The following is a 57,671-nucleotide window of genomic DNA, read 5'->3' on the forward strand; positions in this document are numbered from 1 at the left end:
TCCTCGAAGGTCGCGGCTTGAACTCTTCATACGCCATCTATCAGGATGTAACCGGTAAGGCTTACGAACGTACTATCGCTTTGGGTATCGGTATCGGTTCCGGCTATTTGTTTGAGACTACTTTCCAGCGTGAAGCTACTTCGGATTTGACAGGTGAACGCGGTTCATTGATGGGTGCTATTCAGGGATTGTTGCTGGCACAGTATGAAGTGTTGCGTGAAAACGGACATACTCCTTCTGAAGCATTCAACGAAACTGTGGAAGAACTGACTCAGTCATTGATGCCGCTGTTTGCAAAGAATGGTATGGACTGGATGTATGCTAACTGTTCTACTACTGCCCAGCGCGGTGCATTGGACTGGATGACTCCGTTCCACGATGCTATCAAGCCTGTGGTTGAAAAACTGTATCACAGCGTGAAGACCGGTAACGAAGCTCAGATTTCTATCGACTCTAACTCTAAACCCGATTATCGCGAAAAGTTGGAAGAAGAGTTGAAAGCATTGCGCGAAAGTGAAATGTGGCAGACTGCCGTTACAGTTCGTAAACTTCGCCCTGAGAATAATTAATATATTCCGCCTTAAGTGGAAAAGGGGATGTGTCAAGGTCGGTGACCTATTATTTGACACATCCCCTTTTATATTATAATAGTGTGATGATTATGTTTCTTGTAAACTCAAAAAAAGGAGGGTATGTCGAAGCTCTCATAAACTAAAAATCACCCTCGCCACAACGACCTGTGGCGAGGGTGATTTCGATAAAAAGGGAGTTTTGACACACCTCCCTTTCCATTTATGATTTAGACGAGGATAGACTTAGAAATATAAGTAGCGGTCGTCTTTTACTTCTGCTTTCTTATATAAGTCGCTGATGAAGCTGTTTGAATAGCGTGCTGCCATATTTTCCAAATTGCCTTCTTCTGTTTTAGCATCGAATGTTTCGGCACTCTTGTCTTTATTGATAATCTGCATTACATACACACCTGCATTACCCTTGATGGGAGCAGTAGTCTTGTTTACCTCAGTTTTACTAGCAAAAGCACCTAATACAGGTTCGCTGGCACGAGTAATAGAAACATAAGCGGGTGCTGCAAAAGTGATGTGTTTTACAGTATCGCTCACTGCATTTGCAGCACTCTTGGCTTTATTAATGTCTGCACCGTTCAATTCTGCCATAATCTTTTCAGCTTTCTTATCTTTGATAATTTCGGCTTTCAGCATATCTGCCACCAAATTGATGTTACGGTAGCCGGCAGGATTTATCTTTTCAAGTGCAACTACCATCAAGTGGTCGTTTTCACCACATTCATACAAGGGAGATACTTCACCTTCTTTAGCAGCAAAGATCCATTTCAATGCGTCGCGAGTACCTTTCACACCACCTACATAGTGTTCACCGCTACGGAAATCAGCACGTTCTAATAAACGATAACCGTTGTCTTCTGCATTGGCTACAATCTTATCCATAGTAGTGTTCTGTGCTACGAACTGGCTGAAATCATTGTATGCCTTATTGTAAGTTTCTTTGCTGAATTCTACCGGACGTTTGATGATTGCTACCTGATATTTATCTTTCATGGCTTTCTTGTCCATTACCTGAAGGATGACGTTAGCCTGACCGACTTGCAAATTGTTCAGTTCTTTAATACCGCTGTTAATCAAGGTATTGATAAATTTAGCGTTTTCAGCATCAAGAGCAGCACCTTCATAATTGCGTGCTGTCAACCAACTTGCTTCACCTGTCTGACCATATTTTTGAGCAAGCTCGGCAAAATCCGCACCACCTTTCAGAGCTGTGAAAATACTGTCTGCCAAGGTCTTAGTCTTTGCTTCTGTATCGGCATATACCTGAATCTGACGGAATTGGATTGAGTCAGGAGCTGTTTGTTTTGCTAAGATTCTGAAAGCGTTGTATGAGTCGTCAGCTTGGTTGTAGTAAGGACCGTAAACTTCACCGAGCTTCACTGAGTCCAAACGGGCTACGATGTCGTTGGGAAGTACTGTCTTGTTTACAACCACTTCAGAGAAAGGTACTACAGAGTTGGTAGAACGAACGAATGTGCTCATATCAGCAACATTAGCCAACTGAGTAGAATATTCTGTAACTTCGTCTAAAACTTCTTTACGGTCTTCGTCAGAAGGAGTAACCAAAACATCGATATATTTGATGTTGCGAGTTTCTACCGGTTGTTCGAAAGTTTCTTTTTTCTTATTGTAAAGCGCTTTGATTTCTTCGTTTGAAACAGTGATTGTAGAATCGTTGATAGAAGAATAAGGAACAGCAGCCAGCAATACATCAGTCTGATTTGTGCGTGAAGCAAATGCGTCTTCGGCAGAAACAGGATTTGAAATTAATGATTTAGCCAGCAAGTTCTGATATTTTTCAGCTAAAGCAGTTTGTCTCAGAGTCTTTTCAATGAAGTTCCAAAAAGCACCCATTTTCTGATAGTATTCTACATACTGTGCAGGCATTTGGCTTTTGCCCAAGTTGGCATAGTCTACCAAAAACTTTTTCAGCATGTCTTTGTCGAAAGCACCGGTTTGCGGGTTGCGGAATGGAGTCTGCATTAACAACGGGTGAGTGCCTTCTTCGATAATTGCTTGGATTTCAGCATCGCTTACAGTCAGACCTAATTTTTTGGCTTCTGCTGCAATTAATTGATTGTTTACGTAAGATTGCCAAACTTGGTCTTTCACTTGAGTCAGTTGGTCATCGTTAAGAGAGTTCAAGCCTTGAGTGAGCTTAATAACTTCTGCGTATTCATCAACCATTTTCTGATACTCTTGTGCGGTGAGTGTTTTTCCATTGATTTCACCTACGTCTTGTTTTCCCTGATGTGGCTGGAGTACTTTCCATGCGTCACCCGCAATAAATGCGAAAAGAGCAAGACCGATTACAACGACCAACAGAGGGCCTTTACTTCTAATTGTTTGTAATGTTGCCATTTCTAAATTATACTATTTTGTTTATTGTTTTTCTATACTTTATAGATTTAGCGCACGAAGATACAAAAAATGCGGTTTACAATCTATTTTATTGTGAAAAAAATCTGTTATTCGGTCACTTTCAGCTTCACAAGCTCAATTTTAGTAGCCGTAACTTTAATTATTTTGAACTGGAAATTGTCGAATTTTATCACTTCATGCATTTTGGGAAAGCTTTGGTAATGGTGCAGGATGAGACCGCCGACAGTTTGATATTCATCGCTTTCGGGCAAATCGAGTGAGAAAAGTTCATTCGCTTTCTCTATTTCCAGACGTCCTGAAAGGATGTATTCATTGTCGCCGATTTCTTTGGCTATGTAAGATGTGGTATCATGTTCGTCTTCTATTTCGCCAAAAATTTCTTCTACTAAATCTTCCAGTGCCACAATGCCCGAAGTGCCGCCAAATTCATCGACTACCACTGCCAATGATTTCTTTTGCTGCATGAATAGCTTCATCAGCTTATGTGCGCCCATCGTTTCGGGAACAATGGGAAGCTGGCGGATATGTTCAGCCCAATCTGTTACTTCGCGGAACATTTCTGATGAATGGATGTAACCGACAATATTGTCTATATTTTCCTTGTATACAATAATTTTGCTGATTCCACTTTCTATGAAACGTGCTTTTAATTCTTCGAGTGAAGTGCCGTATTCGATGGATACTATTTCGGTACGAGGAACCATGCAGTCACGGATTTTTATATTGGAAAAGTCAAGTGCATTTTGGAATATTTTGATTTCGGTGTCAATTTCTTTTCCATTGTCAGTGTCTTGGATGCTGCTTTGAATGAAATAGTCCAAATCTACTTTTGTAAATGCTTTGTCACTTGCTTCTTTATTCACTTTTATGCCGAAAATGCGTAATATCAGGTTGGATGAACTTGATGCAAATTTGCTGATAGGATAGAGGACTATGTAACAAATGAATGCAGGAACAGCCAATATATTCAATGTTAAGTTGGGATTGATTTTGAATAGTGTTTTAGGTAGAAATTCACCGGTTACCAAGATGATTAATGTCGAGATGATGGTTTGAATCAGTACCAGAAGGAACTCGTTTTCGATGAGACCTGCCAAGATATTTTGTTCGATGACCTGAGCCATCAATATACCGTAAATGACAAGGGCTATATTGTTTCCTACCAGCATGGTAGAAATGAAATTGTTCGGGTCATGAAAGAAGATGGAAAGGATTCGAGAGGTAAGGCTCTGGCTGTTACGATCCATCTCAAAGCGTAGTTTATTTGAGGAAACAAAGGCTATTTCCATACCTGAAAAGAATGCGGAAAAAGCCATTGTGATAAGTATTTCTATGATGATGCCCATAATGATAAATTGATTAATGTACCGAGTCGGTCTTGATACTGTCCGAAGCAGCAACTTTTGTACTGTCTGCCGGGGTTGTGTCTTTTACAATAAACTCACCGCCACTGTTGTATATTTCGTATTCGGTCAGTTGTTGGTTCGACTTGAATCCATATTGTCCATTTATAATGCTTTTGTCCGCTTGTTCGATACGGATAGGCTTGTCAGAGTAAATTTGTTCTTTTGCTTCGTCCCAAAACAGAAGTTGTGTATCAAATTTGTCCCCTTGAAGGTTGTGGATGTGCACATTGCTTCTCAGTTCCCAAAGTTTCTTTTTCTCGTAATAATAAGCTGTATCGGCTTTGATGCTGGCATCGATGTGAAACAGAGAATCGAATTTCTCCAAATAGACTCCTTTTTCAAAAGCCCAATAAGGTGGGTTCTTTTTATCGTATATTTCCCACTCTTCGGTAATAATTTTGTAGCGTGTGATGCCCGAATCGGATATTAAGGTAGTCACTCCCAGCGTTTTCATGGTAGGGAGAGAATCACGTTCGGTTATGGCTTCTGCCAAGTTCTTATTGTCTCCCGAACATGCGGGGAATAAAACAAACATAACAGTTGTCCAAACGACAACTGTTATGTTCATAAATATAAGGTGTGAATTTCGTTTTTTTACAACTGACATAATTATCTGATAGTAGTTGTTTCACCAATCCATCCGCCGATTGTTACACTGTCACCTTTCTTCAATCCGAGGAAGAATAAGTCTTCATCTTTCGGAGTATAGCGTGAGTAAGTGCCAATCAACTTGTTTGCTTCTTCTTCTACGCTTGAATCTACACTCTTAGCTCTCTGTAATTTGTCAATAACGGCAAAGTATGTACATTTGTTCAATGCATTTTCATCGCTCCAGTTGGGGCTTGATGCATACATATTAGCTATCAGGATATAGGGTTTACCGTTGCTTCCATCCAATGAGATAGATTTCAGTGCATATTGTTTAGCTTTGCTCAATTGTTTTTTATTAAACAGGATGGCAGCAGTCTTATAGCAATAATCTGCTTTTTTCACAGGGTCTTGTTCCAGTTCGATTGCCTGGTCAAAGTATGTGATACATTTGTCCAAGTCGCCTTTCTTGAAATACATATATCCGCAACCGATAGCTGTTTCTGAAGTCGGTTCAATAGCATGTGCATGTTCGGATGCAGCAAAGTATGCTTCCTGTTCTGTGCATCCTAACATTTGCATTACGCTGATTACTTGTTTTAAATAATCCAGATTAGTCTTGTTCTGTTCAACTTTCGGAGCGTAAATAGATTGCAAATTATCGCAAGTAGCCACACCACTGTTAATGAAAAATGCATCGATGTTGTCTTTGGCAACTTTCAAGAGTTCTTTAGTCTTTGCTTTAGTCTCTTTTTTGAATGCTGCGTCTGCATAACCGGCAGCAGCGATATAGTCTTGAATGAACTGTTCTTTGTGTGTTTCATCAGCCTTAACCTTACGTCCGGAAACATCGGTAAATTCTTGAAGTACAAAGTAATCGGCGTTATCTTTTTCTAATTCAACGGCTTCTTTGAACAAATTATATGCAGTATTCAGGTCAGGACATCCCATTGTGAAATAGTCGTGAGCTTTCATTCCGATAATAGAACCTTTAGTTACAGGAGTTTTAACGTAGCTGTTCAAAATGTCCAGGTATTTAATACGTTGATCGTGTACTTTCATCAGTTCTTCAAAATATTGCTTTTGCTTAGCTGCATCTTTTTCATTGGCAATGAACCAACGAAGAATCTTTGCACCGTTTGTGTAAGTACCTGCCTGAGCAATAGGAGCTTCATTGAATACACTCTTCCACGGGGTATAAGCATCCTTGAAGTTGTTTGTTTTTACGTACTCAGAATAGATACTGATGTTTTGCAGACAGTTAATACTGTCTTGACCATGACCATACCTTGAACCGTCTGACGCTCCGGTTTGAGCGAAAGAAGCTGTTGCACTTAAAGAAAGAGCGAACAGCGCTGTTACCATCTTCATTTTCATCGTATATAAATTTAGTTATTATTATTATTAAAACTCTATCTTGTTGTTTGTTAATCTACTTTCCACTTCATAAACCAACGTTCGTTGAAGGTCAGTCCGATGTTGATTTTTAAATAGTTTTCTTCCAGCATTCCTTTTACTTTCGGACTTACTCTTACATATTGTCCCGAGATATTCAGGATGGACTTGCTTTGGAACAGCGGGAAGCCGAAACCGGCACTTACTCCATATTCACGAGTACCGTCCTGACCGTCTACTTTGGTGTATGGATCTGAATAATATCCACCAACACGGTAGCGGACACGTTTCAGATAATTGCGGCTGTAGGGGTTGGGAACAAACTCAGCACCTGCGGCTATTTTTGTACGGTTGCTGAAATAGCTTTTCTCATTATAGAATTTTGCATCCTCCCATTGTTGATAGGTAAAATCGGCCCCTATAGTCAGTCGGTTGTCATATACATAAGTCAAACCGGCTCCAAAGGTATGTGGCAAACTGAATGCGTTGGTAATCGTATCACCTGTCTGGGTAGAAGGATAATCAGCTCCGTTCAACCACTTCTGATTGTATTTATATCCTTTGCCATTCACTGAATGTCCCAGTGAATATACGGCACCAAAGTTCAAAACGTGTTTTTTATTGAATTTATAACTATATTGCAAGCCAAAGTCCAGTTTATAATCATTGATGGATATCTTGTCCAATCTGACACTGCTAAATGAACTTGAGTTGCTGAAAGCAGTTGTTACAGAATGTGTGATATCACCATATATATAAGAGATGTTTGCACCGATTGACAAGTTGTCGAGGACTTTGAAACCTACACCTGCAAATACTTGCTGCAAACCTCCGTCACCAGCGTAAGAAGCAGTCTTGTTGATAACGGTTCCGTCTTCGTCCTTAGTCAATTCGGAAGTGTTGCTCAGACTGTATCCTACTGTAGAGAAAGGGAGAAATCCCACAGCCATTCCCATACGTTTCCATAAACGGAATTGCATGGCCAGATAATCAAAACTTGAATTTTTAGCGTTAGTCTTTATATTGCCTTCCTTAAAGTTGGCATTTTGCAAAGTCATGCCGGCATCAAACAAGAACGTCAAAGAATCAACTGCCGTATATGACGCCGGATTAGATGCGTTGATTTGATAACCGTTTCTTAATCCATAGGCTATTCCACCCATCGCTTTGCTATTACCGAAGCCTTGATCGGCCAATGAACCAAATCCATAGCGCGTATAAGGTGAGTTTGTGCTTGTTTGGGCTATGGTCAGCCCAGTGAATGTGAGTATAATTAACGCACTAATCAGTCTTTTATAATTTATCATTATAGCTTAATATTCTGTTTAAACCTTTCAATACTAAAAATCTATCTGCAAAGATGATACTTTTTAAGTTTGTATCAAAAGAAAAATCATCTCCGCCTGTTAAAAAAACCAAAACTCCGGGGTAATTCTTTTGAATAAGGGAGATGTATCCGCTCATTTCAAGTTCCATACCTCTGATAACTCCGGCACGGATAGCAGTTTCTGTCGTTTGTCCATAAAGGGGGATGTCTCCTTTGGCACTGACTTTAGGCAGCTTGTCCGTAAATATATTGAGTGCTTTGAAGCGCATGCGCATTCCGGGAGATATATTGCCACCGTGGTATTGGTGTTGTGCATCGATGAAATCGTATGTGACACATGTTCCGGCGTCAATAACCAGTATATCATTATTGGGTTTCAGCCATGTGGCGGCTACAACGGCGGCAAGTCGGTCCATTCCCAGTGTTTGAGGTGTCTTGTACAGATTGGTGATGGGAACCGGAGTTTCGTGACTTAGCTCTATGATTTTAAAGGGCAACTTGTCCAGTTGTCGGCGGATCGTGTTGCTTAATGTGATGACAGAGGCTATGATACCTCGTTCCAAGGGGTATCGGGAGCAAAGCATCGGCAGGCTGTCCAATGAATGATTGGAGCCACGGAATACTTCTACCAACTCGTCTTTGTCAAAGATAGCCAGCTTGGCTACTGAATTTCCTATATCAATTATTAAATTCACAACTTTGCTTTTATGGCTGCAAAGTAACGCAAAAAATAAATAGGAATTGCAATAAAAAACGGTATTTGTGAGGTATTAATTAATATTTAGGTGTACTTTTGCAGCGTAAATTGTAATTTTGATACGGATAAACAATGATTCAGTGGTATCAAAACATTGATTAATATGAAGAAACTGCTTGTTCTACTTTATTTAATATTGGCTTCCTGGAGTGTTCGTGCTCAGCAGGATAGTGTAAGGGTGAGTTTGCTGACTTGTGCGCCGGGAACCGAGATATATGAATTGTTCGGTCATACGGCTATTCGTTACGAAAATCCGGCAGAGGGGAAGGACTTGGTTTTTAATTATGGTATCTTCAGTTTCAATACTCCTAATTTTGTGCTGCGCTTTGTGAAAGGTGAAACTGATTATCGGTTGGGAGTGGTGCCTTATTCTTATTTTGAAGGAGAATATGCCGTGCGCGGCTCTTCGGTCTATCAGCAAACACTGAATCTTACCGACGAAGAAAAACAAAAGATATGGGATTTGCTTGAAGAAAATTATCGTCCAGGGAACCGGATTTATCGTTATAATTACTTTTATGATAATTGTACTACGCGTGCGCGTGACAAGATAGAAGATTGTATCGATGGAAAAGTAGTTTACCCGCAGGCGGAAGAAGGGGTCACTTTCAGGGATATTGTTCACCGGTGCACGAAAGGGAATGAATGGGATGAGTTAGGAATTGATCTTTGTCTTGGCAGCGAGGCGGATGTTCCCATTGACGGACGAAAGCAAATGTTTGCTCCTTTTAATATGTTGGAAGCGGCAAGGGGCGCGGTCATTATGCAAGGAGACAGTGTTCGTCCGTTGGTACTCAGTGAGTCGAAAGTGGTGGATGTAGAGCCGGAAGAAGCAGAACCGGGTTTTCCATTGTCTCCTCTGTCGTGTGTATGCATATTGTTGGTTGTGACTTGCATTATTGTATGGCTTCAATTGAAATGGAAGAAGGTGATTTGGGCTTGGGATTTGCTCTTGTTCGGAGCGCAGGGGCTAGCCGGATGTATCATTGCTTTTTTGTTTTTCTTTTCCATTCATCCGACAGTCGGCTCCAATTGGCTGATTGTTTTGTTCAATCCCATCCCCCTTATTTACTTGCCGGTGATGATTTATAAGGCGATAAAAGGTCGAAAAGACCTCTATCATTTAATAAATATGGCTTATTTAACGTTTTTTATAATGATAATGCCATTTATACAGCAAGAATTCAACGTAACGGTATTACCTTTGGCACTGTGTTTGCTTGTATGCTCTACAGGCCACGTATTTTTATATTACAGACAAAACAGTAAATGAAAGGACGCATCTTAACTTCTCTTCTGACCGTTATAGTATTAACGGGGCTTCAGGCACAAAATGTTCCTGCGGTTCCTAAGTTGGTGGTAGGGCTTACCATCGACCAACTGCGGACAGACTACATTGAAGCTTTCTCGGCTTTGTATGGAGAACGGGGCTTCAAACGGTTGTGGAAGGAAGGCAGAATATACCTGAATGCAGAATATGATTTTATCAATGTTGATAAATCATCGTCTGTGGCCGCTATTTATTCGGGAACTACTCCTTATACCAATGGTATTGTAGGGGATAACTGGATGGATCGTGCAACTCTGCGCGTTATCAATTGTGTGGACGACAATAACTTTATGGGGATTTATACTTCCGAGTCCACCTCTCCTGCCAAATTGAAAGTATCAAACCTGTCAGATGAGCTGGCAGTGGCCACACAAGGCGTAGCAGAAGTTTATTCCATTGCTCCTACCCGGGAAATGGCAGTGTTGGCTGCCGGTCATGCAGCCAAAGGTGCTTTCTGGATTAATGATGAAACAGGAAAATGGAGTGGAAGTACATATTATGGCACTTTTCCTTCCTGGATTTCTACTTATAACGATTATCAGGGACTTGATTTTCGCATCAGTGATATGGTGTGGGGACCTTATCTGCCTGTTACCGCTTATAAATATCTGACTACAGAAACCAAGCAGCTGACTTTCAAACATAATTTTGATGATGAAAGGAAGCAGAAATACAGAAGGCTGAAAACCAGTCCTTATGCCAATGACGAGGTGAATCGTTTGGTAAATGCTTGCCTCAATTCTACTTCCATCGGTAAGGATAATGTGCCGGATTTATTGTCTTTGGCTTATTATGCCGGAAATTATGATCACAAATCTCCGTCTGAATTACCTTTGGAGATGCAGGATACCTATGTCCGTTTAGATAATAGTATTGCCGAGTTGTTGGATATGATTGATAGAAAAGTAGGTTTACATAACACTCTTTTCTTCATTACCTCCACCGGATATACAGATCCCGAACCGGCTGATCCTCCTCAATATAAGATTCCCAGTGGAGAATTTTATATTCAGCGTTGTTCTGCATTGTTGAATCTTTATCTGGCTGCGATCTATGGCGAAGGCCAGTATGTGGAAGCTCATCACGAACAGGAAATTTATTTGAATCATAAGCTTATTGAGCAGAAACAACTTAACTATACCGAGATTTTGGCTCGTTCGTCGGAATTCCTGGTGCAGTTTAGCGGTGTGAAGGACGTCTATTCTTCACAACGCTTGCAGTTGGGCTCTTGGACTCCTACTATCGATAAAATAAAGAACAGTTATAATCCGGCGTGTTCCGGTGACTTGTGGATAGAGGTTTTGCCCGGCTGGTCGGTTGTCCGTGAACATTCTTTAGATAAAAGAGTAGTGCGTGAAGCTTATGCTTCTTCACCCCTCGTTTTAGTGGGATGGAATATGAAGCCCGAAATTATTCACACCCCTGTGAAGATTGGCAATATTGCACCTACTGTAGCCCATTTCATGCGCATTCGGGCGCCCAATGCCTCTACTTTGGCTCCGATGACTGACATCCGCAAATAATATTTAGAGAGAGAAGTGCAAATAAATCAGCATTTTATTTTAACTTTGCACTTTCAAAATTAACCAAATTAGAAAATAATAAAAACAAAAATACAATGGGATTTAATGAATTTATCGGCAAATTGTTTGGAAACAAGGCCACCCGTGACATGAAAGAAATAAAGCCGTGGGTAGACAAAATCAAGGCTGTATATCCGGAAATTGCCAAACTGAGCAATGATGAACTTCGTGCCAAAACAGAGGAACTGAAAAAGTATATCCACGATTCGGCTACGGAAGAACAAAAAAAGATAGAAGAGCTGAAAGCTACTATCGAAACTACTGAGTTAGAAGATCGTGAAGGCATCTTTACGCAGATTGACAAGTTGGAAAAAGAAGTGCTTGAAAAGTATGAAAAAGCATTGGATGATGTGCTTCCTCAAGCTTTTGCCATCGTAAAAGATACAGCCCGCCGATTCTCTGAGAATCCTGAAATCGAAGTGACTGCTACTGAGTTCGACCGTAACTTGGCTGCGCAGGGAAAAGACTTTGTGCGTATCGAAGGCGATAAAGCTATTTGGCAGAACCATTGGCTTGCCGGTGGTAACGATATGACATGGGGAATGGTGCACTATGATGTGCAGCTGTTTGGTGGTGTCGTTTTGCATAAGGGTAAGATTGCAGAAATGGCAACCGGTGAGGGTAAGACGTTGGTGGCTACTCTGCCGGTATTCCTGAATGCTTTGACCGGTAACGGTGTGCACGTGGTGACAGTCAATGATTATTTGTCAAAACGTGACTCGGAATGGATGGGACCACTTTATCAGTTCCACGGATTGAGTGTCGATTGTATCGATAAGCATCAGCCTAATTCTGACGCACGCCGCAGAGCATATATGGCCGATATTACCTTCGGTACGAACAATGAGTTTGGTTTTGACTATTTGCGTGACAATATGGCTGTCAGCCCGAAGGATTTGGTGCAGCGTAAACATAATTATGCTATTGTCGATGAGGTCGACTCAGTATTGATTGACGATGCGCGTACTCCGTTGATTATTTCCGGTCCTGTTCCAAAAGGTGAGGATCAATTGTTTGAACAACTCCGTCCATTGGTTGAACGTCTGTTTGAAGCTCAGAGAAAGCTGGCTACCCAATACCTTGCCGATGCCAAACGCTTGATTGCATCCGATGACAAGAAAGATCAGGAAGAAGGGTTCCTTGCTTTGTTCCGCAGTCATAAAGCGTTGCCTAAGAACAAGCCGTTGATTAAATTCTTGAGTGAACCGGGCATTAAGGCCGGTATGCTGAAGACCGAAGAAATCTATATGGAGCAGAACAACAAGCGTATGCCTGAAGCTACCGATCCTTTATTCTTCGTAATCGATGAAAAGCAGAACAGTGTGGATTTGACAGACAAAGGTATTGATTTGATTACCGGAAATGCTGAAGATCCTACATTGTTTGTGTTGCCTGATATCACTTCTCAGTTGTCGGCTTTAGAAAACCAGACCGAACTGTCGGAAGAAGAGAAATTGGCCAAGAAGGATGAGTTGATGACTAATTATGCTATCAAATCGGAACGTGTACACACCATCAACCAGCTTTTGAAAGCATACGCCATGTTCGAAAAGGATGATGAGTATGTGGTGATTGACGGACAGGTGAAGATTGTAGACGAACAGACCGGTCGTATTATGGAAGGTCGTCGTTACTCAGATGGTTTGCATCAGGCTATCGAGGCTAAGGAAAGGGTGAAAGTGGAAGCGGCAACCCAGACTTTTGCCACTATTACTTTGCAGAACTATTTCCGTATGTACCACAAACTCTCGGGTATGACCGGTACAGCCGAAACGGAAGCTGGCGAATTTTGGGATATCTATAAATTGGATGTTGTTGTCATCCCGACCAATCGTCCGATAGCACGTAAAGATATGAACGATCGCGTTTACAAGACTAAGCGTGAAAAATATAAAGCTGTGATCGAAGAGATTGAAGAAATGGTAAAGGCAGGACGTCCTGTTCTGGTAGGTACTACTTCTGTAGAAATCTCTGAAATGCTGAGCAAGATGCTTTCAATGCGTAAGATTGAGCACAATGTATTGAATGCAAAGTTGCACCAGAAGGAAGCCGACATCGTTGCTCAGGCAGGTCAGAAGAGTATCGTGACCATTGCAACCAATATGGCGGGTCGTGGTACCGATATTAAGCTTAGTCCTGAAGTGAAAGCTGCGGGAGGTTTGGCTATTATCGGTACGGAACGTCACGAGAGCCGTCGTGTAGACCGCCAGTTGCGTGGTCGTGCAGGTCGTCAGGGAGACCCGGGATCTTCTGTATTCTTTGTCTCATTGGAAGACGACCTGATGCGTTTGTTCTCGTCAGACCGTATTGCCGGTGTCATGGACAGACTTGGATTCAAGGAAGGTGAAATGATTGAACACAAGATGATTTCCAATTCCATCGAGCGTGCTCAGAAGAAAGTAGAAGAAAACAACTTCGGTATCCGTAAACGTTTGCTTGAATATGATGACGTGATGAACAAGCAGCGTGTCGCTGTCTATACGAAGCGCCGCCATGCCTTGATGGGTGAACGTATCGGTATGGATATTGTGAATATGATTTGGGATCGTTGTGTGTATGCAGTCGAATTGGGCGATTATGATAATGTGAAGATGGAAATGTTGCAGATTTTGGCAATGGAGCCTCCTTTCACAGAAGAAGAATTCAATGCGAAGAAGCAGGAAGATTTGGCAGAACTGACTTTCGAGGCAGCAATGGCCAACTTCAAACGCAAGACAGAACGTATGGCACAGATTGCCAACCCTGTTATCAAACAAGTATTCGAATTGCAAGGACACATGTATGAAAATATTATGATTCCTATTACAGACGGTAAACGTTTGTATAATATTTCTGTTAACCTGAAAGCTGCTTATGAAACAGAAGGTAAGGAAATTGTGAAGTCATTCGAGAAAGCCATCCTGCTGCATACCATCGATGATGCCTGGAAGGAAAACTTGCGCGAACTTGACGAGTTGAAACATTCTGTGCAAAATGCAAGCTATGAGCAGAAAGATCCGTTGTTAATCTTTAAATTGGAATCAGTGAACCTGTTTGATAATATGGTCAATAAGATTAATAACAATACCATTTCCGTATTGACTCGCGGACAGATACCTGTACAGGAGCCTGAGCAAGTGCGTGAAGCAGCTCCCGAACCGGCAGCTCCCCGTCAGCAATATAGAGAGGAAAAGCGTGACTTAAGTGACCCCGATCAGCAGGCAGCAGCCGGTCACGATACTCGTGAAGTAAAGCGTGAGCCGGTACGTGCAGAAAAGACAGTAGGCCGTAATGACCTGTGTCCTTGCGGAAGTGGTAAGAAGTATAAGAACTGCCACGGAAAAAATGACTGATAAATAGACAATTTCATAGAAACGTCTGAGCAGAATTTTCTGCTTAGACGTTTTTTTATTCCTTTTAACTAATAAGTTCCTGCAAATAGCTTATTTTTGTCCTAACAAGTAATATTGGTCAGATATGAATAAAACGATTTCATTAATAGCGATAGTAACCGGTTTGGTTTTGACTTCATGCGGAAGTTTGCAAACGATTTCTTTTGAACAGTTGCAGGCTGCCGATGTCAGTTTTCCTGATGCAGTGCGGAATGTGGCTGTGGTGAACAACATGCCTGCCTATAAAGTGGGAGACAGTCATGATGTGATTAGTATGGAACTGAAAGGAGATGGCAAAACAGCTGCCGAAGCTTTGGCGGAGGAAATAGCGAATGCTAATTACTTTGAGCAAGTCATTATTTGCGACTCTGCTTTGCGCGGGCAGGATACCGAACTTCGTGAAGATGTGATGCTGACTCAGGATGAGGTACAGAAATTGGCTGCCGATTTGGGCGTTGATTTAATATTCTCTTTCGACAGATTGGATATTCACACCAAACGGGGAGCTTTATTCATAGATACATTTGATGGAGGTTTTTCGGTAGATGCTGTGGATGGCATTGTGGCTCCCGTTATCAGAATATATATACCTTCTCGGGAGCGTCCTATGCTCAGTTTTAGTAAGCAAGATACTATTTCATGGGAAATTGAGCCTACCTTATCAGATAAAAAAATCGTAAAGGAGGCTTCGGAATACGCTGCTACCATGCCTGTCAATTATCTTCTTCCGCATTGGAGGGAGGTATCCCGTTTTTATTTTGACGGAGGCAATGTGAGGATGCGCGATGCCGGAGTGTATGTACGCGAGAATAATTGGGATAGTGCATTTGAGTTGTGGAAGCAGATATACGATAAGGGTAAAGGGCGCCAAAAAATGCGTGCAGCCTTTAATATAGGGCTATATTATGAAATGAAAGACAATCCTGCAACTGCTATAGAATGGGTGGAAAAAGCAGATAAACTGGCAAAAGCCGGTACGACAGAAGCTACTGTTATTGCTTTCTATTTATTGAAATTGAAGGAGCGTCAGGTCCAATTGCCTCAGTTAAACATACAAATGAATCGTTTCAAGGATAATTTTTAAGGAATAAATGTTGCAGGAAAGATTTTTTTTGTACTTTTGAATATAAATAATTAAATAAAATTGATTTTGGTATGAAACTCAGTGCACAGTCACATGCTTCTATTGTATCATCCCTTCAGGAAGCAATCGATAAATTTATTGCTGACGGAGAGAAAACAGTAGTTACCGATATTCATTTGCAGCCTAAACAGGATAGCGGTGAACTAGTATTATTTAATGATGATGACGAGGAATTGTCGCGTACCATAATCGAAGAGTGGGTGGATTATGATGGAGATGATTTTTATGCCATTGCCGAACGGATTCTGAGAGGAGAGCTCAATTGCTTGCAGGAATCCGGAAAGTTGGATAATCTTTGTATCATGAAGCCGTATTCTTTTGTGTTGGTAGATGAAGATAGAGAAACGGTAGCCGAACTTTTGTTGGTGGATGATGAAGACACATTGTTATTAAACGATGAACTGCTTAAAGGATTAGACGAAGAACTGGATGCCTTTTTGAAAGATTTACTTGAGAAATAACCGATTATAAATGACGGGCATTCCTACTGACTAGTAATGAGAAAGTATGTTTCACACTTATCGGGAGGGTAATAATCTGTATTACAATAGCTTGGTGTGAAACGTAGGATGTGAATCTTACTTATCATAAGGAATAGTCCTAAAAAAACTCTTTCATCTTTTCAGAAAAGACCTTGGAGTTTTCCAAAAAGACCTTTGTATTTTCGGAAAACTCCAAGGTCTTTTTTCCTGTATAAAGAAATTCTTTCAGGAAGAATGCCGTTTGAAATACTGCTTCCTCATCCATCTGTCGAATAACAGAAATAAGAAAATAGTTATGGCAAACAAGAAGTAGAAAAAAGGAATCTGTATGTCGTGAGTTACCGAAGGAAGCATTGCTTGGATAAACTCTGTCACGCTATCACCCAAATAATAAATCACTCCTGCGATGCCACTGGTCAGTAAGAGCAAGGAGGCGATAATAGTTGCCCATAATGTTCTTTGTTCTATTTTCTTTTCATGAAGTCGAGCGGCTTCTTCTACTTTCTGCATGGTGCGGAAAGTAAAGTTGGTGGACAGCCGAAACTGAGGTTGTTCCTTTATTGCCCTTTTCAATCCTTTATCTTTTAGTCCTTCGTTCATAGTTTTTCATTGGTTATAAGTACATACAATTTTTTGCGTATACGGTGCAATTTCACTTTTGTGTTGCTTTCTGTCATTCCCAGTATGAGAGCAATTTCGCTGACAGGCTTGTCCTCCATATAAAATAAAGTAATGACGGCCCGTTCGTCTGCATCAAGCTTTTTCATGGCTTTGTTCAGTTTGGCTATCTGTACCTCGCTCTCATCATTCAGCGTATCATCTATTTGTTCGTCCGAAATGTTGGCAAGCAGCGTATCATCCATGTCAAATAAGTCGTATTTTTTCTTTCGTACGGCTGAAATTGCAGTATTGTAAGCGATGCGGTATATCCACGTCGAAAAGTTGCTTTCCGCTTTGAATGAAGATAAGTGCCGGAAGGCTTTGAGGAAGGTATCTTGTGTAAGCTCTTCTGCATCTTCCTGGCTGGCAACGATACGAACAATCAAGGTAAATACCTGCTGACCGTATTTGTCCAGAAAATATTCATAGCGGGAAGTTTTTCCTTCCAATACATCTTGAATGATATGTGCTTCGTCGTATTCCATTTCACTTCTTTAGACGCATGCATATAGATAAGGTTACACTTTTGAAATAAAAAATATTTTTTGCCATAAAGTTGTAACCTGACCGGAGATGCGGCGTCTAAAGGGTACAAGGAACAAAATTAATAACTTAAATAGAAACGATTATGATGGATTTTATTATGGTGCCTACTATTCTGGCCATTATCACTTTGGGAATTTACAAGCTGTTTGAACTGTTTGTCTGCAAAAAGGAACGTTTGACTATTATTGAAAAGATGGGAGAGAAGTTTACTCCCGATATGCTGGAGCATAAGATTAACTTTTCTTCGATTGGAAACTTCTCTTTTTCGGCTTTGAAGTTGGGATGTTTGCTTACAGGAATGGGACTGGGACTACTGGTCGGTTATGTGATTTGTGCCGCTACTATAAACGGTTATACCGGAACTGTAGATATTGGTTACAGAATGAATGATGTCGCTTCACTTATTTATGGAGCCTGTGTCCTTTTGTTGGGAGGTGTAGGTTTATTGGTGGCTTTTGTCGTCGAAATGAACATGAATAAGAAATAAGAGCTAGGAACAGCACAACACAACACATTAAAAAAGGGAGTGTGTCAAAACCAAACCGACCTATCCCATCGTCAGCTGTAGGGGCAGGGTTTGCCTGCCCGAAGACACAAAGCAAACTGTTTTCGGGCGAGCGAACCTCGCCCCTACGAACTAAACGACAGCATCATCAACGTTTTGACACAACCCCTTTTTTAAAGGTTATTCTTTAACTCCTCGTTTTTAGACCGGAACAGAGTCACCTTGGGTTAGTATCCGAAAATCTCTTCCTGAGTAAGTTCCTCAATTGGAGCTATGGTTTTCAGTGCTTCCATGTCCAGCTCTTTCTTGTCACCCAATATGCAATAAGTATAGGTGCGGTCTTTCATCCATTTCTTTTGGAAACCGATAACGTCTTGCAGAGTCATTTTCTGTACATCATTGTACTGTTTGATGCGTTTGTCGACGTTCATACCCATATCTTGAGCATAAATGTATGACCAAAGGATATTATCCTTGATAATGCGGTCGGTGCGCAGACGGGAAATGATACCTTCTTTTGCCAGTTTGAAAGCAGCTTCCGATTCCGGCATATTATTGATGATATCATTAAAAGTCTTGATGGCATCCATCATCTTGTCATTTTGGGTAGCTATCTGGGTTTGCACGGTATATGGATAGATGACTTTGCCACCTGTCACGATTCCTGCCCATGCCGAATAAGCCAAACCGCGTGATTCGCGCATCTCCTGGAAGACAATGGAGTTCATGCCGCCACCGAAGTATTCATTGTACAAACTACGGATAGGTTCAACTTCCGGGTTAAATTTTTCCCCGCGATTGGAATACTGTACCATATAAATCTGTTTTGCTTCGTATGGAGCAATCAACACCTTATTGGAAGGAGTGGGTTGCATCACAAATTTCTTGCCGGCAGGAATATCTTGTAGCTGTGCAGGAACTTTATGATATTTATTCAATACATCGGTCAACTCTTGTTCTGAACTGGGCCCATAATACATGATGCGATGTTTGAACGAAGTCAGTTTATGGATGCGGTCGGTCAGTTCCGATGGATTCATATTTTGCAATTCTTCTGTAGACAACAAATTGCGTGTGGCTGATTCTTTACCATAAACAGCGTATGTCAGCAGGCGTATGAAGTTTTGCATTTGGTTTAATTTGGCATCCGTGCGTGACTTCAGGATGTTCTTCACCATATTGTCGTAAGCCGTCTTGTCGGGTTGTGCGTCAGCCAATATCTTCTCGAATAATTCGATAGCCTGAGGAAGATTTTCGTTCAATCCTGAAAGAGTGATATAAGTGCGGTCGTCACCCGGAGACACATTGAATGAACAAGCCAAGCCATAGAACTTACTGTTTAATTGTTCCAGTGTCATATCCGAAGTGCCGAGGAATCTCAGATATTGTGCTGCTGTCCCCAGTTTCTTATCATTATTGTTACCCATTTCGAATATATAGCGCAGATAGAATAAGTCATTGGTGGTGTTCTGTTTGTAAAGAACAGGAACATCCTTGTTCCACGCGAACTGATCCATATCTTTGTTGTAATCGATAAACACAGGTTCTATCGGTTGCACTTTGCTTCCTTGCACTTCTTTCAGGAAATTGCTGGCAGCATCGCGGTTCATGACAATAGGAGTGATTTCCGGCTTAGAGATTTTCTTTTCGTTCGGGTCTTTTCCTGTCTTTTTATAGATAATGGCATAATTACTGTCTGTGAAGTACTTGTTGGCAAAGGCAACAATGTCGGCTTTGGTCAGTTTTGACATGCGTTCCAGTGCGGTCACTTCGTCTGTCCAGTCGGTTCCGTTCACAAAGGACTGAACAAACATATCGGCACGAATGCTATTGTATTCCAGTTGCTGTATCTGGTATTTCTTGAAGTTATTGATGTTGGCTTGCAACATATTTTCATCAAAGTCACCGGATTTCAGTTTGGCTATTTCGCCCAAGAACAAATCCTTCACTTCGTCCAGGGTCTGTCCTTCTTTGGTACGTCCCTGCATGATGAAAGCACAGTAGTCCGACAAATTATAAACATAAGCATAGGCTCCCAATACTTTTTGTTGCTGGTTGAGGTTGATGTCCATCAGACCGGCTTTGCCGTTGTTCATAATCTGGCTGACAATTTGCAGTGTTTCATATTCTTTGCTTGCCGAACCGGGGAATCTCCATGCCAATGTCACAGATTCGGCATCGGGACCGAGCACTTCGCGTACTATGGGCTCGGTAATCGGTGTTTCCGGTTTGACGGTCAGCTTCGGCAGATTGGGGTTAGGCTTCATATCGCCGAAGTACTTGTCGATGGTGGCAATCATTTCATCAGGATTGAAATCACCCGACAGACAGATGGCCATATTGTTGGGCACATACCAAGTTTTATAATAATTCTTGATGTTGGTGATGGAAGGATTCTTTAAGTCGTCCTGTGTACCTAGCACGGTCTGTGTACCATATGGATGGTGTGGGAAGAGTGCTGCCAACATGGTTTCGCTCACCTTGCGGGGATCTTGTGTGAGAGACATGTTCTTTTCTTCGTAAACTGTTTCAAGCTCGGTATGGAAACCGCGTATAATGCTGTTCTTGAAACGGTCAGCCTGTATCTTTGCCCAATTCTCTACCTGATTGGAAGGAATGTCTTCGGTGTAGCAAGTTACATCGAAGCTGGTATATGCATTGGTTCCGTTGGCTCCGATGGCTGCCATCAGTTTGTCATATTCATTGGGAATGGCATATTTTGAAGCTTCGTATGACAGACTGTCGATAACATGATAGATGGCTTTGCGCTGAGCTTCATCCGTTGTTTTGCGATACACTTCAAATTGTTGTTCAATCCGGTCGAGCAACGGACGTTCTGCTTCATAGTTCTGTGTACCGAAGTGTGTGGTTCCTTTAAACATCAGGTGTTCAAAGTAGTGTGCCAAACCGGTGGTTTCCGCCGGGTCATTCTTTCCGCCCACGCGTACGGCAATGTAGGTTTGGATACGCGGAGTCTCTTTGTTTACGGTCATATAGACCTTCAGTCCATTGTCCAATGTGTAGATACGTGCTTTTAACGGGTCATTGGGGACTGTGGTGTAGCGATAGTCCTTGGGAGCGGCGCTACTGATACTTGCCGAAAACAGAAGAAACAACGACAAGCATGCAAGTTTTGTCAGTTTGTTCATAAGTATTTAATTTAAAGTGATTGTAACAAAGGTAAGAATAAGTTTGTGATATTTTCTTTTTGAAATGATTTATTAACAGATAAATTAAAAAAAGAGAGGTGCGACTCCGAAGAGTGCACCTCCCTATTTTAAACAGTTTGCTCTGCCGTTTATTTTTTCAGAGCGGCTATGCTTTCCTTCAATGAAGCAATCTTGCTTTCGGCATCAGCCTGCTTTTTGCGTTCCATGTCGATGACATTTGCCGGAGCCTTGCTGACGAACTTTTCGTTGCTCAGCTTCTTCAATACGCTTTGCAGGAAACCTTCCTGATATTTAAGGTCGGCTTCCAGTTTGGCCAATTCTTCTTCTACATTAATCATGCCTCCCAGCGGAATGAAGTATTCTGTGGTTCCCACCATGAATGAAGCAGCGCCTTCGGGCTTCTCATTAACAATGCTGACGGTGGTCAGGTTACCCATTTTCTTCACGACTTCGGCATAAGACATAAGGAATGTATTTTCACCCATTACCTGCATTTCCAATGCTTCTTTTTGGGCAATGTTCTTTTGCAGGCGGATGTTACGGATGCCTGAGATGACTTCCTTTAACTGGTCGAACGTATTGCACAATTGAATGCTCTGCTCCGGATTTCTGTCTGCGTATGATTCCATTTGTGCAGTCATGATGCTTTCACCTTCCTTGCGGTCGTAAATATGTTGCCACAACTCTTCGGTGATGAACGGCATGAACGGATGAAGTTGTCTCAACAATACATCGAAGAAGTGTAACGTCGCTTCATAGGTCTTTTTGTCAATCGGTTGTCCGTAAGCCGGCTTAATCATTTCGAGATACCAGCTTGAGAATTCGTCCCAGAACAGTTTGTACACCGCCATCAGTGCTTCGCTCAGACGGTATTTGCTGAACAAATCGTCTATTTCGGCAGATACCTTGACGAGCAGACTGTCGAACCATTTGGTTGCCAGTTGTGCATATTCGGGCTGCTCGATGTCGGCTACTTCCCATCCTTTTATCAAGCGGAATGCATTCCATATTTTATTGTTGAAGTTACGTCCCTGTTCGCAAAGTGTATCATCAAATAAAATATCATTTCCGGCAGGAGCAGACAACATCATACCCATACGCACACCGTCGGCACCATATCTTTCAATTAAGTCCAACGGGTCGGGTGAGTTACCCAATGACTTGGACATCTTGCGTCCCAGCTTGTCACGAACGATACCGGTGAAGTAAACATTCTTAAACGGCATGTCGCCTTTGTATTCGTAGCCTGCCATAATCATTCGGGCTACCCAGAAGAAGATAATATCCGGACCGGTCACCAAATCGCTGGTGGGATAGTAGTAGTTGATTTCTTCGTTGTTCGGATCATTGATGCCGTTAAACAGCGAGATAGGCCACAACCATGAAGAGAACCAAGTGTCCAGACAATCTTCATCCTGACGTAGGTCTTCCGCTTTCAGGTTGGCGTCGCCGGTTTTTTCCTGAGCCAGTTTCACGGCTTCTTCGGTCGTTTCGGCTACCACATAGCCGCCTTGAGGCAGGAAGTAGGCCGGGATGCGGTGTCCCCACCACAATTGGCGGCTGATACACCAGTCCTTGATGTTTTCCAACCAGTTCTTGTATGTGTTTTTATACTTGGCAGGATAGAATTTCAGTTCATCATTCATCACCGGCGGCAATGCCATATCAGCAAAGTGCTGCATCTTGAGGAACCATTGCATAGACAGTTTCGGCTCGATGGCTACATTGGTGCGCTCGGAGAATCCTACCTTATTGGTATAAGCTTCTACCTTTTCCATTAGACCGGCTTCCTGCAAGTCCTTTTCGATTTGAGCGCGGACATCAAAACGGTCCATGCCTACATATAGTCCGGCAGCTTCGCTCAGCGTTCCGTTATCATTGAAGATATCGATACTGGGCAGGTTGTACTTTTCTCCCAGCATATAGTCGTTCACATCGTGTGCGGGAGTAACTTTCAAGCATCCTGTACCAAACTCAATGTCTACATAATCGTCTTCAATGACCGGAATTACACGGCCTACCAACGGAACAATCACTTTTTTGCCGCTCAGCCAACGGTTCTTCACGTCGTTGGGGTTGATACACATGGCGGTATCTCCCATGATGGTTTCGGGACGGGTGGTTGCTACTACGGCATATCGTCTGCCTTGTTCGTCACGGTGAACAACTTCGCCTTCGGCTCCGGTTTCGCCCGACATGTCGTCATCGGCTACATAATATCTCAGGTAATACAGTTTGCTGTGCTCTTCCTTATATATCACTTCTTCATCGCTGAGGGCGGTCAGTGCCTTCGGGTCCCAGTTTACCATACGCACGCCGCGATAAATCAACCCTTTGTTGTAAAGGTCGACAAACACCTTGATAACGCTTTTGCTGCGTTCTTCATCCATGGTGAAGGCTGTGCGATCCCAGTCACACGATGCACCCAGCTTGCGGAGCTGTTTCAGGATGATGCCTCCGTGCTCGTCAGTCCAGTCCCAAGCGTGTTTCAGAAACTCATCGCGGGTGAGGTCGGTTTTTTTAATGCCTTGTTGAGCCAGTTTGTTCACCACTTTGGCTTCGGTGGCGATGGAAGCATGGTCTGTTCCCGGCACCCAGCAGGCATTCTTTCCTTCCATGCGTGCACGGCGTACCAATATATCCTGAATGGTATTGTTTAGCATGTGTCCCATGTGGAGCACTCCCGTTACGTTAGGGGGCGGAATGACGACTGTGTAAGGTTCACGTCCGTCGGGTTTTGAACTAAAGAGTTTGTTGTCCAGCCAATACTGGTACCATTTTCCCTCCACGTCAGCGGGATTGTACTTACTTGCTAATTCCATTTTTATATTCTGTTTATTTAATTGATTATCGCATAATTGGTTGCAAAATTAATAAAAATCTCTGGAATAGCTGCACAAAAAGGTGGAAATGTCACCGGATAGCTTGTTAGTGAAGTGTGTCCGGTGACAGACGAAACGAATTGCTTATTCTCCCATGCGAAAATCGGTAACATTGTTGTGGTTCAATGCTATCTCTTCGAAAAGGCTTGTGCACTCACCCTTTACAGGACATTGACTGGCTATGCCCACATAAAGCACCGCCGGATAGTTGTTTTTATAAAGCCGCACCATGTGCCATTCTTGCTTGTCGGTGGAATAATAACTTGCAATGGTGTGAGTATCGGATGATATTTTCATGTAAACACTTGGCTCATTGACAACATCGTGGTTGTTATCGTCGGATGTGCCTTGTGTTCTTACCGTAACGATGCGGTGGTTGCCGCGCTCATCCTGTTCGAAACAGAATTTTTGGAAAACAGTGTCATTGGCATAAACCAGTAGGTCGGCTGCATTATACAGGCCTTCTTCAGTAAATTCAGGGGTGACTTTTGCCGTGAGTGTAAATGGCTGGGTATTATCCACTTTTTTCAGTAGCATGGGGAGTGTGTTGTTGGAAAGTTTTCCATCATTAGGGTCGCAGAAGAAGTCCTTTCCTTCCGGGCACTTTATTTTTATAGAACCATTTTCAAGTACGGTTACCAATTGGTCTGCTTCATTAAGCGCGTAATCAAAAGTCAAACCGTTGACAGTTACCTTACATTCGGTTAAGTTCTGTGAAGAGCGGACGCTGTTTGTTTCCGGAGCATTGGCGTTCTTTCCGTTACAACCGTTTAATAAAAGGGCTCCGATGAAAGCGAATGAATAAAAAAATCTTTTTTTCATAATCAGAATTGTTTGTTAATTAGTAATTTTACCGCAAAATTACAATTGCGCGGTTATTTGTGCAATGGTCAAATTTAACCAATTTACAATGAATGAACAAGAACGGATGCTGAAAGACCTGCTTACGGGACAGAAGTTTGAGGAGTCGGACCAACTATTTCAAAAGCTGGAAGAAAGCAAGGAAATGGCTCGTGCGTATGCTGTGGCAAGCAATGGCATAGCTGTTCTGTCCGATTTTTATGAAAATGTAAGCTACATCTACTCAGGATTGTTGGGGCGCACGTTAGGCTTGGATGATTTCTCAAAAGATGCAACTTCATCATTTGAGCAGGATATATTCGATAAAATTCCCTCCGAGGAATTATTGGAACGTCACATATTGGAACTGCGTTTCTACCGGTTTCTGGAAGCAAACGGTATAAAAGACAAGTCCGATTATAAGATGGTCAGTCTTATACATTTCAATCAGGACAATGGTTTCCTCATGCCGGTGTTACACTGTACAAGGTATGTTCGCATTTTGCCCGGTGGCAGTGTGTGGCTAGGGCTTTGCACCTATGTGCCTTTTACGGATATTCCTCAAGGTTTTGAAGGATGTATTATAAACCAAAGGACAGGGGAAACAATACGTTCGCAGCAGTGTGAGCAATATGACATTCAGTTGCTTAGTGTCCGTCAGCTCGAAGTCCTTACATTGTTGGCTAAAGGAGAAGGCAGTAAGCAAATAGCCGAGAAGCTGTGTATATCTGTGAATACGGTAAGTCGTCACCGACAGGACATTCTGATTCGGCTGAATGTGACCAATACCGCGGCAGCGGTAAAGATTGGTTTGCGGATGCATCTTATCTGAGGTTGCGTTAAAGGGTATCATCCTGTCATTGGGAGGTACCTGTTTGCAAGAAATATAAAAACTTATAATAATAAACTGATTATGCATACAAGAGAAGAACAAAAGGAAGCGTTTGGCCGTTTCCTCGATATTTTGGACGAATTACGGGAGAAGTGTCCTTGGGACCGGAAGCAGACAAATGAAAGCTTGCGTCCCAATACGATTGAAGAGACTTACGAACTTTGCGATGCCTTGATGAAGGATGATAAAAAGGATATTTGCAAGGAGCTGGGCGATGTATTGCTTCATGTGGCTTTCTATGCCAAGATAGGAAGCGAGACGGGCGATTTCGATATGAAGGACGTGTGCGACCGCCTTTGCGATAAGCTGATTTTCCGCCACCCTCATGTCTTCGGTGAGGTGAAGGCGGATACGGCAGAGAAAGTGACCGAGAATTGGGAGCAGTTGAAGATGAAGGAAAAGGATGGCAATAAGATGGTACTGAGTGGTGTTCCTTCTGCTTTGCCTTCGTTGATAAAGGCTTACCGCATTCAAGATAAGGCGCGCAATGTAGGTTTCGACTGGGAAGAGCGTTCGCAGGTGTGGACGAAGGTGAAGGAGGAAATCGCTGAGTTTGAGGCGGAAGTGGAGAATATGGATAAGGAGAAGGCGGAAGCGGAATTTGGCGATGTGATGTTCAGCCTGATTAATGCTGCCCGTCTGTATAAGATTAACCCGGATAATGCGTTGGAACATACGAATCAAAAGTTCATTCGTCGCTTTAATTATCTGGAAGAGCATACCATCAAGCAAGGTAAAGAGCTGAAGAATATGACGTTGGAGGAAATGGATGCCATTTGGAATAAAGCGAAAAGTAAAGGATTATAACTCGTTTTTTCTCTTCGAAAATCATCGTTGGAGGTATGGATTTACACGTACGTACGCGTGAGGCGATACATACGTATGTGTGAGGCGATACGTACGTATGCGTAGCCCTATACATACGTACGTATAATGCCACACGTACTAACGTGTGATTTTTTGCATGCCGGGCATCTTTTTCAAGGGTTTCATCCTCATGTTTTTTACTTCAAGGAATGCCGGCCGGCGCAATCTGCACATAATCCTTTCAATACATAATTGACCGAGTTGACCGTGAATCCCTGTGGAAGTGTAACCATAGGAATATGAATACTTTTCAGGCAAAAGGTGCGATGGCACTTTTCACAATAAAAGTGGGTATGGAGGTCGTCTACTTCACAATTACAGTCATTGCTGCAAACGGCATATTTCAGAGAGCCCGAACCGTCATCTATGGCATGAATGAGATGGTGTGTCAGGAATAGGGTAATAGTGCGATAGATGGTAGATTTGTCTACGGTATCTAAATCGTTTTCCAAATCCAATAAGGAAAAAGCTTCTTTGTGCTGCATCATTGTTTTCAGAATCAAAAGCCGTATGGCGGTTGGCTTTATTTCCCGTAGCGCTAATTTCTTTAAATATAGTTTTTCGTCCATCATAGTGTTTTTATTGATGAAACAAAGATAGCAAAAATAAGATGCAACTAATTTGCAAATTATGTATTATCTTTACCTCGTTATTTATATAAAGCGATATGAAAAGACAAATTTTTACTCTATTGGCCGGTCTTTTGTGTCTGTCAGGAAGTGTGGCGCAGGCGGCAAAAGTGGATACGCTGTCTGTGCGCAGCAATGCTATGAACAAGAATGTAACAGTGTTGACGGTACGTCCCGATAAGGCAGTGGGCGGAGAGAAGTGTCCGGTAATTTACTTGTTGCATGGGCACGGTGGAAATGCTTTTACATGGATGACGATAAAACCTGATTTACCTCAAATAGCCGACCGGGAAGGTATCATCTTTGTGTGTCCTGATGGTAAAAACAGTTGGTATTGGGATAGTCCTCGTAATAAGGATTATCGGTATGAGAGTTTTGTTGCCAAAGAATTGGTGGAATATATAGATAAGAACTTTGCCACAAAAGCCGATAGAAGCGGACGAGTCATCACAGGATTGAGTATGGGTGGTCATGGGGGAATGTGGCTCTCCATCCGCCATCAAGATATTTTTGGCGGAGGGGGCAGCATGAGTGGCGGACTGGATATCCGTCCGTTTCCCGATAGTTGGAACATGAAGGCCCGGCTCGGTGAATATGCTTCTAATAAAGAAGTATGGGATAATCATACCGTTATCAATCAGTTGGATAGACTGAAAGATGGCAGCCTGGCCATTATTATCGACTGTGGTGCGGATGATTTCTTTTTACAGGTAAACAAGGCTGCTCACGAAGCATTATTGAAGCGGGGAATCGGGCATGACTTTATCATACGGCCCGGAGCGCATAATCCCCGATATTGGAATAACGCGATAGACTATCAGGTTTTGTTTTTCAAGAAATTCTTTAATAAATCAAAATAAGAGATGGATAAGATTGTTTTTATCACAGGAGCTTCCAGCGGTATCGGTGCCGGATGCGCCCGTAAGTTTGCTTCACAGGGGGCAAGCTTGATTTTAAATGCCCGTAATGAAGAGAAATTGTCAGCACTGAAAGAGGAGTTGGAGCAGCAGTATGGAGCTAGAGTATGCTTGCTTCCTTTTGATGTGCGCGACCGTAAAACGGCGGCTGAGGCGTTGGCTTCATTACCCGATGAATGGAAAGCGATTGATATTCTGATTAATAATGCCGGATTGGTTATCGGAGTGGATAAAGAACATGAGGGTAATTTGGATGAATGGGACATCGTGATTGATACGAATATCAAGTCATTATTGGCTATGACCAGGCTGGTAGTGCCCGGCATGGTGGCACGCGGCAGGGGGCATATCATCAATATCGGTTCGATAGCGGGAGACGCTGCTTATGCGGGAGGTAGTGTTTACTGTGCAACAAAGGCGGCCGTGAAAGCACTGTCCGATGGTTTGCGTATTGATTTGGTAGATACTCCGTTGCGAGTGACTAATATTAAACCGGGATTGGTCGAAACTAATTTTTCGGTAGTCCGTTTTCGTGGTGATAAAGATAAGGCAGATAATGTATATAAAGGTATTCGTCCATTGACCGGTGACGATATTGCAGAAACTGTTTATTTTGCAGCTTCGGTTCCCGAGTATATGCAGATTGCCGAAATGTTGGTGATGCCTACTTATCAGGCTACCGGAACCATTGTTTCCCGCAATTAATCACAAAAAGTTAAGATACGAATTATTTCTATCAGAAAGGCGGCTCCTGCAAAAAGAAGCCGCCTTTGTTCATTCTCGTTTACCTTTTTACCTTAAAAATAAATTATAATTCGATAATAAGGGATTGGCGAGCACCTACGGTCATATTCCGTGTGAGGTCAATCTTTTTACCACTGACAAGTTCTTTTCCGCTTTTTGAGTCGTTAGTCATCATACGATAGTATTTGTTGGCTACTACTTGTTCAGTGTTTGTACTGTTTAGGACAATGAGTTCAGTTTTCCCAGAATTAGTACGTGCGTACATGTATATTCCGTGTTGGGGAATGTGGTACTTAACTGTTTTCTTTTCCATCTTCTTTTAATTTGGTTTGGTTTTACGGCGGCAAATTTATATGTTTTTCAGCATACTTTATGTAACTAATCGTTCAAAATTCACAATAAATCATTCATTTCTTAATCTATGTCAATAAAAAAATCCTCTTCCACCCATAGGTAGAAGAGGATTTCCTATATTGTATTTCAATGAATTACATCAAGAATCCAAGTAAAATACCTGCTGCTACGGCAGAACCGATTACACCGGCCACGTTAGGTCCCATGGCGTGCATTAGCAGGTAGTTGGTAGGATCGTATTCCAAACCGATAACCTGAGAGATACGTGCCGAGTCGGGAACGGCAGATACACCGGCATTACCGATAAGCGGATTAATCTTATTATCCTTGCCCAGTACCAGATTGAATATCTTCACGAAGATAACACCTGAAGCAGTGGCAATGATGAATGACAATGCACCCAGTGCGAAAATCAGGATAGAGTCAAGAGTAAGGAACTCTGAAGCCTGAGTGGAAGCACCTACTGTCAATCCCAGCAAGATGGTGATGGTGTCAATCAGCGGACCGCGGGCAGTTTCTGCCAAACGACGGGTTACACCGCTTTCTTTCAATAAGTTACCGAAGAAAAGCATACCCAACAAAGGCAGGCCGGACGGAACCAGGAAACAGGTAAGTAACAAACCGATGATAGGGAACATTACTTTTTCTGTATGAGACACGGCACGCGGTGGTTTCATACGAATCAAACGTTCGTGCTTGGTAGTGAGCAGACGCATGATAGGTGGCTGGATGACCGGTACCAACGCCATATACGAATAGGCTGATACCGCAATCGCCCCCATCAGGTTAGGCGCCAGTTTGGATGAAAGGAAGATGGCAGTCGGACCGTCCGCACCACCGATGATACCGATAGCACCGGCTTGCATCGGGTCGAAGCCCATGGCCAACGCAATCATGTATGCACCAAAGATACCAAACTGTGCGGCAGCACCAATCAACATCAGCTTGGGATTGGAAATCAATGCCGAGAAGTCGGTCATTGCACCGATACCGAGGAAGATGAGCGGCGGATACCATCCCGAAGTAACTCCTTGATACAGAATGTTGAGTACAGACCCTTCTTCATAGATACCGACTTTAAGTCCGGCTTCCATGTTGAAAGGAATATTACCGATTAAGATACCGAAACCGATAGGAATCAGCAGCATCGGCTCAAATTCCTTGGCTACTGCCAAGTATATAAATAACAAGCCGAAAAAGATCATGACGATATGGCCGAACGTAGCGTTGGCAAATCCCGTATAGGTCCAGAAATCGGCAAGGTTATTTCCAATAAAATTAATAAATTCTCCCATATTATTCAATAATTACGAGGTCAGTACCTTCGAGAACGGATTCTCCTTTGCTCACGTTGATAGCGGTAATTTTACCGTCTTTGTCAGCATTGATGTTGTTTTCCATCTTCATGGCTTCAAGGATAATGATGGTTTGTCCTTTCTTCACCGCATCGCCGACATTCACTTTAATGTCGAGGATAACACCCGGAAGCGGAGATTTAACACCCGATTTTCCGGAGGAAGGAGCAGCCGGTTTAACAACTGTCGTGGTAGGAGCAGCCGGTGTTGTAGCTACAGGGCGGACTACAGGTTTTACAACGGCTTTAGGAGCCTTTTCCATTTCAACTTTGTAAGGAGTGCCATTTACTTCAACATGGGCGATATTGTCTTCTATATCTCCAATGGCTACCTTATATACATTACCATTGATTTTATATTTATATTCTTTCATCGTTTAATCTTTTTATTTGGTGATTTACTTTTTGTGGGGAGTTTCGCGCAAGGTGTAAATCTTAGAACTCCATGGTGAATAACTGCGTTTGACACGGGTGATGGTAAGAACAGTTTCTTCCACATCGTGTACATCGCTTTGCATTTCGTGCATTGCCATGGCAATAGCAGCAAAAACTTCACCCGGAGCTTCACCCAGTTTCTTTTCTTTAGCTTCCTTTTTATCTGTGATTCCTTTTACTTTCATTGCATTGCGCTTGCTGAGGCTGACAGAAGCTTTTCCAATTAATTTAAAAGAAATAAAGAGTAACAGTAAACCAAAGAATACTACACTCATAGCAGAAATAGCCATACCGATGCCGATACCGTCATGTTCTTCGAATTTTTCCATCTTTGCATGACTGTTGATGGTCTTGTTGTTTGTACTTGGAGTGACATATTTTTCGGGACTTCCGCCTTTTACTTCCCATTCTTCGGCAGCGTCACTGACGCGTGCGTATGATTGGTTCACACTCAATACACCGGCAGGTACTACAATCTGATCAAGTAACTTTTTCCCTGAATCATAAAGACCGATCCAATTCTCTGTTGCGGCATTCAGTGTAAAGTTAGTGTGGAAAGTACCCCGGTTGGGTTCACCGTCAGCCCAGAACAAAGCATGTTGGCGAGGTTTAACCAATGTCATGACATCACCTTTAGGGATGAAATAGGTGGCAGTGTCACCCGGCTGGTTACTGACTTTCAGCAAGCAACCGGCAAGGTCTGCGCTGCCAAATGACCTGTTGAATATTTCAATCCATGCGCTATGTACCCCATAGTCGTCCTGAAAGTTGCTTTCATTTTCAATCAGCACCTCATTCAGCAACAGCTTACTGTTTGATTTTCGTTCTCCACAAGAACTTAATCCCACCATCAGCAGCAGAGAAAGGAATATTCCGATTTTAGTTTTATTCATAATCGTTCTTGTTTTAATGTAAAAAGCCTGATTACAATGGAATATTTCCATGCTTCTTAGCCGGGTTAGTTAATTTCTTAGTCTGCAACTGCTGTAAAGCACGAATGATGCGGAAACGTGTGTTGCGCGGTTCAATCACGTCATCAATGTAACCATATTTAGCTGCATTATAAGGATTAGCAAACAGTTTGGTATATTCAGCTTCTTTTTCTGCCAGGAATTGGGCGGGATTTTCCTGATCTTTTGCTTCGCGTGCAAACAATACTTCTACTGCGCCTGCACCACCCATTACTGCAATTTCGGCTGTGGGCCATGCATAGTTCATGTCACCGCGAAGTTGCTTACAGCTCATTACAATGTGAGAACCGCCGTATGATTTACGCAACGTAATAGTTACCTTGGGCACAGTAGCTTCGCCGTAAGCATACAGCAACTTGGCACCATGTAAGATAACGCCATTGTATTCTTGTCCTGTACCCGGAAGGAAGCCCGGAACGTCTACCAGTGATACAATGGGAATATTGAAGGCATCGCAGAAACGAACGAAACGTGCGCCCTTGCGAGAAGCGTTGCTGTCAAGTACCCCTGCCAGGTATTTCGGCTGATTGGCAACAATACCTACAGACTGACCGTTGAAACGGGCAAAGCCGATGATAATGTTTTTGGCATAATGAGGTTGAACTTCAAGAAATTCGCCATTGTCCACGATAGCACTGATTACTTCGTACATATCGTAAGGTTTGTTGGGGCTGTCGGGAATAATCTCGTTCAAGGAATCTTCCAAGCGATCGATTGGGTCTGTACAGTCTGCATAAGGAGCTTCTTCAAGATTGTTTTGCGGAATATAACTCAATAATTTGCGAATCAGGGCCAAACCTTCTTCCTCTGTCTGAGCAGTAAAGTGAGTTACACCGGATTTAGTAGAGTGTACACTTGCACCCCCTAAGTTTTCCTGGCTTACATCTTCTCCTGTTACGGTCTTTACAACTTTCGGACCGGTCAGGAACATATAAGAAGTGCCTTCCATCATCAGTGTGAAGTCTGTCAAAGCGGGAGAATAAACAGCACCACCGGCACACGGACCGAAGATACCCGAAATTTGAGGAATAACACCTGATGCCATGATATTACGCTGGAATATTTCAGCATAACCGGCAAGTGCATTGATACCTTCCTGAATACGTGCACCACCCGAGTCGTTGATGCCGATGACCGGAGCACCCATTTTCATGGCTTGGTCCATAATTTTACATATTTTCATAGACATTGTTTCTGACAAAGAACCGGCAGAAACAGTAAAGTCCTGAGCGAATATATAAACTAAACGTCCTTCGATGGTACCGCAACCGGTAACTACACCGTCACCCGGATAATGCTTCTTTTCCATACCGAAGTTGGTGCATCTGTGTTCAACGAACATGTCCATTTCTTCGAAGCTTCCTTCGTCTAATAACATTGCAATACGTTCGCGGGCTGTATATTTTCCTTTTTCGTGCTGTTTGGCAATCGCTTTTTCACCACCGCCGAGACGTGCTGTTGCGCGGCGTTCGATAAGCTCTTTAATTTTTTCAAGTTGATTACTCATCTTTGTTTTACTGATTAAGTTATTATTTGAGGAGAGTATTGTTATTCCTAATCTGCGGTTATCACACCGATTAGGGTTTCTCACAAAGTTCTGTTAACACACCAAGCGTTGACTTTGGATGTAAAAAGGCAATGTTCAAGCCTTCTGCACCTTTGCGCGGCGCCTTGTCAATCAAACGTATACCTGTGGTTTCAGCTTCAGCCAAAGCATTGGCAACACCGTCTTCTACTGCGAAAGCCAGGTGATGCATGCCACCGTTTCCATTGTTTTTTTCAATGAACTTTGCAATAGTACTTTCGGGACTGGTTGGTTCTAGCAACTCTATTTTGACGTCACCTACTTTCAGGAAAGCAGTTCTTACCTTTTGGTCTTCTACAGTTTCGATGTTGTAACATTTCAGGCCTAATACGTTTTCATAATACGGTAGGGCTTCTTCGATGCTCTTTACAGCGATACCCAAATGTTCGATGTGTGAGATTTTCATGATCTTATAATTTAAATGTTTGGTATAATTCTAATGTTTTTCAGATAAAACTGCACAAAGAAAGTAAATTCGGGCTAAATAAAGAAATATTTCTTCAATTTTATTTCTTTTGGAAGGGATGCTTCATAGCAGGTTAAGCAAAAAGTAAGTCTTAATTGTTTTGCAGCTAAATATACATGCGGCATAAAAGCTTGTTTAACCACTTCCAACGGAAGCGGAACCAGCGGCGGGTACTACTTTGTTTGCCACCGAAGCGGAGGATGAATTCACGGTAACCGTGCTTCTTGAATGGGAGTCCGGCATCCATAAACTCAAAATGTTCATATCCTTCTTCCCGGGCATAGGTGAGGGCAGCCCAAACTGCTAATACACCGGGATATAAAAAGGCGTATGTCTTGCGCATGCCTCCTGAAAACCAAAGATATGCATTGCCATTAGAAAATACGCAAACCGATCCTCCGATAATTTTATCTTTGTATTTGACCAAAAAGATTTTTGCCATTTCTTTGTCGGGGCGTTGCCATGTCAAAAGACGGAAAAAGTTAAGATCGGGAAAGTGTTTTCTTACTTGAGAAGAGTAGGCTTTCTTCAGCATTTTGGAGAAGAGTGTGATATCTTTATCATTGTCTGCCACTTCTATATAAGCCCCGTTCTTTAAAGCCTTGTTTATTTGTCTTTTACGGGAGACGCTCAGTCGCTCCAACGGAGTCCGGCTATGTAGCGAATTGTATACTCTTAACCAGTTGATGGGGAAATATTTGTTTTTCCTGAATGCTTTGTAGCCAAATAGCGGGTTGTCTAAATTGCGAAACTCTATCAGAAAAGATTTTTGCAATACTTCATGGGTAAGATGTTCTAATATATAGCTGAAGAGCTCTTCCCGATTCTGAGTTTCATCAAAATATTCTCCATTGCCATATATTTCACAACGCTTGATGATGGAAGGTGGGAAAAGGCGTACGCTTTTTCGGATGACGGCAAGTAGTTTGGCTACCGGACGTTCTTCTAAATAGGCAACTATGAGTATAGGTTCATACCCACGGGTTAATTCGTACACACGAAATAGCTCCGTAGAATTGAAAATTGTATATCCCGGCAATGCCGGAATGGAATTTCCTTTGCGATATGTGGTTAGTCTTATCGGCATCTTCTTCGCAAATTTATTATTTTTTGTTTAGCAATCCATATTCTAATTGTATATTTGTGCAGAAAAATAAATAACTGAAAAGATTATGGAACAATTTAGTGACTTAATAAAGAACAGGCGTAGTATGCGGAAGTTCACAGGCGAGGAAGTGAATCAGGAGGAAGTTGTAACTTTATTAAAAGCAGCGTTGATGTCTCCATCGTCCAAGCGCAGTAATTGTTGGCAGTTTATAGCAGTGGACGATAAAGAAACATTGGAGAAACTTTCTCATTGCAAGGAGATGGGGGCTGCTTTCCTGGCAGAGGCTGCATTGGCTATCGTAGTAATGGCTGACCCTTTGGCTAGTGATGTCTGGATTGAGGATGCTGCAATAGCTTCTATTATGATTCAGTTGCAAGCGGAAGACTTGGGATTGGGAAGCTGCTGGGTGCAGGTCCGTGAGCGTTTCACTGCTACCGGGATGCCTTCCGGAGAATATGTACACGAGGTATTGGATATTCCTTTGCAGTTGCAGGTTGTTTCTATTATTGCCGTCGGACATAAAGGCATGGAGCGTAAACCTTTTAATGAAGAGCATTTGCAATGGGAAAAAGTTCATATCAACAAATACGGAGGTAAATAGAAGTGGCTGTAAATCATAAGGATACTTATAAGGCTTCTGCAATATTCCTGATAGTAATGGGAATACTTTATTTGGTTGATAAGTTGATAGGCTTTGCTTCATACGGATTGCCTTGGGTGATGCAGAAGGATAACTTATTGCTATATGCGGCAGTTATTTTTTTATGGTTTAAAACTGACAAGTCGGTAGGTATTGTTTTGGCAGGCATCTGGTTAATATTGAATATTGGTCTTGTGATAGCTTTGCTGGGACAAATGTCTGCCTATCTGTTGCCGGCAGCTTTGTTGATTATAGGAGTGATTTTATATTTGGTTTCTACCCGATGATAAAAAAGATAGTTTTGATAGGTGCCGGAAACGTGGCTACTCATTTGGGAAGTGCGTTGTGTGGGGCAGGCTGTGATGTGGTGCAAGTATACAGTCGGACAAAAGAGTCGGCTATGGAATTGGCTGATAAACTTTCGGCCGAATATACTGTTTCTGTTGATGGTATTCGGTGTGATGCCGATATGTATATTGTAGCGTTGAAGGACTCTGCTTTGCAGGAATTGTTGCCTATGTTGGTGAAAGGCAGGGAACAGGCTTTCTTTGTACATACGGCGGGCAGTATGCCTATGGACATTTGGAAGGGATATTTATCCCATTACGGAGTTTTTTATCCTATGCAAACGTTTAGTAAACAGCGTGCTGTAGATTTTGCCACAGTCCCCTTTTTTGTAGAAGCCGGTGGAGAGACAGAATTAAAGATGCTGAAGGAGCTGGCAGGAAAACTGAGCCCTAAGGTATACGAAGCAACCTCTGAACAACGGAAGTATCTGCATATAGCAGCCGTTTTTGCTTGTAATTTTGCAAATCACATGTATGCACTGAGTGCCCGGATTCTGGAAAAACATCATATTCCTTTTGAAGTGATGTTGTCTCTGATAGATGAAACGGCTAAGAAAGTGCATGAACTGCCTCCGGCAAAAGCCCAGACAGGACCTGCCATTCGTTATGACGAGAATGTAATCAACCGGCATTTGGACTTGCTGGCTGATGTTCCTGATATGCAGGAATTATATGAAAAGATAAGTAAAAGCATTTATAAACAGAAATAGATATGATAAATTATGATTTAACCAAGATAAAGGCATTGGTGTTTGATGTGGATGGCGTATTGAGTGGTGAGACCATCTATCTTCATCCGAATGGCGAACCGATGCGCTCTGTGAATATTAAAGATGGCTATGCCCTGCAACTGGCTGTCAAATGTGGTTTGCATGTAGCCATTATTACAGGTGGAAATACTGAAGCGGTACGTAAACGTTATGAAGGTCTCGGTGTGAAAGATGTATATCTGGGTGCTGCTGTGAAGACAAAAGAATATGCACATCTGAAAGAAAAATACAATTTGAAAGATGAAGAAATACTTTATATGGGCGATGATATTCCCGATTATGAAGTGATGCGTTTGTGTGGTTTGCCTTGTTGTCCGGCAGATGCGGCTCCCGAAATAAAAGAAATAGCTGCTTATATTTCTCATCGTAATGGTGGTTTTGGTTGTGGGCGTGATGTGGTGGAGCAAGTACTGAGAGCGCAAGGAAAATGGATGTCTCACGAAAAAGCCTTTGGATGGTAAGTATGCTATGTTGAAAAATCTGGAGAAATATAAAGTAATACTGGCTTCCAACTCACCCAGACGTAAGGAGCTTCTATCCGGTTTGGGAATTTGTTATGAAGTAAAAACCTTACCCGGCATAGAAGAATCATACCCCGATACTCTTTCTGGAGAAGAAATCCCCGTCTTTATAGCTTGTGAAAAGGCGGATGCTTATCGGCAAACCATGCATTCGGATGAGTTGATTATTACCGCAGATACAATTGTGTGGCTAGATGGTTTGGTTATGGGAAAGCCTGAAGATGAAGAGGATGCCAGGCGTATGCTTCGTTGCCTTTCAGGGAAAACTCATCAAGTGATAACCGGAGTGTGTCTTACCACAACCGAATTTCAGAAAAGCTTTGCTACTGTTACTGATGTTACTTTTGCCGAATTGACAGAAGAGGAAATAGATTATTATGTACAGAAGTATAAGCCGATGGATAAAGCCGGTTCTTATGGCATTCAGGAATGGATTGGTTTTGTGGGAGTGGAAGGCATTACAGGTAGTTATTTTAATGTGATGGGCTTGCCTATACAGCGCTTGTATAAGGAGCTAAAGAAACTATAAACTTGTAAATTGAACCCAACACGTGCCATTTTTGTTATTATACTAAATAGTAAATAGAAAAATTATGGCTTACAAAATTGCTTTTTACGACACGAAACCCTACGACGAACGCTCGTTTACGGAGGCTAATGAGAAATTTGGCTTTGATATAAAATTCTATAAGGGCCATCTGAATATGAATAATGTGGTGTTGACCAAAGGAGCAGATGTAGTCTGCATCTTCGTAAACGACACGGCTGATGCCGAGGTTATCCGGGCAATGGCGGATAATGGCGTTAAACTGCTGGCTTTGAGATGTGCCGGATATAATAATGTAGATTTGACTGCTACGGTCGGCCGTATGAAAGTGGTGCGTGTTCCGGCTTATTCACCCTATGCCGTTGCCGAATTTACGGTGGCATTGATGCTTTCGCTCAATCGCAAGATACCTCGTGCAACGATGCGCACCCGCGATGGAAACTTTTCATTGCATGGGTTGATGGGATTTGATATGCATGGCAAGACTGCCGGCATTATCGGCACCGGCAAGATTGCAAAGATATTGATTCAGATTCTCCGTGGGTTCGGGATGAATATATTGGCTTATGATCTTTACCCCGATTATAATTTTGCCCGTGAGCATCAGGTGGTGTATTGCTCGTTGGAGGAGCTTTATCACAGTTCTGATATTATCTCTTTACATTGTCCGTTGACAGAACAGACAAAGTATTTGATAAATGATTATTCCATCAGCAAGATGAAAGACGGGGTGATGATTATCAATACAGGAAGAGGCCGGTTGATTCATACCAATGCACTGATTGAAGGATTGAAAACAAAGAAAGTGGGATATGCCGGATTGGATGTATATGAGGAAGAAGGGCAGTACTTTTACGAAGACAAATCGGATAAAATCATTGATGATGATACGTTAGCCCGTTTGTTGTCTTTCAATAATGTGATTGTTACTTCGCATCAGGCTTTCTTTACTAAAGAAGCGATGGCAAATATTGCACATACTACCTTACAGAATGTCAAAGACTTTGCAGAAGGCAGACCGTTGGTAAATGAAGTGGTTGCTTCCTGATAGAAATGGGAGGGGGAGAAGTTAATCTCCCCTATAGTAATACAATAGTGCATGACGAGCTATAAAGTCAGCATTCTTTTCCACTAATTCTTTCTCTCCATATTCCGGTAACTGTGCATCAGGAATGTAATGGTGGCTGATTAGATATTCTAGCAAATCCGGTGGACATTTAGTTGGCACTGTCAGCAGATTAAAGGCTTCTTTGACAGCAATTTCCCGGTTGTATAGGTTGTTTAATGGGTCGGTGATGCATTCGCATATATCATTGGCTAATAGAATACCTTTTTCCGGATTGACCATCATGATGAAGTTCCGGTTTCCTTTCATTTGTGGGAGTGTATGATTGTCGTCATCCGGCCATTGCAATACTTGAGTCAGGAAATGATGCAGTTCTTTATAGCCGTTCAAGTATATTATCTGTGCTCCTTTTGTACCTTTGGTAAAAAGTTCGTAAGTGGTTTGGTTTCGTTGTTTTATCTCATCCGATAAGGTTGGAGTATCAGGGTAAAGTCCCTCTATCTGCTGCCAGTTTTCGGTTTGATGACCGGTTAATAAATCAATCCATTCATATAAAAAGAGTGCCATCGGGCCACAGGGAATGATGTATTTATCGGAAGCTGTTACTTGTGCGATGTACTCCTGTACAGAGGGTTCGGTGAGATAATTGTGTCCGAACAGCCATAATAGCTTGTGCTCAGCTTCAGTTCTGTCTCTGAATTTCATAAAATACTCCGTCAATGCATCATTCGCAGGTGCTGTTTCGTATTCTTCATCCAATATCTCGAAGAACATCTTGGCGGTTTGCCGGATAGAAGTTGTCATCGGATGAATGTAAGAATGTGGGTAGGGAGCTTTCTGAAGCGTGTTCCAGATAATGAAACGTATATCCTCTTCATTGATTTCATCTTTGGTGTAATCGGGAGTCAGCGTATAGAAGGGGAGTGCGGTTCCGTAAAGTTCCGAATGTTTGTTGACGAAAGACCGCCAAAGTCCCAATTCCGAAATGACGTCTTCCAGATAGGCTGCGGTATACAGACAGATTTTCTTTTTAAATGCCTCGGGTATTTCATTTAAAGGACAAATATGGAAAAGGCGGTTTGCCAGTTGCACAAAATAGTTGTCAGAGGGCTGCTGTCGGGTATATGGATGGATAGACAGCCAGTCTTTTATGTACAAGTTTGCTTTTTGCATTCTATTATTTATTTGGTTTCATTGCAAAGATATCCGTTTTTGCTTTACTTTGCATCATACAAACTTTGAAATATTGAAAAAATGGAAATAGATTTAACCACTCCGGCTTTGCTGTTCTCTGCCATATCATTGATAATGTTGGCATATACCAATCGTTTTTTGTCGTATGCCCAACTTGTCCGCACGTTGAAAGACCAGTATCGTGAGAATCATTCGGCAGTCACGGCCGCTCAAATCATTAATTTGCGAAAACGTCTTTATCTGACCCGTGCTATGCAAGTAACCGGTATTGGCAGTTTGTTATTATGTGTGGTGAGTATGTTTTTAATGTATATACAGTTGTATATGGTGTCGGTTTATATTTTTGGTTTGGCACTTATATTACTCATTATATCGTTGGGCATTTCTGTCCGTGAGATTTATATCTCGGTCAAGGCATTGGAAATTCACTTGAGTGATATGGATTCCTGATTTATTTTTTTGCTCTGATATTGATGACCAGTGAGCAGGCAGTCAATGCAATGCCTGTTCCTACCACTCCACTCCATCCAAACCAATGCCAAAACGTTCCGGCAAGGAAAGTCCCCAATGAACCGCCTGCAAAATAGGTAGTCATAAAGATGGTATTGATTCTGTTGGAAGCCTTAGGATTGAGTGCGAAAATTGTAGTTTGATTACTGAGTTGGATACATTGCATACCTATATCTATCAGTAAGATGCCGGAGATAATGCCTGCATACGAATTTTGTCCGATATAGAGTGAAAGCCATGCAATAAACAAGAGGCTGCAACCGATATAGTTCAGTCGTTTTACCCCCAGGATATGCACATACCGGCCGATAAAAGAGGCCGTCAAAGCTCCCATAATGCCACATAAACCCAACAAGCCTATTACATTGTTGCCGGCAAAGAAAGGGGCTTGCTCCATCTTGAAAGCCAATGAACTCCATAAAGCCAAAAAAGAGCCGAATGCTATGCCGGCACGGAGGGACGAGATGCGCAGCTGCGGATAATCCGTCACCAAGGAGAGAAGTGATTTCATCAAGTCGCTGTATTTGCCTCTGAAGTTGGAAGGAATATCGGGCAATATTCGCATAATGATAATGACACAAACTACCATTAACACAGCTGCGACATAGAAAATGAATCTCCAACCCATATATTCACCGGCGATGCCGCTCACGACCCGCGAAGCTAGAATTCCGGTCAGCAGTCCGGAGATAATCATTCCCACATTTTTTCCTTTGGTTTCAGGAGTAGAGAATTGTGCGGCAATGGGAACAAAAATCTGAGGCATCACAGAGCATATACCGGTCAGTAGTGAAGCAAGCAAAATGATATAGATATTCGGGGCTGTGGCAATGGTGAGTAATGACACGACCAGTATCGAGAAATTGATGAGAATAATTGTTTTTCTTTTATATAAATCGCCTAATGGTATGATGAATAATAATCCGAGTGCATAACCTATTTGGGTAGTCATGGCAATCAGGTTGGCAGAGAATTCGGACACTTTCAAATCATGACTGATGAGATTCAGTAAAGGCTGGTTATAATATAAATTGGCAACGGAGATACCGGCAATGATGGCAAGTATCCATAATAGAGAAGAGGGGAGTCCTGTATTTTCTTTCAATTCTTGTTTCATGATGCAAAAGTAGTGATTTCATGAAAAACCTTTTATCTTTGCAGAAAAGAAAATCGATGAAAAAGTTGATAAATAGTGTATTCTTTATAGCGTTGTGCAGTTGTATGGCGATGGTTTCTTGTATTTCGGACGGTGATGATTCCGATACAGGAAGTATAGAGTTGGTTGCAGGAGACAAGTTGCCTGCGTTCAGCGTCACCATGAATGACGGAAGGGTAGTGACCCATGAAAGTTTGAGGGGGAAGGTTTCCTTCATCGTGTTCTTTAACACCGGTTGCAAAGATTGCCGCCGGGAACTTCCCGTGATACAACAAATCTATGAGCATCATCCACACATGCCTTTGATAGCCATCAGCCGGGCGGAAGATGCCGCGTCTGTTGCCGGTTATTGGCAGGAGCAGCATTTCACGTTTCCTTATGCCGCTCAGGAAGACCGGACGGTTTACCATCTCTTTGCCAAGTCGGGCATACCGCGTATCTATGTGGTTGATGCGGAATTGACCATCCGAAGTGTCTTTACCGACAATCCTTTGGCCGGTTATGATGAGTTGGAGGCAGCCATCAACGATGCGTCCTCACGTTAAGCCGATGGAAAGCGAATCATTATAGTTCCAATATCATCACTATCGGATTATCATCCTCGCTTATCTTGACGCCCGGAATTTCGCCTGCCGCTTCGTCTGCCGGAATAAAGAAAGCTATTTTGTTTCCATTGATATAGGCCGGCAATAGTTTGATGGTTGTGCCCGAAGGGAAACGATAGGGGATTCCCCTGTATGATGAAAACATATCGGGTCGGGTCAGGACAGTTCTTGAAACAATCTGGTTGGTCTCTTTGCTCCATATCTCGCCGAAAAACTTGTCTTTGTACGAGTACTGCACGAGGTAATATCCGGGAAAAGTCTTGATGGAGAAGCCTTTGGCGAAAGAATCATTTTTATTCCACTTCATAAACTGCTTTACGTCGTCCAGAGACGGTGCATACTTGCCTTTGCGCAGAATAAATTCCGGTTTCAGCCCGTCAGGAGTCAGCAGGAAAACACTGTCGCTATAAATATGATTGAACAGGCAAAGTTTGGGGCCACACCGCTGTACGCTTGTTGTCAGCATGATGCCTCCCCGTGTGACGTAATCGTCAGTTGGGTCAAAGGGCAGAATGGAAGACTTCACTCGCAGTGCCGTGTCCGATACGATGATTTCCGATTTTCCATTGCTGAAGCTGCCACTACAAAAGTAAGTGTCTCCTTCCGCATGCAGCAGGTAGTTCAACTCGGAGTCGACCAAATTAATCTCACGGAACAGTTTTCCTTCCTTACTATATATAATGTATTTATGGCTTCCGTTATCAAAAACGCGAATAGTGGAGTCTTTCGGGTGATAGACCACGGAAGATAGGTAAACATATTCTCCGGGACCGTTCCCGACGTGTCGGAAACTGCTTAAAAAGCTGCCTTTGAAATCTACACGATGTATCCATTGTTCCTTCCCTTCCGAAAGGATGCACATATCGTCACCAAGATAGTTTATCGCGGGGTGTCCGTCCATAAGATGGGAGGAGGAGAGGGGGATATAAGTAACCTTCTTTGCCACACTGTTCCATGTGAACGTATCTGGAACTTCTTTGTTGATTGCTGAAGCAAAGTCCAGTATCGCTATGGTATCTTGTGGGATTGTCTCCTCAGCGGTATCAGCTTGCGGACGGGAATGGCAGGCTGTCATTCCAAAAGCGGTAATCCATAGTATAATGATGTGTGTTTTCATTTTTATTTGTTTAAGTAGGTACCTGCCAATGTAGATAATCGGTTGAATTGTACCAATTCGTTTACGTAGAATAGATATGGAAGTTAATCAAAAAAGAGAGATGTGCCAAAACTGAAACAATTTTTCATTTTGACACATCTCTTTCTTTATTAATCGGAACGTAATTTGTTATTCAGCTAGGATGGTAAGTTCAGCACCCGATGCATAATCTTGTCCATACTGTTCGCTCAATGCAGTAAACCGGATATAGCGTCCTTTCACCGGTTGGCTGAAGATGACTTTCTTTTCATCTCTGTTGCCGGCGAACTTTCCTTTCTGAACCGGTTCACCCCAATTCTTGCCATCCATGCTTACGTGGATAGTGTATTCTTTGACATTACCGTTATAGCTGTCTTGACGAGGCATGTAAGTAAATCCTTTGATTGTTTTTACTTCACCGGCATCAAGGTCTACCCAATGAGGATATTTGGCTACGGTTACAGAGTACATACTGTGCCAATATGTAGCAGGGTCACCGTCCACCAGATTCTTGGCATCTCCATCACCCACTTCTTCACTGCTGGCGTAGATTACTTCAGTCTGGATGGTTTCCAATTTCTTGAAGGTTGTGGTAGTCTTGATAGAAGGATTATTGGCAAACCAAGCTGTAACTGTACCTCCGTCACGCATTGAAATCGGTTCGGTATACTGCTTAGCCTTCTTTCCTTTGTTGATAGTATAAAGGATAGCAGCATCTTTGTCGATGGAAGAAAGCTCTACCATACCTGTGCGACCGCGAGTGATGGTCAAAGGAATATCACCGGCAGGAGCTACTTGTGCAGCAGCCGATAAATCCTGTGCAGCGGGGCGAATGATGAAACCGATATTATTTTGTCCGGCAAATACGCGGTCATGCATCAACGGGCCACCCTGTCCGCAACTGTTACCACCCAAACCGGTCACGGCGAGATCGAGATGCAGATAAGTATCACCGGCTTTCGGCAACTGATAAGGATGTCCTGCCAATATCATGTCGAGTGCTGAATACTGCAAAGCAGAAGTCGACAAACGGTTTGTGGCAATAAAGATGGCTCCCTTGCCGGCTTTGTCAGTCAATGCACACCAGCGTACATCTTCGTGATTGCCCATATCCTGAGGTTTCGGGAAGTTGACAAATTGGTCGGCAACAGTAGATTTGTGTATTTCGATAAACTGTCCCACTTTGCGGTCAGGATAGTTTCCAATCGGACCACGGCCATAGTATGTATAATTTTCATAGCGTTGAGGCACTTTCATTACATATCCCAAACGTGGTAATACCAGACTGGGACGATTGGAAGTGATGCTTGCTTGCAATTCAATAGAACCGTCGCGGTAAACTGTCCATACCTGATTGGTAGTGAATTTGAAGTCGTCTTCACCAAACGGTTTTTCGGTCAATTCTTTGATACTGTTTTTGCCGCTTGAAGTTCCGCCAAGAATCTTGGCGCCATTAGGAGCCTGAGATTCCACAGTGTAGAACAATACAATAGCACCGTCTTTTCTATTGATAACTTTAGAAGCTGTGACTTGATGTTTCAAATTGTGCAAACCACATTCAAACCAGTTGGCATAGAACCAGTTGTCATTGTTGGTGAAAGCACGCATAGCATCAAGTTTCGGACCGTTTCCGTCAGCGATAATGGTTTCACCACCGTAGTTCAAACTGTAAATAGTTCCAGTTTCGTTGTCAAACTTAGCTTCAAAGTTTTCACCCTTGATGGTAGAGAAACGCGGATCTGACTGTTTTGCCATTACAGGCTTTCCGTTTCCGTCCGTTACTTCATTGATAGGAGCTATACCTGTGGCAGTTTTAACGGGAAGCTGTTCTTCAGCCATAACATAACCCTTTTCAGCCCATGGCATATTGTTTCTCAATACAAACTGAACCTTCACAAAGTATTCGGCATTTGCTTTCAGATTATTATATCTGTAAGGTATTGTAACCTGAAGGCGGGTACGCGGAGCGATATTTTCAGTATTTAGAACACCGTTTTCTGCTTCTTTGCCGTTTTCATACAAAGCCCATCTGATTTCATATTCCGAGAGATCTTTAAAATAGTACTTATTGAAGATTTCGAAGCGACCTTGCTTTTCATCAATAGCTTTTACGCCGATATGCTGGTATACTTTCTTAGTCTCAAAATATTGTGGTTTCGGTTCCAGGTCGGCAAACACGATACCATTCATTACAAATTGTCCGTCGTTTGGAGTATCGCCGAAGTCACCACCGTATGCCAGATAACGTTTGCCATCTTTGGTGTAATTGTACATAGCCTGGTCTACCCAATCCCAGATGGCACCACCGCAGAAGAAGTTGGTAGATTCGATAGCATCCCAGTAATCAATCAAGTTACCGCAAGCATTACCCATAGAGTGTGCATATTCCGAGATGTGGAAAGGATATTTGATGTCATAATCCCCTTTCACAGCGCCACGTACCCATGAAATGGAAGGATACTGGTTAGAACCCATGTCTACAATGTCGTTGTTACGTTCATATTGAACAGGGCGAGATTTGTCGGCAACTTTCAATGCATCGTATGCTGCTACGAAGTTTTGACCCGGGCCGGCTTCATTTCCTAATGACCAGATAACGATGGATGGATTGTTGATATTGGCATGAACCATTTCCATTACACGTGCCACATGAGCATTTTTCCATTCGATAGGATGAGACAAAGATGCCTTTCCGTAATAATATTCGTGTGATTCGATATTGGCTTCATCTTCCAGGTAAATACCGTATTTGTTACACAGATAATACCAATACGGATCATCCGGGTAGTGAGAATTACGTACATGGTTGATATTGGCACGTTTCATCATCATGATTTCGTTTTCCATCATTTTGCGGGTGATGGCATGTCCCACACCCGGATTGGTTTCATGACGGTTGACACCTTTCAGTTTTACCGTTTTACCGTTTACATAATAGTAACGTCCGGCCAATCCGAATTCATCTTCCGATGCGGGAGTATCTTTGATTTCCACTTTACGGAAACCGATATGAGTAGAAACAGTTTCGAGGGTACGTCCTTTTTTATCTTTCAGTTCTCCCACCAATGTATAGAGGTATGGTTTTTCAGCCGACCATTTATTGGGCTTCTGTACTTTCAGAGTAGTTTCGGCTGTTACTTCCTGACCGGCTTCCACCACAGCTACCGGAGTCGAGATGCCGGCATTGTTCACTTCGGTATTGTCATCGGAATACAGCTGGTTGGCATACAATGAATATACCATAGAATAGCCTTTGGCAGCTTTCTTTCCGAGGTTGCGGATATCTGCATTGATTTTTAGTTCACCGTCGGTATAAGTTGCGTCCAAGTCGGGAGTTACAACCAAGTCGCGTACATGCAACTGAGGTACAGCCTGCAAAGCAACTGTGCGATAAATACCCGGTAAACGGAACATATCCTGAGCTTCGAGGAAAGAACCGTCCGAACTGCGGTATACTTCAACGGCTACCACGTTAGTGCCTTTCACCAGATATTTGGTGATATTGAAACTGGCAGTGTTGCGTGAGTTCTTTGAGAAACCTACATATTGGCCGTTTATCCAAAGATAGAAGAATGAATCCACACCATCAAAGTTAATGAAGATTTCTTTTCCGTCCCAATCTTCGGGAATCGTAAATTCGCGGCGGTAAGAGCCTACTTCATTACGGGCCTTGAAAGTAGTCCAATTGCTGGGCGGTGTACGCATCACACCTCCGCGCCAGTCATCCACAGCTACTTTGTGTTGAAAAATAACCGGTTGGTTCACATAAATAGGAGTTCCGTACTTTTGTGTTCCGTCTTTTTGGATACCATAAATATTCCAGCTTGAAGGAACCGGAATATTATCCCATCCAGAGACATCAAATTCTGTTTTGTAAAAGTCTTTGGGCCGTTCTTCGGGATTTGGAACCCAATTGAATTTCCAGTCTCCATTCAGTGATTGCCAGTAAGCACTGTTTTCCGGCAATACTTTCCGGGCACTTGCCTTATCTTGGAAAGAGAAGAAATAGGCATGAGGTTGTTCTTTGTTCAGCGCCAGATTTTCAGGGGATTCCCATTCATTCCCTTTTGGAGCTTGTTCCGAGGCATAATGAAAGCCTTTCAGAGGTTCTACTTTTGCATAGCTTTGTAATGTAAAGCAGCATAGTAATAGACTGAATGCTAATTTTTGCATATTAAGTTTTGTTCTTAAGGTTAGAAATTTGTTCAAAATTAGTATAATAATTCGGATAGTGCAGTGGAATTCTATGTTTTTTAAGATATATATGAAAATTATGGGAAAAAGATTGTAAACTGATGCAGCTTACTTAAGCTTCTATTCCTGTAACTGTTTTCAGGGCATAGCCGATTAAGAAACTCACAGCTGCCACACTGAAGCTGAGGACTGCCATTTCGGTGAATCGTTTTTTAACTTTCTCCTCTTCATTTTGTGCCGGCCGCACTAGAGCGACCATATCGGGATATCGAGCATATCCTTTGTATGAACTTATTTAATAAATTCATATTCACGGAGTTTTTGAACCCTGTAAAGATAATGATTGAAAATCATATATCGGTTTTTACAGTGCAGGCTTTTTATAAAATATCCCTTTATTCCCTTTTATTTCCATCATTCCTTCGTCAGAATCAAAAAGAAAGGGCGGGAAGCTGAACAGAATATACATTTCTCCATCCTTTAGTTTATAAAGTTTCGGAGTGATTCTTTTGCTGACTCTGATGAACAACACTTGGTCTTCTTGTTCGGTGGGAATATAATAATCGGCTCCTTCTCTGAGCACATTATTATAATTCTTTGCTTCGTCTTTAGATTTTGCCATGATATAAATACCTTCTATATCATGCTTCTCCCATGCCTTGTACTCCTGCCCGAGAACAATACTTATATTGAGGCATAAAACCAATAGTAATAGAATCTTTTTCATGATTATATTGTTTTAAGGTTATCGCCATAGGATTATTGCAAATATAATGAATTTATTTGGGAAATCATATTAATTGGCCCGGAAGATTTCCTGTTTTTTTATGGAGAGTGGAATGGGGGGGGAATTGCTCCGATTGGTATATCGGTTTCCATATTATTAATCACTTATAAAAGATTACTTTATTAAGGGGGTGTCTAAACATTAATGATGTGATAGACCATTTTGGTTTTGACATCCCCCTTTAATTAGCTTGGTGCTGGAACCGTTTAACTGCGCATCCAGTTAGAACCGCAATCACCTGAGCATCCGCAACTGTTTGCGCATACTTCCCAAATCGAGCCTTTCAGCTGTTCCATTGTCTTGCCATACTTTTGATTAATGGCTGACAGGTTAGTCAATTTGAAATTCATAATCAAAAAAATTAAATGATTTGTCCTATTTCAGGGAAGGACAATTAACCTTATTCTTTTATCTGATTCCAAAAAGAAATCAGTGAGCGAATCAAATTATAGAAATCTTTTGTGCCACAGCTTTCGTATGCAGAATGCACAGCCCAAGTGGGAATCCCTACTTCTACGCAGTTCATTTCTACTTGCGTTTGCATAAAGGCACTTATTGTTCCTCCTGTTCTTAAGTCAGAGTTTGCGGCTGCTTTTTGATAGGGAATATTGTTTTTATGGCATATCTCCTGAAAAACAGCCGAAGAAAAAGCTGTTGTAGCATAATGCATATTTGCATCGTATTTTATAACTACTCCTTTATTCATAATAGGAGTACATGTCGGGTCACTGCATTCCATGTAGTTGGGATGCATTGCAAAAGAAGAATCTAATGATACAGCAAATGAACGGCTTATCAGTCTTATCAGATTTTCTTCATCTCCTCCTATGCTTTTGACTATTTTTGTTAGCGTATTTCTGAGGAAAGGTGTGTCGGCTCCTCCTTGTGTCGAATTGGTTTCTTCTTCGGCATCGAAAAAAGCTATCATCTTTGTTGTATCATTTGCAGGGGAATTTATTAATGCTTCTGAAGCAGCATATACCATTATCAAGTCATCTTGACGGGGAGTGACTATGAAATCAGCATTTATTCCTACTAGTTGTCCTTTGTCTACCGGATAAAGATATAATTCATAGTCAAGGATATTCTCTTTATCAATATTCAGTTTCTTGGCCATAAGTTCGAATAGCTCATTTTCATTTGTCTCTCTATTTGCCATTCCCATTATAGGCAACATTTCTTTTTGTTTGGATATGCCGCTTTCTGTTTTCCCTTTCGTCAGGTGAAAAGCTATATTAGGAATCAATAATATAGGGTCTTGTATGTCGATTAGGCGTATGGTCGGTTTAAAAGGAGACTTGCTTTTTAAGGCAACTCTTCCCGCTAATGACAGAGGGCGGTCAAACCAAGTTGACAGGATAGGCCATGCATACCCTTGAGTATTTAATTGCATGTAGTGACCCGGTGTGGTTATCATTTGAGCCACCGGTTTTATCTTAAATGTCGGTGAATCTGTATGAGCACATACTAATCGTATCCCATCCTCGAACAGAGATTGTTCTTTAAAATCGTGAGGGCTCATACAGAAGGCGATTAATGCTGAATTGTCTTGCTCTATAAAATATTTTCCACTTGGGCTCAATTCCCATTTATTGTCGAAAGACAAAGGAATGAAATTGTGTTTCAGTAGTTTTGATTTTATATTGTTTATAGCGTGATACTTGGTTGGACTTTTGGCTATAAAGTCAATGAAATCATTAGCCCGATCTGCTTGCTCTTTCATTTGTTTTTAGATTTAAAGTTGATTAAGTATATAGAGCTGTGTCAAAAGGTGGATAATATTATTAAGCTTATTATTGATAGCCTTGAAGATAAATTGTCTGACTTTTGACACGCTCATTGTTTTATGACTGCATCCAGTTGGAACCGCAATCTCCTGAGCATCCGCAACTATTGGCATATATTTCCCAAGTTGCGTCCTTCATTTGTTCTATTGTCTTGCCATATTTTTGATTAATGGTCGACAAATTAGCTAATTTAAAGTTCATAATTTAAGTATTTAAATGATTTGTCCTATTTCAGGGAAGGACAATTAACCGTTCTGAAGTTCTTTCATAAATCCTGTTTCTTCCAAGAAGGATTGCGTTAATATCACTCCTTTGGCAGTCATCGCCAACTCTTCATTGCTAAGCTCGCTTAAAGCTCGGAACTTTTCAGGATTTTCTAACATTTGACCTATCATCCACGAACTGGCTAAGGCACGTATTTTAGTAATTACACACGTGTATGGATCACGTTTTGTTACATCACCATAAGTTATATAATTTCCACCGTAACAAGTTGGGCATATAGGCTCAAGAATGCAATTTTTACATCGTGTATCTGATAGATGGCAAGGAGAAGACAGATCTATGTGCCCTAACTTTTCTCCTTTTTCTTTACTTACTTCATAGAATAAATGGCAGGGGAGACATTGACCGTCCGGTGTCCAGCATCGCATGATTGTACCTGCTCCACATAATTTATCGACCATGCTATTCACACCTGCTGCCACGGCTATAAATTTCATGTTTATCATTTCTACCGGTTGTATATCAGGATGATCCAAATAGTACAGGGCGATTTCCATTAATTGCTCTTGTAATATTTTCTTGTAATCTACATTTTGTCTAAATTCGTCTTTGTCCCACTCTACACCACTGGCAAAAGTACAATTATTGCGTTTGAATCCTAATTCATGTATATAGATAATTCCTTTTGCCAATGAAGATAAGGTGCCGGGAGAGGGAGTCATTTTTACACCTTGGTCAGGCCAATTGTCTTTAAAGAAGTTTATATCGATCTTATCGTAAGAATTAGAACGGTTCCGATTATGCATTTCACGTGTTCCGTCCAAGCTTAATCCGACAATGAATTTTTCTTTATTTTCGTTGAGCCAGTCTTTAATTTCTCCATGTATAAGGGTGCCGTTAGTGGTTGCATAACAAATGTATTTAGTAGGCCATGCTTGTTGCCATAGCCATTCGCATATCACTTTGATATGTTGAAATGCCATAAATGGTTCTCCGCCATGGAATAATATTTCAACATAGTTTATCTGTTCTTTTACAGCACGTTTGAAGGTAGACTTTATGGCTTCTTGAGCAATCTCTAGTGGTATAATAGCTTTGCCTTTGATGTGTTCATAGCAATAGACACAATTCAAATTGCAAGATTCCGTCATGTAAAGTGTGCAGGTGCATCTTTTTTCTTTTTCGTATCTGAAGACTTTCTTTTGCATGGTTCTTATAGGATGTTAGCTGTCATAGTTCGATATATAATATCTGTAATCTATGATGTTTTTTTATAATATTGTTTTTTTCTTCAATATTGAAGTTGTGTAAACCTCATTTGCGGAAGGCGGTTACTTTGTTATATAATCGTATGTTATCCCATGACATTTGTTGCATTGCCAATATTCAAAACCGTCTTCCTTTTTGGTAACATCTGTGTCATAGCTTCCGCAATGAGCGCATTTATGACCTCCCGATGCCTCTGCCGCAGCTAAGAAACCAATTAGGATGAAACCTCCGATTGCTCCTATCCACCAGGAAGTGATTATAGCAAGAATGACTCCGCCTCCGATGCCGACAATCCATATCAACACTGGCCATTTTTTAATGATAAGGCATAGTATGCCATATAAAAAAGCTAATAGGATGAAAGCAATAATGAGTCCGATAATAATTTCCATGATTTCTATATTTATGATTCCGGGGCAAAGGTATGTCTTTCTTGTGTGAAGTAGTTATTATTCCCGTAGCCAAGGATACTACATAAGTGTTGATTGTTTTTCACGGTTTTGGCATTCTCGCGAATAATATTCAAAAAAGTTAACGTGTAGGACTTGAGAAATTCGTAAAAGCAATTCGGTGTCTATACTTTGTCGTTTGAAAATTTTATATGTATTGGTTCGGTCGCAATAAAGTTTATTGGCGAACCAGGTAACGGAGCGTTCTTGGCGGTGAAGTTCCTCTTCGATAAGTTTTCCGATGTGTATCATAGTGCAATAAAAAAAGGCGGAACCATTCATAACCTATTTTCAGTCTGAGGAACCGCCAAGCACCTTGCACACAAATAAGCATGAATAGTTCACGCCCGATAGAGCGTAAACTTTCATCTGCTTATTCTCGTGTGCTTCAAATTGGCGGTTTTCAGACTGTGAGAATAAGAGCTAAAAGCTCAAATATCTTTTTTAATAAGTATAAGAATGGAAACGCTTTTCCAAATATTTATTCTTTTATTATACATTATAAAAACTGTATTATAGATTAACTACTAATATCAGTTCTGTTAAGAGAAATCCCTGATGGGATTGAGAACATGCAAATCGGATAAGAACTATTACTCTTTTAATCTGATTGGCGTATCAACAAAATAAATATCATTATTTATACCATAAAGCACATTGTTAGGAATAGCATAGCATATTTCATAAGTTTCATAATGAAACTCATCCGGGTAATTCATTTTAAAGCCCGGTCATACATCTATTTGATAATTTAGCTTTCTGTGGCTTTGTGTTCTGCCATTCCATGATTCTTTTTGCTCTAAGTTGCTGCAAATATAATTAATGTATTGGTATTAAACAAGAATTTGTTTGATGTACTAATAGATGATTTGCAATTGGGGGAGGAATCGGTTAATGGAGCTATGAAGTTCTTATAAGTACATGCTTTTATCTTCATGCGTTCGTTGTTTAAGTAGGTCATTTAAGTACGGAGCTACTTCGTCACGGTCGTGGTTAAGTCTAACCACGTGGGTGGTTAATGTTAACCACGTAGGTGACTAGGCTTAACCACCCACGTGGCAAAGCAATATTGAACGGTTTGTCTCTGACAAAGGATATAAGACGAAGAACCATAGGAAAGCATAAGCAGATAACGGGAAAGTGGAGTATTAAAACAAAAATCCCCATAACCATTACGGTTACAGGGATTTATATATTAGCAATGTATTATATTACTTGCTCAAAGCAGTAGCAACGTCAACGGCACAAGCCACTGTACATCCTACCATCGGGTTGTTACCGATACCCGGGAATCCCATCATTTCCACGTGAGCAGGAACTGATGAAGAACCGGCGAACTGAGCGTCAGAGTGCATACGACCCATAGTGTCTGTCATACCGTAAGAAGCAGCGACACAGCATCCCCATAACCACTTACTAATCTATTATAGATAGCTGTGTTACAGTTAGATATTCAAGTATATTAAAGAACTCTCCAGTTTATTAGTTACTGTTATATTGTTAAGTGGTCGTGAATAAGTCACAAACCTTATGAATTTAGCAATGCAATGACTTCATTTTTTTAGTTTTGGTAAATGATTAATAACCATACTCCAAAGTATATCTTCAATGGCTGTCAGCATGTCTTGCAAATGTTTTTTTGGTTAAATCATCCATATATCAATGCTTTTGTTGCATCCACATTTTTTTTCAAATATGGATTCTTTATGGTTTGCTCTTCTAATAAATCAACCTCTCTTCCGAATAAATTTTCCAATGAATATTTAAAATCGAAGTAGTTATCAAAGTAGTCTTCCACTTCTGCTTTTTTGAAATCGACTACCAAGTCCACATCGCTGTCGTCATTGAAGCGATTGGTAAGGATAGAACCGAACACAAACAACTTGTTTACCTTGTGTTTCTTACACAAAGTGATAATTGTCTGTATGTTGTTTTCTATCAGCTTCATAAAGCGTTTATTGATATAACAAAAATAGTGGTTTCTGTTCGTATTAGCAAAAAGAAGTTGTTAAATAGTTTATTAGTAGAGTTGTTTGTGATTTCTTTTTAGGATCTTTGATAATTCAAACGCACGACTTTCAGAACCGGAATATCCTTGACGATTTAGCGAGATTCAGTACTTGTCAATATGTTATAAATCTCTGATAATGTTGATTATTCAACAATGCAAAGATACTGTTTTTTGAAAATAATCAAAATATGTATATTTGTAGTTACTAACTTTAAGATTTTCAATCATGGAAAATAAAAAATCCAATTTACCTAAAGGTGGATGGGTTATAGGGCATATTGATTTGTCTGCATTAAATCAAACCTGTCGCCCCCAAAAAAAGATTCGTACAGAGATCCGACGGATAACAGATGCTGATTTAAAAGAAATCAAGGATGGTTTATCAGTCCTTATAGACGAAGATTTTACGCCTCGCACTTTAGATTTTTTTCAGAACCATCCATTACTACATTTGATTGTACCAGTACTGAAAGAAAGAATTCAAACTGACTATTTGAGCGTGGAATTATTTATAGAAATTGCCTTACTACTGTCTCAGATTCCTTTACTTGAAACAAAGGATATTAAATCTTTAATTAATGATACCTTATGTAGTGTGTATGATATTGAAGAGAGTCAGAATTATCCTATGATACCAAAAGAAGATTTTAAATTGTTAGACGAACTTAGATACTTATTAAACAAGTATTCTTCCAATAAAGGAAATATCCGAAATTTTGACCAAGATAATTTTGAATGGCAGTCTTTAATATCAAGAGAGGATTTTTTATCTGTAGATTATGAAGAATTATATGTAAGTAAGGATATTTATGAAAACAAAATTTTCCAATATTTCCACTTTTTCAAATTAGGTTCCCTGATATTACCCTCATATTTCTCCTTATATCGAAAGGTTTTTACTGAAGATTATCAGGTTGAAATTTTATATGATGAACTATGTGTAAAAGGCAATGTCGTTGAGGTAGTAACAGAATCAGGAAAAATATCTCGTGAAGCTGTTCTTGATAGAATGGATTACCCTTTAGCACTTTGCTATATTATAGCTTTAGACAAACTAACGGCATCGGGAACAATAAATGACAAATGGATTATAAATAATATAGACTATAAGTATATTCAAACTTTTCGCTCATTATGGTGGGATTGTTCTGTATATGCAAAATGCAGTGAGGACTCAAAAGATGGTTTAAGTTTTGAAGAGCGTGTGCAGAAGAACTTAACATTAGCAGAGATGGAAACAGGAGAGAGATTAATCATGCCGGATGATTATTTTGCGACCAGTATCCTTTGGGAATCTATGGAAGTAATAAAAGAGACTTCGGAAATAAAGACACATTTGGATAATACCACTCCAAAACCGTCTAAAATTGAAATAACTCCACAGGAACAGCCCCATAAAATGCCGGATGATAATGTTCGGAAAGTTACCCAAAGAGGTCGTCTGCCACGCCCATTCAGAGATTGTTTTTATAGCAACGATAATGACATTCAGAACAAATATATAGAAAAATTTAAAGCTATTGCAGAAGGTGGAAAAGGGAAGAAAGTTGGGTTTATGATAGCCGCTGCATTTGAAATAAAAATATTGAAAGTGACTCCATCTTTTAAAGAAGCCCAAAAAGAATTTGGAGAGATAGGAGATGAATCTGGATATAAGAAATACAAACAAAGTATAGTTAAGAAAGACCAAGAATATGAAGATATAAAAAATCAGTTACTCAAGGCTAAAGAAGAAATTGAGGGAAAAATGCCGTCAAGTAACAATGGCTTTTAATAGCCTTAATTCCATATATATTATAAAATAGCTAATTTTCAAATACTTATAAAATTATTCATTAAGCTATTTAAGGGATATTTTAGTTTCATTTTAACCTCATATCTTTGCGATATCCTAAGAGACAGAAGCTGTAGTCTCTAATATTGGGCATTTTGTTCAATAATAGGAGGTGGTAAAGTGTCAGTTTACAGCTTGCTATCACGACCACAAAAGAAAAATATTAATTATTTTTTAAAATGGTAAATATCAATAAAACAATCGAGCAGATTAAAGAGTTAGGTCCCAAGAAAGCGGCTGGATATTCCCTTTTAGCTATAGGGATTTTTGGAGGAGCCTATTATGTTTATAACTGGATTAAAAGAAGCAGTAAAACTGAAGAGCAAAATAACGCATCAAAAAATAAAATAGAGGAAATTGAAACAGCTTCTAACTTTAAAAAGCAAGAAATCGAGCAACTCCATGCCCATCGTAAAGAAGAAGAACGTTTGCAGACAGATCAGAAAATAGAAGTGATTAATGCGCAAAAAGAGGCAGATATTGAAAAAATGAAACTGCGGAATGAATTGCGCAAGGAAAGAGATGCTGCAAAAGCCGTTTCTACCTTTGTTGACGGCGACGGAACTGATAAAATTGAGAGCTATCGTGAAGCTATGAGAAATGGTACGGTAGGCAAGAACGTAGGAAAAGCATTGGGATTTCCATGGGTTCGTGAAGGTTTTGATACAGGTTTGGTCGGACCGACCGACTGTGGAAAAACATCTTTCGTCATGCAAAATGTCATTGCGATAGCAAAAGGGAAATGTGACATAAAATTAGCTCCTGAGTGGTACGACATACCACCGACACCAGTTCTCCTATTTTCTTTGGAACAGAGCTATGAGGAAATTAATACATATTATGGCTCCGTTATTAATAATCTGCCTATGCTTGAAATATATGCAGGTTCCCAAATAACGCCAAAGAAGATTATTGATATCATTAAGGAGAAGAAGGATATAATTACCAGTACAGGAATGGTCGTTTTTGTTGTAAGCATTCTATTTTCCGCCTTGACGCACATTATTCACAAACCTACCTTTGCGCCATAACCAAATAACAACAATGATTATGGCGAAAGAAAAAGTAAACTATCAGGAGGTATATGACCTCTACCAGTTATGCAGCGAGACCAAGGATCTTCGCGAGTTCTGTGCGGATTATGGAGTAAACTACGACAAGTTCATGAACTGGCAACGTCATCAGCTTTGGAGCGAGAAGTTAGGCAAGACAGTTCAGGTTGATCAGCCCAAGGTTGCTAAAGTCCAGATAACCGGTAAACCTTGCAACAGTCCAACTGTTAAGATGGAAGTGAAACAACCGGAAGGCGAACCTCCTATTAAGTGGGTGAAACTGCAATTGACATCTGGA

At 41.4% G+C, this 57,671-nt stretch carries 52 protein-coding genes and 2 pseudogenes (2 of these 54 cut by a window edge); 22 read left to right on the top strand and 32 right to left on the bottom strand.

Going from position 1 to position 57,671, the window contains the following annotated elements; all coding sequences use genetic code 11:
* Positions 1-569: the 3' portion of a ketol-acid reductoisomerase gene (gene ilvC, locus HMPREF1534_RS16160; RefSeq protein ID WP_005936757.1), read on the top strand. 475 nt of this gene lie to the left of the window's left edge; 569 of the gene's 1,044 nt are visible here — the last part of the coding sequence; its start codon lies off the left edge, out of view; the stop codon is at positions 567-569.
* A gap of 246 nt (positions 570-815) precedes the next feature.
* Here the strand turns inward: ilvC and HMPREF1534_RS16155 are convergent, their stop codons facing one another.
* From HMPREF1534_RS16155 to HMPREF1534_RS16130, 6 genes are all read right to left on the bottom strand, one after another.
* The gene (locus HMPREF1534_RS16155; protein WP_005936759.1) at positions 816-2,945 is read right to left on the bottom strand and encodes a peptidylprolyl isomerase; all 2,130 of its coding nucleotides are present in this window, start codon (positions 2,943-2,945) and stop codon (positions 816-818) included.
* Between the two features lie 107 nt (positions 2,946-3,052).
* On the bottom strand, positions 3,053-4,312 hold the full coding sequence (locus tag HMPREF1534_RS16150) for a hemolysin family protein (protein ID WP_005936761.1): 1,260 nt from the start codon (positions 4,310-4,312) through the stop codon (positions 3,053-3,055).
* Between the two features lie 13 nt (positions 4,313-4,325).
* Positions 4,326-4,979, bottom strand: a complete 654-nt coding sequence (lptC, locus tag HMPREF1534_RS16145; RefSeq protein ID WP_025066743.1) for an LPS export ABC transporter periplasmic protein LptC — start codon at positions 4,977-4,979, stop codon at positions 4,326-4,328.
* A gap of 2 nt (positions 4,980-4,981) precedes the next feature.
* Positions 4,982-6,337, bottom strand: a complete 1,356-nt coding sequence (locus tag HMPREF1534_RS16140) for a tetratricopeptide repeat protein (protein ID WP_005936765.1) — start codon at positions 6,335-6,337, stop codon at positions 4,982-4,984.
* A gap of 50 nt (positions 6,338-6,387) precedes the next feature.
* A complete protein-coding gene (locus HMPREF1534_RS16135; RefSeq protein ID WP_005936767.1) occupies positions 6,388-7,662 on the bottom strand; it encodes a porin family protein in 1,275 nt (424 codons plus the stop codon).
* Complete coding sequence (locus HMPREF1534_RS16130; protein WP_005936769.1) at positions 7,649-8,377, bottom strand: type III pantothenate kinase; 729 nt, start codon at positions 8,375-8,377, stop codon at positions 7,649-7,651. Before HMPREF1534_RS16130 ends, HMPREF1534_RS16135 begins: the two co-directional genes overlap by 14 nt.
* Before the next feature lie 165 nt (positions 8,378-8,542).
* Here HMPREF1534_RS16130 and lnb point away from each other — a divergent pair, with 165 nt between their 5' ends.
* From lnb to HMPREF1534_RS16105, 5 genes are all read left to right on the top strand, one after another.
* A complete protein-coding gene (gene lnb / locus HMPREF1534_RS16125) occupies positions 8,543-9,712 on the top strand; it encodes a lipoprotein N-acyltransferase Lnb (RefSeq protein ID WP_005936771.1) in 1,170 nt (389 codons plus the stop codon).
* Entirely contained in the window at positions 9,709-11,292 is a 1,584-nt protein-coding gene (locus HMPREF1534_RS16120) for an alkaline phosphatase family protein (protein WP_005936773.1), read from the top strand. The genes lnb and HMPREF1534_RS16120 overlap by 4 nt, the downstream gene beginning before the upstream one ends.
* Positions 11,293-11,387: 95 nt before the next feature.
* Positions 11,388-14,684: a preprotein translocase subunit SecA gene (gene secA / locus HMPREF1534_RS16115; RefSeq protein WP_005936775.1), complete on the top strand. Its 3,297-nt coding sequence runs from the start codon at positions 11,388-11,390 to the stop codon at positions 14,682-14,684.
* Between the two features lie 124 nt (positions 14,685-14,808).
* Entirely contained in the window at positions 14,809-15,807 is a 999-nt protein-coding gene (locus HMPREF1534_RS16110) for a DUF6340 family protein (RefSeq protein WP_005936778.1), read from the top strand.
* 71 nt (positions 15,808-15,878) lie between these two features.
* On the top strand, positions 15,879-16,328 hold the full coding sequence (locus HMPREF1534_RS16105; RefSeq protein WP_005936779.1) for a hypothetical protein: 450 nt from the start codon (positions 15,879-15,881) through the stop codon (positions 16,326-16,328).
* Positions 16,329-16,574: 246 nt separating this feature from the next.
* Here the strand turns inward: HMPREF1534_RS16105 and HMPREF1534_RS16100 are convergent, their stop codons facing one another.
* On the bottom strand, positions 16,575-16,949 hold the full coding sequence (locus tag HMPREF1534_RS16100; protein ID WP_005936780.1) for a hypothetical protein: 375 nt from the start codon (positions 16,947-16,949) through the stop codon (positions 16,575-16,577).
* Positions 16,946-17,494, bottom strand: coding sequence for an RNA polymerase sigma factor (locus HMPREF1534_RS16095; protein WP_005936781.1), 549 nt, complete (start codon positions 17,492-17,494; stop codon positions 16,946-16,948). The genes HMPREF1534_RS16100 and HMPREF1534_RS16095 overlap by 4 nt, the downstream gene beginning before the upstream one ends.
* Before the next feature lie 143 nt (positions 17,495-17,637).
* Between HMPREF1534_RS16095 and HMPREF1534_RS16090 the strand changes: the two genes are divergently transcribed.
* Positions 17,638-18,042: a DUF6249 domain-containing protein gene (locus HMPREF1534_RS16090; protein ID WP_005936782.1), complete on the top strand. Its 405-nt coding sequence runs from the start codon at positions 17,638-17,640 to the stop codon at positions 18,040-18,042.
* 245 nt (positions 18,043-18,287) lie between these two features.
* Here HMPREF1534_RS16090 and HMPREF1534_RS16085 read toward each other — a convergent pair whose 3' ends face one another.
* The 3 genes from HMPREF1534_RS16085 to HMPREF1534_RS16075 all read right to left on the bottom strand — a co-directional run bounded on the left by HMPREF1534_RS16085 (position 18,288) and on the right by HMPREF1534_RS16075 (position 24,934).
* The gene (locus tag HMPREF1534_RS16085) at positions 18,288-21,209 is read right to left on the bottom strand and encodes a M16 family metallopeptidase (protein ID WP_005936784.1); all 2,922 of its coding nucleotides are present in this window, start codon (positions 21,207-21,209) and stop codon (positions 18,288-18,290) included.
* 149 nt (positions 21,210-21,358) lie between these two features.
* On the bottom strand, positions 21,359-24,052 hold the full coding sequence (locus tag HMPREF1534_RS16080; RefSeq protein WP_005936786.1) for a valine--tRNA ligase: 2,694 nt from the start codon (positions 24,050-24,052) through the stop codon (positions 21,359-21,361).
* Positions 24,053-24,196: 144 nt separating this feature from the next.
* Positions 24,197-24,934: a DUF1349 domain-containing protein gene (locus HMPREF1534_RS16075; RefSeq protein WP_005936788.1), complete on the bottom strand. Its 738-nt coding sequence runs from the start codon at positions 24,932-24,934 to the stop codon at positions 24,197-24,199.
* Between the two features lie 88 nt (positions 24,935-25,022).
* On the opposite strand from HMPREF1534_RS16075, the gene HMPREF1534_RS16070 reads away from it, so the two are divergent.
* Together HMPREF1534_RS16070 and mazG are read left to right on the top strand one after the other, a co-directional pair.
* Positions 25,023-25,784 (top strand): response regulator transcription factor, encoded by a 762-nt coding sequence (locus HMPREF1534_RS16070; RefSeq protein WP_005936790.1) that lies wholly within the window; start codon positions 25,023-25,025, stop codon positions 25,782-25,784.
* Positions 25,785-25,865: 81 nt separating this feature from the next.
* Complete coding sequence (gene mazG, locus HMPREF1534_RS16065) at positions 25,866-26,651, top strand: nucleoside triphosphate pyrophosphohydrolase (RefSeq protein WP_005936792.1); 786 nt, start codon at positions 25,866-25,868, stop codon at positions 26,649-26,651.
* 197 nt (positions 26,652-26,848) lie between these two features.
* Here the strand turns inward: mazG and HMPREF1534_RS16060 are convergent, their stop codons facing one another.
* The gene (locus HMPREF1534_RS16060) at positions 26,849-27,280 is read right to left on the bottom strand and encodes a Fur family transcriptional regulator (protein ID WP_005936794.1); all 432 of its coding nucleotides are present in this window, start codon (positions 27,278-27,280) and stop codon (positions 26,849-26,851) included.
* 98 nt (positions 27,281-27,378) lie between these two features.
* Here HMPREF1534_RS16060 and HMPREF1534_RS16055 point away from each other — a divergent pair, with 98 nt between their 5' ends.
* Entirely contained in the window at positions 27,379-28,200 is an 822-nt protein-coding gene (locus tag HMPREF1534_RS16055; RefSeq protein ID WP_005936796.1) for an alpha/beta hydrolase, read from the top strand.
* A 3-nt stretch (positions 28,201-28,203) separates the two neighbouring features.
* Positions 28,204-28,962 (top strand): SDR family oxidoreductase, encoded by a 759-nt coding sequence (locus tag HMPREF1534_RS16050; protein ID WP_005936798.1) that lies wholly within the window; start codon positions 28,204-28,206, stop codon positions 28,960-28,962.
* A 103-nt stretch (positions 28,963-29,065) separates the two neighbouring features.
* Here HMPREF1534_RS16050 and HMPREF1534_RS16045 read toward each other — a convergent pair whose 3' ends face one another.
* From HMPREF1534_RS16045 to HMPREF1534_RS16015, 7 genes are all read right to left on the bottom strand, one after another.
* On the bottom strand, positions 29,066-29,314 hold the full coding sequence (locus tag HMPREF1534_RS16045; protein WP_005936801.1) for a cyclomaltodextrinase C-terminal domain-containing protein: 249 nt from the start codon (positions 29,312-29,314) through the stop codon (positions 29,066-29,068).
* 175 nt (positions 29,315-29,489) lie between these two features.
* On the bottom strand, positions 29,490-30,650 hold the full coding sequence (locus HMPREF1534_RS16040) for a sodium ion-translocating decarboxylase subunit beta (RefSeq protein WP_005936804.1): 1,161 nt from the start codon (positions 30,648-30,650) through the stop codon (positions 29,490-29,492).
* 1 nt (position 30,651) lies between these two features.
* Positions 30,652-31,083, bottom strand: coding sequence for an acetyl-CoA carboxylase biotin carboxyl carrier protein (locus HMPREF1534_RS16035; RefSeq protein WP_005936806.1), 432 nt, complete (start codon positions 31,081-31,083; stop codon positions 30,652-30,654).
* Positions 31,084-31,107: 24 nt separating this feature from the next.
* Positions 31,108-32,037 carry an OadG family transporter subunit gene (locus tag HMPREF1534_RS16030; protein ID WP_005936809.1) on the bottom strand — a complete coding sequence of 310 codons (930 nt, stop codon included), beginning with the start codon at positions 32,035-32,037 and terminating at the stop codon, positions 31,108-31,110.
* Positions 32,038-32,068: 31 nt separating this feature from the next.
* Complete coding sequence (locus HMPREF1534_RS16025) at positions 32,069-33,622, bottom strand: acyl-CoA carboxylase subunit beta (protein ID WP_005936811.1); 1,554 nt, start codon at positions 33,620-33,622, stop codon at positions 32,069-32,071.
* Between the two features lie 70 nt (positions 33,623-33,692).
* Complete coding sequence (gene mce, locus HMPREF1534_RS16020) at positions 33,693-34,106, bottom strand: methylmalonyl-CoA epimerase (protein WP_005936813.1); 414 nt, start codon at positions 34,104-34,106, stop codon at positions 33,693-33,695.
* 166 nt (positions 34,107-34,272) lie between these two features.
* Complete coding sequence (locus HMPREF1534_RS16015; RefSeq protein WP_005936815.1) at positions 34,273-35,253, bottom strand: GNAT family N-acetyltransferase; 981 nt, start codon at positions 35,251-35,253, stop codon at positions 34,273-34,275.
* Positions 35,254-35,338: 85 nt separating this feature from the next.
* Here HMPREF1534_RS16015 and HMPREF1534_RS16010 point away from each other — a divergent pair, with 85 nt between their 5' ends.
* The 6 genes from HMPREF1534_RS16010 to HMPREF1534_RS15985 all read left to right on the top strand — a co-directional run bounded on the left by HMPREF1534_RS16010 (position 35,339) and on the right by HMPREF1534_RS15985 (position 39,147).
* On the top strand, positions 35,339-35,875 hold the full coding sequence (locus HMPREF1534_RS16010) for a nitroreductase family protein (protein WP_005936817.1): 537 nt from the start codon (positions 35,339-35,341) through the stop codon (positions 35,873-35,875).
* 56 nt (positions 35,876-35,931) lie between these two features.
* On the top strand, positions 35,932-36,201 hold the full coding sequence (locus HMPREF1534_RS16005; RefSeq protein ID WP_018451884.1) for a hypothetical protein: 270 nt from the start codon (positions 35,932-35,934) through the stop codon (positions 36,199-36,201).
* Positions 36,198-36,971: a Rossmann-like and DUF2520 domain-containing protein gene (locus tag HMPREF1534_RS16000; RefSeq protein WP_005936821.1), complete on the top strand. Its 774-nt coding sequence runs from the start codon at positions 36,198-36,200 to the stop codon at positions 36,969-36,971. Before HMPREF1534_RS16005 ends, HMPREF1534_RS16000 begins: the two co-directional genes overlap by 4 nt.
* 2 nt (positions 36,972-36,973) lie before the next feature.
* Positions 36,974-37,492 carry a KdsC family phosphatase gene (locus tag HMPREF1534_RS15995; protein WP_005936823.1) on the top strand — a complete coding sequence of 173 codons (519 nt, stop codon included), beginning with the start codon at positions 36,974-36,976 and terminating at the stop codon, positions 37,490-37,492.
* A gap of 7 nt (positions 37,493-37,499) precedes the next feature.
* Positions 37,500-38,081 (top strand): Maf-like protein, encoded by a 582-nt coding sequence (locus tag HMPREF1534_RS15990; RefSeq protein ID WP_005936826.1) that lies wholly within the window; start codon positions 37,500-37,502, stop codon positions 38,079-38,081.
* A 64-nt stretch (positions 38,082-38,145) separates the two neighbouring features.
* Positions 38,146-39,147 carry a 2-hydroxyacid dehydrogenase gene (locus HMPREF1534_RS15985; RefSeq protein WP_005936831.1) on the top strand — a complete coding sequence of 334 codons (1,002 nt, stop codon included), beginning with the start codon at positions 38,146-38,148 and terminating at the stop codon, positions 39,145-39,147.
* A gap of 21 nt (positions 39,148-39,168) precedes the next feature.
* Here HMPREF1534_RS15985 and HMPREF1534_RS15980 read toward each other — a convergent pair whose 3' ends face one another.
* Positions 39,169-40,338 (bottom strand): DUF3843 family protein, encoded by a 1,170-nt coding sequence (locus HMPREF1534_RS15980; RefSeq protein ID WP_005936835.1) that lies wholly within the window; start codon positions 40,336-40,338, stop codon positions 39,169-39,171.
* Positions 40,339-40,419: 81 nt separating this feature from the next.
* On the opposite strand from HMPREF1534_RS15980, the gene HMPREF1534_RS15975 reads away from it, so the two are divergent.
* On the top strand, positions 40,420-40,809 hold the full coding sequence (locus HMPREF1534_RS15975) for a DUF2721 domain-containing protein (RefSeq protein WP_005936838.1): 390 nt from the start codon (positions 40,420-40,422) through the stop codon (positions 40,807-40,809).
* Between the two features lies 1 nt (position 40,810).
* Here HMPREF1534_RS15975 and HMPREF1534_RS15970 read toward each other — a convergent pair whose 3' ends face one another.
* Entirely contained in the window at positions 40,811-41,986 is a 1,176-nt protein-coding gene (locus HMPREF1534_RS15970) for an MFS transporter (RefSeq protein WP_005936842.1), read from the bottom strand.
* Positions 41,987-42,042: 56 nt separating this feature from the next.
* Here HMPREF1534_RS15970 and HMPREF1534_RS15965 point away from each other — a divergent pair, with 56 nt between their 5' ends.
* Positions 42,043-42,570, top strand: coding sequence for a TlpA family protein disulfide reductase (locus tag HMPREF1534_RS15965; RefSeq protein WP_018451883.1), 528 nt, complete (start codon positions 42,043-42,045; stop codon positions 42,568-42,570).
* 19 nt (positions 42,571-42,589) lie between these two features.
* On the opposite strand, the gene HMPREF1534_RS15960 is transcribed toward HMPREF1534_RS15965, so the two are convergent.
* The 11 genes and pseudogenes from HMPREF1534_RS15960 to HMPREF1534_RS15930 all read right to left on the bottom strand — a co-directional run bounded on the left by HMPREF1534_RS15960 (position 42,590) and on the right by HMPREF1534_RS15930 (position 54,424).
* On the bottom strand, positions 42,590-43,747 hold the full coding sequence (locus HMPREF1534_RS15960; RefSeq protein ID WP_005936847.1) for a 6-bladed beta-propeller: 1,158 nt from the start codon (positions 43,745-43,747) through the stop codon (positions 42,590-42,592).
* Positions 43,748-43,915: 168 nt separating this feature from the next.
* The gene (locus HMPREF1534_RS15955; protein WP_005936851.1) at positions 43,916-47,938 is read right to left on the bottom strand and encodes a glycoside hydrolase family 2 TIM barrel-domain containing protein; all 4,023 of its coding nucleotides are present in this window, start codon (positions 47,936-47,938) and stop codon (positions 43,916-43,918) included.
* Positions 47,939-48,071: 133 nt separating this feature from the next.
* Positions 48,072-48,182, bottom strand: a pseudogene (locus HMPREF1534_RS20230) (VIT1/CCC1 transporter family protein); the annotation flags it as partial.
* Positions 48,183-48,323: 141 nt separating this feature from the next.
* Positions 48,324-48,686 carry a hypothetical protein gene (locus HMPREF1534_RS15950; protein WP_005936854.1) on the bottom strand — a complete coding sequence of 121 codons (363 nt, stop codon included), beginning with the start codon at positions 48,684-48,686 and terminating at the stop codon, positions 48,324-48,326.
* 266 nt (positions 48,687-48,952) lie between these two features.
* Complete coding sequence (locus HMPREF1534_RS20610) at positions 48,953-49,096, bottom strand: hypothetical protein (protein ID WP_005936857.1); 144 nt, start codon at positions 49,094-49,096, stop codon at positions 48,953-48,955.
* 50 nt (positions 49,097-49,146) lie between these two features.
* Positions 49,147-50,469 (bottom strand): M18 family aminopeptidase, encoded by a 1,323-nt coding sequence (locus tag HMPREF1534_RS15945; RefSeq protein WP_005936860.1) that lies wholly within the window; start codon positions 50,467-50,469, stop codon positions 49,147-49,149.
* Between the two features lie 121 nt (positions 50,470-50,590).
* A complete protein-coding gene (locus HMPREF1534_RS20615) occupies positions 50,591-50,734 on the bottom strand; it encodes a hypothetical protein (protein ID WP_005936862.1) in 144 nt (47 codons plus the stop codon).
* 44 nt (positions 50,735-50,778) lie between these two features.
* Positions 50,779-51,966: a radical SAM protein gene (locus HMPREF1534_RS15940; protein WP_005936864.1), complete on the bottom strand. Its 1,188-nt coding sequence runs from the start codon at positions 51,964-51,966 to the stop codon at positions 50,779-50,781.
* A 123-nt stretch (positions 51,967-52,089) separates the two neighbouring features.
* A complete protein-coding gene (locus HMPREF1534_RS15935) occupies positions 52,090-52,419 on the bottom strand; it encodes a hypothetical protein (protein ID WP_005936867.1) in 330 nt (109 codons plus the stop codon).
* A 1,268-nt stretch (positions 52,420-53,687) separates the two neighbouring features.
* Positions 53,688-53,864 (bottom strand): annotated as a pseudogene (locus HMPREF1534_RS19620) (GGGtGRT protein); the annotation flags it as partial.
* Positions 53,865-54,124: 260 nt separating this feature from the next.
* Positions 54,125-54,424 (bottom strand): nucleotidyltransferase domain-containing protein, encoded by a 300-nt coding sequence (locus HMPREF1534_RS15930; RefSeq protein ID WP_005936874.1) that lies wholly within the window; start codon positions 54,422-54,424, stop codon positions 54,125-54,127.
* A 289-nt stretch (positions 54,425-54,713) separates the two neighbouring features.
* Between HMPREF1534_RS15930 and HMPREF1534_RS15925 the strand changes: the two genes are divergently transcribed.
* The 3 genes from HMPREF1534_RS15925 to HMPREF1534_RS15915 form a co-directional block, all read left to right on the top strand.
* A complete protein-coding gene (locus HMPREF1534_RS15925) occupies positions 54,714-56,261 on the top strand; it encodes a hypothetical protein (RefSeq protein WP_005936877.1) in 1,548 nt (515 codons plus the stop codon).
* 239 nt (positions 56,262-56,500) lie between these two features.
* A complete protein-coding gene (locus tag HMPREF1534_RS15920; protein ID WP_005936880.1) occupies positions 56,501-57,352 on the top strand; it encodes a hypothetical protein in 852 nt (283 codons plus the stop codon).
* Between the two features lie 19 nt (positions 57,353-57,371).
* A protein-coding gene (locus tag HMPREF1534_RS15915) for a hypothetical protein (RefSeq protein WP_005936264.1) crosses the window boundary here: on the top strand, positions 57,372-57,671 show its 5' portion. 69 nt of this gene lie beyond the right edge of the window; 300 of the gene's 369 nt are visible here — the first part of the coding sequence; it begins with the start codon at positions 57,372-57,374; its stop codon lies off the right edge, out of view.

It is taken from the genome of Phocaeicola massiliensis B84634 = Timone 84634 = DSM 17679 = JCM 13223, assembly GCF_000382445.1.
Lineage (GTDB): Bacteria > Bacteroidota > Bacteroidia > Bacteroidales > Bacteroidaceae > Phocaeicola > Phocaeicola massiliensis.

Bases quoted from the DNA above. Each gene is read 5' to 3' on its own strand.
- HMPREF1534_RS16155 (WP_005936759.1), bottom strand. From the start codon at position 2,945: ATGGCAACATTACAAACAATTAGAAGTAAAGGCCCTCTGTTGGTCGTT.
- HMPREF1534_RS15965 (WP_018451883.1), top strand. From the start codon at position 42,043: ATGAAAAAGTTGATAAATAGTGTATTCTTTATAGCGTTGTGCAGTTGT.
- HMPREF1534_RS15955 (WP_005936851.1), bottom strand. From the start codon at position 47,938: ATGCAAAAATTAGCATTCAGTCTATTACTATGCTGCTTTACATTACAA.
- HMPREF1534_RS16095 (WP_005936781.1), bottom strand. From the start codon at position 17,494: ATGGAATACGACGAAGCACATATCATTCAAGATGTATTGGAAGGAAAA.
- HMPREF1534_RS15975 (WP_005936838.1), top strand. From the start codon at position 40,420: ATGGAAATAGATTTAACCACTCCGGCTTTGCTGTTCTCTGCCATATCA.
- HMPREF1534_RS15985 (WP_005936831.1), top strand. From the start codon at position 38,146: ATGGCTTACAAAATTGCTTTTTACGACACGAAACCCTACGACGAACGC.
- HMPREF1534_RS15970 (WP_005936842.1), bottom strand. From the start codon at position 41,986: ATGAAACAAGAATTGAAAGAAAATACAGGACTCCCCTCTTCTCTATTA.
- HMPREF1534_RS16040 (WP_005936804.1), bottom strand. From the start codon at position 30,650: ATGGGAGAATTTATTAATTTTATTGGAAATAACCTTGCCGATTTCTGG.
- HMPREF1534_RS16110 (WP_005936778.1), top strand. From the start codon at position 14,809: ATGAATAAAACGATTTCATTAATAGCGATAGTAACCGGTTTGGTTTTG.
- HMPREF1534_RS16000 (WP_005936821.1), top strand. From the start codon at position 36,198: ATGATAAAAAAGATAGTTTTGATAGGTGCCGGAAACGTGGCTACTCAT.
- HMPREF1534_RS16010 (WP_005936817.1), top strand. From the start codon at position 35,339: ATGGAACAATTTAGTGACTTAATAAAGAACAGGCGTAGTATGCGGAAG.
- HMPREF1534_RS16090 (WP_005936782.1), top strand. From the start codon at position 17,638: ATGATGGATTTTATTATGGTGCCTACTATTCTGGCCATTATCACTTTG.
- HMPREF1534_RS16030 (WP_005936809.1), bottom strand. From the start codon at position 32,037: ATGAATAAAACTAAAATCGGAATATTCCTTTCTCTGCTGCTGATGGTG.
- HMPREF1534_RS16075 (WP_005936788.1), bottom strand. From the start codon at position 24,934: ATGAAAAAAAGATTTTTTTATTCATTCGCTTTCATCGGAGCCCTTTTA.
- HMPREF1534_RS16050 (WP_005936798.1), top strand. From the start codon at position 28,204: ATGGATAAGATTGTTTTTATCACAGGAGCTTCCAGCGGTATCGGTGCC.
- HMPREF1534_RS16120 (WP_005936773.1), top strand. From the start codon at position 9,709: ATGAAAGGACGCATCTTAACTTCTCTTCTGACCGTTATAGTATTAACG.
- HMPREF1534_RS16150 (WP_005936761.1), bottom strand. From the start codon at position 4,312: ATGGGCATCATCATAGAAATACTTATCACAATGGCTTTTTCCGCATTC.
- HMPREF1534_RS16105 (WP_005936779.1), top strand. From the start codon at position 15,879: ATGAAACTCAGTGCACAGTCACATGCTTCTATTGTATCATCCCTTCAG.
- HMPREF1534_RS16100 (WP_005936780.1), bottom strand. From the start codon at position 16,949: ATGAACGAAGGACTAAAAGATAAAGGATTGAAAAGGGCAATAAAGGAA.
- HMPREF1534_RS15995 (WP_005936823.1), top strand. From the start codon at position 36,974: ATGATAAATTATGATTTAACCAAGATAAAGGCATTGGTGTTTGATGTG.
- HMPREF1534_RS15930 (WP_005936874.1), bottom strand. From the start codon at position 54,424: ATGAAGCTGATAGAAAACAACATACAGACAATTATCACTTTGTGTAAG.
- HMPREF1534_RS15945 (WP_005936860.1), bottom strand. From the start codon at position 50,469: ATGAAAGAGCAAGCAGATCGGGCTAATGATTTCATTGACTTTATAGCC.
- HMPREF1534_RS16080 (WP_005936786.1), bottom strand. From the start codon at position 24,052: ATGGAATTAGCAAGTAAGTACAATCCCGCTGACGTGGAGGGAAAATGG.
- HMPREF1534_RS20615 (WP_005936862.1), bottom strand. From the start codon at position 50,734: ATGAACTTTAAATTAGCTAATTTGTCGACCATTAATCAAAAATATGGC.
- HMPREF1534_RS15920 (WP_005936880.1), top strand. From the start codon at position 56,501: ATGGTAAATATCAATAAAACAATCGAGCAGATTAAAGAGTTAGGTCCC.
- HMPREF1534_RS20610 (WP_005936857.1), bottom strand. From the start codon at position 49,096: ATGAATTTCAAATTGACTAACCTGTCAGCCATTAATCAAAAGTATGGC.
- HMPREF1534_RS16085 (WP_005936784.1), bottom strand. From the start codon at position 21,209: ATGAACAAACTGACAAAACTTGCATGCTTGTCGTTGTTTCTTCTGTTT.
- HMPREF1534_RS16045 (WP_005936801.1), bottom strand. From the start codon at position 29,314: ATGGAAAAGAAAACAGTTAAGTACCACATTCCCCAACACGGAATATAC.
- HMPREF1534_RS15980 (WP_005936835.1), bottom strand. From the start codon at position 40,338: ATGCAAAAAGCAAACTTGTACATAAAAGACTGGCTGTCTATCCATCCA.
- HMPREF1534_RS16035 (WP_005936806.1), bottom strand. From the start codon at position 31,083: ATGAAAGAATATAAATATAAAATCAATGGTAATGTATATAAGGTAGCC.
- HMPREF1534_RS16055 (WP_005936796.1), top strand. From the start codon at position 27,379: ATGAAAAGACAAATTTTTACTCTATTGGCCGGTCTTTTGTGTCTGTCA.
- lptC (WP_025066743.1), bottom strand. From the start codon at position 4,979: ATGTCAGTTGTAAAAAAACGAAATTCACACCTTATATTTATGAACATA.
- mazG (WP_005936792.1), top strand. From the start codon at position 25,866: ATGCATACAAGAGAAGAACAAAAGGAAGCGTTTGGCCGTTTCCTCGAT.
- HMPREF1534_RS16070 (WP_005936790.1), top strand. From the start codon at position 25,023: ATGAATGAACAAGAACGGATGCTGAAAGACCTGCTTACGGGACAGAAG.
- secA (WP_005936775.1), top strand. From the start codon at position 11,388: ATGGGATTTAATGAATTTATCGGCAAATTGTTTGGAAACAAGGCCACC.
- HMPREF1534_RS15925 (WP_005936877.1), top strand. From the start codon at position 54,714: ATGGAAAATAAAAAATCCAATTTACCTAAAGGTGGATGGGTTATAGGG.
- HMPREF1534_RS16060 (WP_005936794.1), bottom strand. From the start codon at position 27,280: ATGGACGAAAAACTATATTTAAAGAAATTAGCGCTACGGGAAATAAAG.
- HMPREF1534_RS15990 (WP_005936826.1), top strand. From the start codon at position 37,500: ATGTTGAAAAATCTGGAGAAATATAAAGTAATACTGGCTTCCAACTCA.
- lnb (WP_005936771.1), top strand. From the start codon at position 8,543: ATGAAGAAACTGCTTGTTCTACTTTATTTAATATTGGCTTCCTGGAGT.
- HMPREF1534_RS15935 (WP_005936867.1), bottom strand. From the start codon at position 52,419: ATGGAAATTATTATCGGACTCATTATTGCTTTCATCCTATTAGCTTTT.
- HMPREF1534_RS15950 (WP_005936854.1), bottom strand. From the start codon at position 48,686: ATGAAAAAGATTCTATTACTATTGGTTTTATGCCTCAATATAAGTATT.
- HMPREF1534_RS16005 (WP_018451884.1), top strand. From the start codon at position 35,932: ATGGGAATACTTTATTTGGTTGATAAGTTGATAGGCTTTGCTTCATAC.
- HMPREF1534_RS16015 (WP_005936815.1), bottom strand. From the start codon at position 35,253: ATGCCGATAAGACTAACCACATATCGCAAAGGAAATTCCATTCCGGCA.
- HMPREF1534_RS16140 (WP_005936765.1), bottom strand. From the start codon at position 6,337: ATGAAAATGAAGATGGTAACAGCGCTGTTCGCTCTTTCTTTAAGTGCA.
- HMPREF1534_RS16025 (WP_005936811.1), bottom strand. From the start codon at position 33,622: ATGAGTAATCAACTTGAAAAAATTAAAGAGCTTATCGAACGCCGCGCA.
- HMPREF1534_RS15960 (WP_005936847.1), bottom strand. From the start codon at position 43,747: ATGAAAACACACATCATTATACTATGGATTACCGCTTTTGGAATGACA.
- mce (WP_005936813.1), bottom strand. From the start codon at position 34,106: ATGAAAATCTCACACATCGAACATTTGGGTATCGCTGTAAAGAGCATC.
- HMPREF1534_RS15940 (WP_005936864.1), bottom strand. From the start codon at position 51,966: ATGCAAAAGAAAGTCTTCAGATACGAAAAAGAAAAAAGATGCACCTGC.
- HMPREF1534_RS16135 (WP_005936767.1), bottom strand. From the start codon at position 7,662: ATGATAAATTATAAAAGACTGATTAGTGCGTTAATTATACTCACATTC.